This is a genomic window from Rhodococcus sp. NPDC057529, assembly GCF_042802055.1.
Lineage (GTDB): Bacteria > Actinomycetota > Actinomycetes > Mycobacteriales > Mycobacteriaceae > Rhodococcus_F.
Genome location: NZ_JBHVEY010000012.1, coordinates 89388 through 147058, shown reverse-complemented (window position 1 = coordinate 147058; position 57671 = coordinate 89388). Strand labels below are relative to the sequence as shown.

The 57671-nt window shown below is 67.0% G+C and carries 47 protein-coding genes, 3 pseudogenes and 1 riboswitch; of the genes and pseudogenes, 27 read left to right on the top strand and 23 right to left on the bottom strand.

Annotated features, from left to right (window positions below; all coding sequences use genetic code 11):
• Positions 1 to 192: 192 nt before the first annotated feature.
• On the bottom strand, positions 193 to 1428 hold the full coding sequence (locus ACFU5V_RS24160; protein WP_378702534.1) for a CynX/NimT family MFS transporter: 1236 nt from the start codon (positions 1426 to 1428) through the stop codon (positions 193 to 195).
• A 47-nt stretch (positions 1429 to 1475) separates the two neighbouring features.
• On the opposite strand from ACFU5V_RS24160, the gene ACFU5V_RS24155 reads away from it, so the two are divergent.
• From ACFU5V_RS24155 to ACFU5V_RS24145, 3 genes are all read left to right on the top strand, one after another.
• Positions 1476 to 2186 (top strand): FadR/GntR family transcriptional regulator, encoded by a 711-nt coding sequence (locus tag ACFU5V_RS24155; protein WP_378702532.1) that lies wholly within the window; start codon positions 1476 to 1478, stop codon positions 2184 to 2186.
• 193 nt (positions 2187 to 2379) lie between these two features.
• Complete coding sequence (locus tag ACFU5V_RS24150) at positions 2380 to 3225, top strand: alpha/beta fold hydrolase (RefSeq protein WP_378702530.1); 846 nt, start codon at positions 2380 to 2382, stop codon at positions 3223 to 3225.
• 250 nt (positions 3226 to 3475) lie between these two features.
• Positions 3476 to 3751: a hypothetical protein gene (locus ACFU5V_RS24145; RefSeq protein WP_378702528.1), complete on the top strand. Its 276-nt coding sequence runs from the start codon at positions 3476 to 3478 to the stop codon at positions 3749 to 3751.
• Positions 3752 to 4013: 262 nt separating this feature from the next.
• Here ACFU5V_RS24145 and ACFU5V_RS24140 read toward each other — a convergent pair whose 3' ends face one another.
• Positions 4014 to 5291 carry an APC family permease gene (locus ACFU5V_RS24140; RefSeq protein WP_378702526.1) on the bottom strand — a complete coding sequence of 426 codons (1278 nt, stop codon included), beginning with the start codon at positions 5289 to 5291 and terminating at the stop codon, positions 4014 to 4016.
• A 315-nt stretch (positions 5292 to 5606) separates the two neighbouring features.
• On the opposite strand from ACFU5V_RS24140, the gene ACFU5V_RS24135 reads away from it, so the two are divergent.
• The 8 genes and pseudogenes from ACFU5V_RS24135 to ACFU5V_RS24100 all read left to right on the top strand — a co-directional run bounded on the left by ACFU5V_RS24135 (position 5607) and on the right by ACFU5V_RS24100 (position 11736).
• Positions 5607 to 5930, top strand: coding sequence for a hypothetical protein (locus ACFU5V_RS24135; protein WP_378702524.1), 324 nt, complete (start codon positions 5607 to 5609; stop codon positions 5928 to 5930).
• A 257-nt stretch (positions 5931 to 6187) separates the two neighbouring features.
• Positions 6188 to 6517 (top strand): AsnC family protein, encoded by a 330-nt coding sequence (locus tag ACFU5V_RS24130; protein WP_378702522.1) that lies wholly within the window; start codon positions 6188 to 6190, stop codon positions 6515 to 6517.
• Between the two features lie 586 nt (positions 6518 to 7103).
• A complete protein-coding gene (locus ACFU5V_RS24125; protein WP_378702520.1) occupies positions 7104 to 7490 on the top strand; it encodes an ArsR/SmtB family transcription factor in 387 nt (128 codons plus the stop codon).
• Positions 7487 to 8566 carry an ACR3 family arsenite efflux transporter gene (gene arsB, locus ACFU5V_RS24120; RefSeq protein ID WP_378702518.1) on the top strand — a complete coding sequence of 360 codons (1080 nt, stop codon included), beginning with the start codon at positions 7487 to 7489 and terminating at the stop codon, positions 8564 to 8566. The genes ACFU5V_RS24125 and arsB overlap by 4 nt, the downstream gene beginning before the upstream one ends.
• Before the next feature lie 243 nt (positions 8567 to 8809).
• Positions 8810 to 9738 (top strand): annotated as a pseudogene (locus tag ACFU5V_RS24115) (NADP-dependent oxidoreductase).
• A 298-nt stretch (positions 9739 to 10036) separates the two neighbouring features.
• A pseudogene (locus ACFU5V_RS24110) lies at positions 10037 to 10489 on the top strand (DUF4395 domain-containing protein); the annotation flags it as partial.
• An 87-nt stretch (positions 10490 to 10576) separates the two neighbouring features.
• Positions 10577 to 11410 carry a sulfurtransferase gene (locus ACFU5V_RS24105; RefSeq protein ID WP_378436392.1) on the top strand — a complete coding sequence of 278 codons (834 nt, stop codon included), beginning with the start codon at positions 10577 to 10579 and terminating at the stop codon, positions 11408 to 11410.
• A gap of 20 nt (positions 11411 to 11430) precedes the next feature.
• Positions 11431 to 11736, top strand: a complete 306-nt coding sequence (locus ACFU5V_RS24100; protein WP_378436380.1) for a DUF1416 domain-containing protein — start codon at positions 11431 to 11433, stop codon at positions 11734 to 11736.
• A 44-nt stretch (positions 11737 to 11780) separates the two neighbouring features.
• Here the strand turns inward: ACFU5V_RS24100 and ACFU5V_RS24095 are convergent, their stop codons facing one another.
• From ACFU5V_RS24095 to ACFU5V_RS24070, 6 genes are all read right to left on the bottom strand, one after another.
• The gene (locus ACFU5V_RS24095) at positions 11781 to 15059 is read right to left on the bottom strand and encodes a protein kinase (protein WP_378702515.1); all 3279 of its coding nucleotides are present in this window, start codon (positions 15057 to 15059) and stop codon (positions 11781 to 11783) included.
• Between the two features lie 444 nt (positions 15060 to 15503).
• The gene (acnA, locus tag ACFU5V_RS24090; protein ID WP_378702513.1) at positions 15504 to 18170 is read right to left on the bottom strand and encodes an aconitate hydratase AcnA; all 2667 of its coding nucleotides are present in this window, start codon (positions 18168 to 18170) and stop codon (positions 15504 to 15506) included.
• A 276-nt stretch (positions 18171 to 18446) separates the two neighbouring features.
• Entirely contained in the window at positions 18447 to 19346 is a 900-nt protein-coding gene (locus ACFU5V_RS24085; RefSeq protein WP_378702511.1) for a GntR family transcriptional regulator, read from the bottom strand.
• A 20-nt stretch (positions 19347 to 19366) separates the two neighbouring features.
• Positions 19367 to 20506, bottom strand: coding sequence for an ABC transporter ATP-binding protein (locus ACFU5V_RS24080; protein WP_378702509.1), 1140 nt, complete (start codon positions 20504 to 20506; stop codon positions 19367 to 19369).
• The gene (locus tag ACFU5V_RS24075; protein ID WP_378702507.1) at positions 20499 to 22271 is read right to left on the bottom strand and encodes an ABC transporter permease; all 1773 of its coding nucleotides are present in this window, start codon (positions 22269 to 22271) and stop codon (positions 20499 to 20501) included. Before ACFU5V_RS24075 ends, ACFU5V_RS24080 begins: the two co-directional genes overlap by 8 nt.
• Positions 22272 to 22298: 27 nt before the next feature.
• Positions 22299 to 23492, bottom strand: a complete 1194-nt coding sequence (locus tag ACFU5V_RS24070) for an ABC transporter substrate-binding protein (protein WP_378702505.1) — start codon at positions 23490 to 23492, stop codon at positions 22299 to 22301.
• 336 nt (positions 23493 to 23828) lie between these two features.
• On the opposite strand from ACFU5V_RS24070, the gene ACFU5V_RS24065 reads away from it, so the two are divergent.
• The 5 genes from ACFU5V_RS24065 to ACFU5V_RS24045 all read left to right on the top strand — a co-directional run bounded on the left by ACFU5V_RS24065 (position 23829) and on the right by ACFU5V_RS24045 (position 28247).
• Complete coding sequence (locus ACFU5V_RS24065) at positions 23829 to 24911, top strand: isocitrate/isopropylmalate dehydrogenase family protein (RefSeq protein WP_378702503.1); 1083 nt, start codon at positions 23829 to 23831, stop codon at positions 24909 to 24911.
• Positions 24912 to 24948: 37 nt separating this feature from the next.
• A complete protein-coding gene (locus ACFU5V_RS24060) occupies positions 24949 to 25617 on the top strand; it encodes a hypothetical protein (RefSeq protein WP_378702501.1) in 669 nt (222 codons plus the stop codon).
• Positions 25614 to 26888 carry a 3-oxo-tetronate kinase gene (gene otnK, locus ACFU5V_RS24055; RefSeq protein WP_378702499.1) on the top strand — a complete coding sequence of 425 codons (1275 nt, stop codon included), beginning with the start codon at positions 25614 to 25616 and terminating at the stop codon, positions 26886 to 26888. Before ACFU5V_RS24060 ends, otnK begins: the two co-directional genes overlap by 4 nt.
• Positions 26885 to 27508, top strand: coding sequence for a 3-oxo-tetronate 4-phosphate decarboxylase (gene otnC / locus ACFU5V_RS24050; protein ID WP_378702497.1), 624 nt, complete (start codon positions 26885 to 26887; stop codon positions 27506 to 27508). The genes otnK and otnC overlap by 4 nt, the downstream gene beginning before the upstream one ends.
• 265 nt (positions 27509 to 27773) lie before the next feature.
• Entirely contained in the window at positions 27774 to 28247 is a 474-nt protein-coding gene (locus tag ACFU5V_RS24045; protein ID WP_378702495.1) for an Lrp/AsnC family transcriptional regulator, read from the top strand.
• Positions 28248 to 28258: 11 nt separating this feature from the next.
• Here the strand turns inward: ACFU5V_RS24045 and ACFU5V_RS24040 are convergent, their stop codons facing one another.
• Positions 28259 to 29608, bottom strand: a complete 1350-nt coding sequence (locus ACFU5V_RS24040) for an MFS transporter (RefSeq protein WP_378702493.1) — start codon at positions 29606 to 29608, stop codon at positions 28259 to 28261.
• A gap of 335 nt (positions 29609 to 29943) precedes the next feature.
• On the opposite strand from ACFU5V_RS24040, the gene ACFU5V_RS24035 reads away from it, so the two are divergent.
• The 3 genes from ACFU5V_RS24035 to ACFU5V_RS24025 all read left to right on the top strand — a co-directional run bounded on the left by ACFU5V_RS24035 (position 29944) and on the right by ACFU5V_RS24025 (position 33153).
• Positions 29944 to 30897: a LysR family transcriptional regulator gene (locus tag ACFU5V_RS24035; RefSeq protein ID WP_378702491.1), complete on the top strand. Its 954-nt coding sequence runs from the start codon at positions 29944 to 29946 to the stop codon at positions 30895 to 30897.
• 232 nt (positions 30898 to 31129) lie between these two features.
• Complete coding sequence (locus ACFU5V_RS24030) at positions 31130 to 32101, top strand: putative oxygenase MesX (RefSeq protein WP_378702489.1); 972 nt, start codon at positions 31130 to 31132, stop codon at positions 32099 to 32101.
• Between the two features lie 26 nt (positions 32102 to 32127).
• Complete coding sequence (locus ACFU5V_RS24025) at positions 32128 to 33153, top strand: methionine synthase (RefSeq protein WP_378702487.1); 1026 nt, start codon at positions 32128 to 32130, stop codon at positions 33151 to 33153.
• A gap of 234 nt (positions 33154 to 33387) precedes the next feature.
• On the opposite strand, the pseudogene ACFU5V_RS24020 reads toward ACFU5V_RS24025, so the two are convergent.
• From ACFU5V_RS24020 to prpD, 6 genes and pseudogenes are all read right to left on the bottom strand, one after another.
• Positions 33388 to 33996 (bottom strand): annotated as a pseudogene (locus tag ACFU5V_RS24020) (ABC transporter ATP-binding protein); the annotation flags it as partial.
• On the bottom strand, positions 33993 to 34997 hold the full coding sequence (locus tag ACFU5V_RS24015; protein ID WP_378702700.1) for a FecCD family ABC transporter permease: 1005 nt from the start codon (positions 34995 to 34997) through the stop codon (positions 33993 to 33995). The gene ACFU5V_RS24015 and the pseudogene ACFU5V_RS24020, both read right to left, overlap by 4 nt.
• 32 nt (positions 34998 to 35029) lie before the next feature.
• Positions 35030 to 36070, bottom strand: a complete 1041-nt coding sequence (locus ACFU5V_RS24010) for an ABC transporter substrate-binding protein (protein WP_378702485.1) — start codon at positions 36068 to 36070, stop codon at positions 35030 to 35032.
• 42 nt (positions 36071 to 36112) lie between these two features.
• Positions 36113 to 36243, bottom strand: a riboswitch (cobalamin riboswitch).
• Between the two features lie 28 nt (positions 36244 to 36271).
• On the bottom strand, positions 36272 to 37417 hold the full coding sequence (locus tag ACFU5V_RS24005) for a bifunctional 2-methylcitrate synthase/citrate synthase (RefSeq protein WP_378702483.1): 1146 nt from the start codon (positions 37415 to 37417) through the stop codon (positions 36272 to 36274).
• Complete coding sequence (gene prpB, locus ACFU5V_RS24000; RefSeq protein ID WP_378702481.1) at positions 37417 to 38355, bottom strand: methylisocitrate lyase; 939 nt, start codon at positions 38353 to 38355, stop codon at positions 37417 to 37419. The genes ACFU5V_RS24005 and prpB overlap by 1 nt, the downstream gene beginning before the upstream one ends.
• On the bottom strand, positions 38355 to 39857 hold the full coding sequence (gene prpD, locus ACFU5V_RS23995; RefSeq protein ID WP_378702479.1) for a 2-methylcitrate dehydratase PrpD: 1503 nt from the start codon (positions 39855 to 39857) through the stop codon (positions 38355 to 38357). The genes prpB and prpD overlap by 1 nt, the downstream gene beginning before the upstream one ends.
• A 151-nt stretch (positions 39858 to 40008) precedes the next feature.
• On the opposite strand from prpD, the gene ACFU5V_RS23990 reads away from it, so the two are divergent.
• Entirely contained in the window at positions 40009 to 41433 is a 1425-nt protein-coding gene (locus tag ACFU5V_RS23990; protein WP_378702477.1) for a short-chain fatty acyl-CoA regulator family protein, read from the top strand.
• Between the two features lie 10 nt (positions 41434 to 41443).
• Here the strand turns inward: ACFU5V_RS23990 and ACFU5V_RS23985 are convergent, their stop codons facing one another.
• Positions 41444 to 42832, bottom strand: coding sequence for an FAD-binding oxidoreductase (locus ACFU5V_RS23985; protein WP_378702475.1), 1389 nt, complete (start codon positions 42830 to 42832; stop codon positions 41444 to 41446).
• Positions 42833 to 42937: 105 nt separating this feature from the next.
• On the opposite strand from ACFU5V_RS23985, the gene ACFU5V_RS23980 reads away from it, so the two are divergent.
• On the top strand, positions 42938 to 44806 hold the full coding sequence (locus ACFU5V_RS23980; RefSeq protein WP_378702473.1) for a helix-turn-helix domain-containing protein: 1869 nt from the start codon (positions 42938 to 42940) through the stop codon (positions 44804 to 44806).
• A gap of 6 nt (positions 44807 to 44812) precedes the next feature.
• Here the strand turns inward: ACFU5V_RS23980 and ACFU5V_RS23975 are convergent, their stop codons facing one another.
• Positions 44813 to 45397, bottom strand: coding sequence for a TetR/AcrR family transcriptional regulator (locus ACFU5V_RS23975; protein WP_095861573.1), 585 nt, complete (start codon positions 45395 to 45397; stop codon positions 44813 to 44815).
• A 101-nt stretch (positions 45398 to 45498) separates the two neighbouring features.
• On the opposite strand from ACFU5V_RS23975, the gene ACFU5V_RS23970 reads away from it, so the two are divergent.
• Together ACFU5V_RS23970 and ACFU5V_RS23965 are read left to right on the top strand one after the other, a co-directional pair.
• Positions 45499 to 46641, top strand: a complete 1143-nt coding sequence (locus tag ACFU5V_RS23970) for an acyl-CoA dehydrogenase family protein (protein WP_378702471.1) — start codon at positions 45499 to 45501, stop codon at positions 46639 to 46641.
• A 30-nt stretch (positions 46642 to 46671) separates the two neighbouring features.
• Positions 46672 to 47853: an acetyl-CoA C-acetyltransferase gene (locus ACFU5V_RS23965; protein WP_378702469.1), complete on the top strand. Its 1182-nt coding sequence runs from the start codon at positions 46672 to 46674 to the stop codon at positions 47851 to 47853.
• A 22-nt stretch (positions 47854 to 47875) separates the two neighbouring features.
• Here the strand turns inward: ACFU5V_RS23965 and ACFU5V_RS23960 are convergent, their stop codons facing one another.
• A complete protein-coding gene (locus ACFU5V_RS23960) occupies positions 47876 to 49105 on the bottom strand; it encodes a PucR family transcriptional regulator (RefSeq protein WP_378702467.1) in 1230 nt (409 codons plus the stop codon).
• A gap of 224 nt (positions 49106 to 49329) precedes the next feature.
• Between ACFU5V_RS23960 and ACFU5V_RS23955 the strand changes: the two genes are divergently transcribed.
• A complete protein-coding gene (locus tag ACFU5V_RS23955) occupies positions 49330 to 50925 on the top strand; it encodes an AMP-binding protein (protein WP_378702465.1) in 1596 nt (531 codons plus the stop codon).
• A gap of 258 nt (positions 50926 to 51183) precedes the next feature.
• On the opposite strand, the gene ACFU5V_RS23950 is transcribed toward ACFU5V_RS23955, so the two are convergent.
• Complete coding sequence (locus tag ACFU5V_RS23950) at positions 51184 to 52161, bottom strand: pseudouridine synthase (RefSeq protein WP_378702463.1); 978 nt, start codon at positions 52159 to 52161, stop codon at positions 51184 to 51186.
• 27 nt (positions 52162 to 52188) lie between these two features.
• On the opposite strand from ACFU5V_RS23950, the gene ACFU5V_RS23945 reads away from it, so the two are divergent.
• Entirely contained in the window at positions 52189 to 53955 is a 1767-nt protein-coding gene (locus ACFU5V_RS23945; protein ID WP_378702461.1) for a GNAT family N-acetyltransferase, read from the top strand.
• 338 nt (positions 53956 to 54293) lie between these two features.
• On the top strand, positions 54294 to 54668 hold the full coding sequence (locus ACFU5V_RS23940; protein WP_378702459.1) for a DUF1937 family protein: 375 nt from the start codon (positions 54294 to 54296) through the stop codon (positions 54666 to 54668).
• 25 nt (positions 54669 to 54693) lie between these two features.
• On the opposite strand, the gene ACFU5V_RS23935 is transcribed toward ACFU5V_RS23940, so the two are convergent.
• Genes ACFU5V_RS23935 through ACFU5V_RS23920 form a run of 4 tightly spaced genes read right to left on the bottom strand, consistent with a single transcriptional unit; the run spans position 54694 to position 56524 of the window.
• Positions 54694 to 55011: a WhiB family transcriptional regulator gene (locus ACFU5V_RS23935; protein WP_378702457.1), complete on the bottom strand. Its 318-nt coding sequence runs from the start codon at positions 55009 to 55011 to the stop codon at positions 54694 to 54696.
• A 16-nt stretch (positions 55012 to 55027) separates the two neighbouring features.
• Entirely contained in the window at positions 55028 to 55222 is a 195-nt protein-coding gene (locus ACFU5V_RS23930; protein WP_378702455.1) for a hypothetical protein, read from the bottom strand.
• Positions 55219 to 56007, bottom strand: coding sequence for an alpha/beta fold hydrolase (locus tag ACFU5V_RS23925; RefSeq protein ID WP_378702453.1), 789 nt, complete (start codon positions 56005 to 56007; stop codon positions 55219 to 55221). The genes ACFU5V_RS23930 and ACFU5V_RS23925 overlap by 4 nt, the downstream gene beginning before the upstream one ends.
• 1 nt (position 56008) lies before the next feature.
• Positions 56009 to 56524 carry an RbsD/FucU domain-containing protein gene (locus ACFU5V_RS23920; protein WP_378702451.1) on the bottom strand — a complete coding sequence of 172 codons (516 nt, stop codon included), beginning with the start codon at positions 56522 to 56524 and terminating at the stop codon, positions 56009 to 56011.
• Positions 56525 to 56801: 277 nt separating this feature from the next.
• Here ACFU5V_RS23920 and ACFU5V_RS23915 point away from each other — a divergent pair, with 277 nt between their 5' ends.
• Positions 56802 to 57560 carry an SDR family NAD(P)-dependent oxidoreductase gene (locus ACFU5V_RS23915; protein ID WP_378702449.1) on the top strand — a complete coding sequence of 253 codons (759 nt, stop codon included), beginning with the start codon at positions 56802 to 56804 and terminating at the stop codon, positions 57558 to 57560.
• Positions 57561 to 57671 lie beyond the last annotated feature (111 nt).

The following is a 57671-nucleotide window of genomic DNA, read 5'->3' as shown; positions in this document are numbered from 1 at the left end:
GCGTCCATGCCAGCCAGGGCGGGTGCGTCGACGATCAGGAACTGATCGCGAATCGGCTTGCCCTCGAGGTAGTTTAGGGGATCCCTTGCGTATCCGCGCCAGTCGGAGTCTCACCACCGTCGGTGCGGCGATGAGACTCCGACACAGCACACCTCCTCGATCACAGCCGCGCACCGGCTGGATCTCCCACTCTCAGACGAAGCGAGGCCGCCCCGCCAGCCAACCCACCACACCTTGGGCAACCATGACGACGCCGAGCAGAATCAGCGGTGCCGTCCAGCTGGCAGTGACACCATGCAGCACTCCGAACAAGAACGGCCCTGACGCGCCGATCAAGTACCCGAAACCCTGCGCCATGGCGGACAACTCGGTGGTCTCCGAAGCTCCCCTGGTACGCAGCGCGATGACACCGAGCGCAAGCGGAAGGACCGCCATGCCGATCCCGAGCAATACCGTCCACAGCCACGGCGCGGCTGTCGGGGCCACCGCAAGGCCGATGACTCCGGCGACCGAGCTACCGGCCACTGCCGCAATCCAACCGGACTGCGAGCTGCGGTTCAACGCGAACGGCGGGATCAGGAAGCTCAACGGGATCGCGATCAGGTTGATGAAAGCGAGCATCAGACCGGCATCCGTTCGGGCGATACCTTCGGATACGAACAGCTCGGACAGCCAGCCCATGAGGATGTACGCACCACAGGCCTGCAACCCGAAAAATGCGGTGACTACCCAGGCCAGAGGGCTGCGGAGCAGCGAACGGCGCGGCTCGGCATCGGCCACTCGGGTGTCGCCGTCAGTGCCGTGGCGGGCGCCGAACATCCAGACGACGAGGGCCGCCGCGGACAACGCCGCCCAGGCACCGACAGCCCCCCGCCAGCTGCCCAGCATCGACTCGAGCATCGGGGTCGCCCCCGCACCGATGCCACCACCCGCTGCCAGCGCCGCCGTGTATATCCCGGTGACCCGGCCGACGGCGTGGGGGAACGACTCCTTCACCACGACAGGGATCAAAACATTCCCGATCGCGATTCCCGCGGCCGCGACGAAGGTGCCGCCGAGAACCACCCACGGGCCGTCGACTATCCGCAGCAACAGACCAGCGGTCAGCACGGCCAAAGCGAGCCCGATCGCACGCGCCATACCGAAGCGCCGACCGAGCCATGGTGCGGCGACCGCGGCAAGGCCGAAGCAGACGGTGGGCACAGCTGTGAGCACACTGGCCCACATCACCGAGGCACCGACATCCTCGCGCACCTCGCCCAGGACCGAGGACATACTGGTCACGGCGGGACGCAGATTCGCCGCCGCCAGCGCGACTCCGACGACGAGGAGTGGGGTGCCGAGCAGGGCACTCTGACGTCGTCGATCTACCCGCTCCGCGCTTCCGATGCCAACAAGGTCCATAGAACTGGTCTTCACGGTGCTCATGGGCCTATACTGACATACATAGGATGATTGGATGAAAGGATGATCCGGTGCCTTTGGTCACAACGAACCGTGACACCTTGGTAGGCCAGGCGATCGCCCAGCTACGCGAGGTCATTTCCTCCGGTGAATGGCCAGTCGGCCACCGGATCCCACCAGAATCCCAACTGGCGTCGAGCCTCGACGTCGGTCGCAACACGATTCGCGAGGCGGTCCGCGCACTCGCACACGGCGGACTGCTCGAGGTCCGACAGGGTGACGGAACATATGTGCGCGCCACCAGCGAACTCTCCGGCGCACTGCGGACGCTCTGCGGTCCGGAACTGCGCGAGGTCCTCGAAGTGCGCCGCACCCTGGAGGTCGAAGCGGCCCGACTGGCAGCCCTCCGCCGAACCGACAGCGATCTCGCGGCACTGCGTAAGGCGCTGACCGCACGCAACCAGGCAAGCGCGGCAATCAGCGCGGCCGCCGAACGCGGTGAGCAGCCGGACACGGAGGCGCTCACCCGAGCAGCCCGCTCCGACACCGACTTCCACGTCGCCGTCGTTCGGTGCGCAGGTAACGGAATGCTCGAAGAGCTCTACCGAGGCGTGATCGAAACGGTCGCCGACAGCGTTGCGAGCACGATGCCCGACTTCGCAGGGACCCACGATTTCTCGCACGACAGCCTGGTAGATGCGATCGAGGCACGTGACGCCGAGAAGGCCTCGCGGGAAGCCGGTGACTTCCTCGACTGGCTGATCGAGGACACCGCCTCATAGGACCATCGCCGATGCCGCGAAAACGGGGTTCTCGGCCCAGATCCCCGACCAAGCGCTGAGACCACCGGACCGAACCTCGTTGCTATCCAACCAAGTACGGAGCTGATTCTCCGGAAACTACCGTCACCCTCGGCCGCGCGCCGAAATGCGTGACTCGGACCGGCTCCCCTCCTGGAACGCCAAAGGACGTGTCGTGACCTACCGCCATCTGTCCCAACGCGCCCTCGCCGACCTTGCCGACATCCCGGCGCAGAGCCGCTGGGTCCGGTCCGGCGCACTCCGCATCCACGTTCTCGACTATGGAGGATCCGGAACACCCGTGGTGATCCTGGCTGACATCACCAGTCCCGCGGTCACCATGAACTTCATCGCGCGAGAGCTCACCGATCTCGTCCACCCCTTCGTCGTCGATATCCGTGGCCGGGGCCTGTCCGATTCCGGTCCGTCCTACTCGCTGAGCGACTACGCCGACGACACCGACGCGGTGATCGCCGGCCTCGGGCTCGACCGCCCCGTTCTGCTGGGACATTCGATGGGGGCACGCATCGCCGCAGCAACTGCGGCCCGCAGACCGGACACCGTGCGGGGCACCATCCTGGTCGACCCACCGATGAGCGGACCCGGGCGGGGACGATATCCCACACCTCTCAGCGACTTCCGTGAGCAACTCGAGCAGGCGCAGCGCGGCACCACCGCCGACGAAGTCGCTCAATCCTGGCCGCGTTGGCCACGACGCGAGCAGGAACTACGAGCTCGCTGGCTGCCCAGTTGCGACAGAAACTCCATCATTCGCACACACGACGGTTTCGAAGCCGAGGACTTCTTCGACACCTGGCCCGTCGTGCCCGCACCAACGGCTCTCATCTATGGCGGTGACAGTCCGGTCGTCACGCCGGCTGGCGCCAAGGAGGCCGCAACAACCCACCCGGCGGCACAACTGATCGAAGTGCCCGGCGCCGGACACATGGTGTTCTGGGACGAACCGACTGCTGCGTTGGCAGCCCTACGCGCGATCCTTCGGCAACAAGTGCGGCAGTAATGCAGGGTTACCGTCCACGTTTCGGACCTCTCGACGAGCCCCAGTCCGTCAATCTGTTCCATTCCAAGAAAATTCGAATCGGAGTACGCCCTATGTCTACAACCACGTGCTCGTGGTGCTCGTCGTCGGCACACACCGACCGCGCGTGCCCAGAGCGGCCGCGGCCACGACTGTTCTGGAATCAGCCGCACGATCGCGGCCCATCCGCCTGGGTCGCGGTGACCCCTTCGGAAGCCGAGAGGATTCAGAGGTGACCGCGGCGACCGCGCATCTGCGGACCCCAGCCCTCGCTCCCATTGGCGACGAGGTTCCCGAGCGGACCAACATCTGCTCCATCGTTGCCCTGTTCTGCGCTCTGACCGGGCTTTTCCTTCCCGCATTGGTCTTCGGCGCTGTCGGCTGCGTCGAAGTCGGTGGCCGGGAGCACGAGACCGGCTCCGGGCTCGCGGTCACTGCCCTCGTCCTCGGCGCACTCGAGGTCGTAGTCGCCGCATTGACGTTGGTCGTCGTCCTCGCACCCCGCTGACAGAGCAACGGGCAGAACCGTCCGCGACGCGGAGAAGTCATCGACATGAAGTTCCCGCTCTTCGCCAAGGGGCGGTCGATCCGGTGCACCGAATCAGCCGGGCTTCCCCTCACACTCTGATAATCGCAGTGGCGATATCACGAAAAAACATTCGTCATGCAAGGGAGGATCGTCGAGTTCCAGTTCCCCGACCCCGGCGGGGAGACACGAAACAATTGCACCGAGGACAGATCAACTGCACTGCGGTACCCCTCCTCGCGGATCAGGGACGACGTGACGAGCGGACCGCGTAGATCACGGCCCCGAGCCCGAGGACGATCGCACCCGGAATCACCGAGGCCAGGGGAAGGAACGCGGCGAGGACGATGCATCCGACGGCGCCGACGACCGCCACCAGGCGCGGCCACGGTTTCGCGGACAGGGTCCAGGCGGACGCGTTGGCGATCAGGTAATAGAACAGCACCGCGAACGAGGAGAACCCGATGACGCCGCGCAGGTCCGCCGTCGCGGCGAGGAGCGCCACCACCACCCCCACCGCCAACTCGGCCCGGTAGGGCACCGCGAACCGGGGGTGGACGGCGTCGAGCAGACGTGGCAGGTGGCCGTCGCGCGCCATCGCGAGTGTCGTCCGCGAGACCCCGAGGATCAGGGCGAGCAACGAGCCGAGCGCGGCGATCACCGCGGACACCCGGACGACCGGCTCGAGACCCTCGGATCCCGCAGCGGCCACCGCCTGCGCGAGCGGATCCGTCGCGGCCGCGAGGGTGTCGGCACCGAGCGCGTTCAGGACTGCGACCGCGACGCTCAGGTACACGACGAGGGTGATGGCCAGGGCGAGGGGAATCGCCCGGGAGATTGTCCGGGCCGGGTCCTTCACCTCCTCGCCGAGCGTGGCGATCCTGGCGTACCCGGCGAACGCGAAGAACAGCAGACCGGCGGCCTGCAGAACCCCGGTCACGCCGTGGCCGGAGGCGATCTCCAGGCCACGGAACCCGGTATCGGGGCCGGTCAGGCACACGACGACGACCACGGCGAGGACGGCGAGGACCGTGAACACGATGATCCGGGTGACCAGGGCCGACTTCTGCACCCCGAAGTAGTTCACGGCGGTGATGGCGACGACGGCGACCACCGCGATGAGATGCTCACGGCCGGGCCAGGCGTAGGCGCCGACGGTCAGGGCCATCGCCGCACACGAGGCGGTCTTGCCGACCACGAAACCCCAGCCCGCCAGATAGCCGAATAACGGTCCCAGGCGTTCACGCCCGTAGACGTAGGTGCCACCGGATTGCGGATACAACGCGGCGAGCCGGGCGGAGGAGTTGGCGTTGCAGTAGGCGATCACCGCGGCCACGGCCAACCCGACGAGCAATGCACCGCCCGCGGCGGACGCGGCAGGCCCCAGCGCGGCGAAGATCCCCGCCCCGATCATGGACCCGAGGCCGATCATCACCGAGTCGAACACCCCCAGCCGCCGGCGCAACTGCGGCGTCGCGGCCGGGTGCGCGTTCTCGCCGTCCGAAATCTCGTCACCGGCCATGCGAGGCAGTTTCCCCTTCGAACGTGCGGATGTCGGGCAGCCCACCCAACGCTAGCGCCCTCAGGTACACAGACGTGAACTCCACGGGGTCACACAGTTTCGACACTGCGGCATGCTCACGGCTGCGAGCGGGGCCGCGACGGCCGGTGTGGACTGCGCGTTCGAATTGCCGGTAACCCCGCGAAGGGGTGATTTTCGCCGACGGCTCGGACCATAATTGGTCCATCGGGAAACGGATACACCGGAAATTACCTGCAACCCGAGAATCATCGGCCGGTGGAAGCCGGGCGACAATCGAATCAAAGGTGAGATCAGATGAACACGTTCGCATTGCGCACGGCGGTTACATCGGCCGCGATCGCCACCGCTTTTGCACTCGGTTCCGGCGTCGCGGCGGCGGCACCGGGGTTCCATGGAGACCCGAACACACCGGGCACGCAGCTCCACGTCCACAGCGAACCGAACGACATGAACAGCTACCAGTGCGGGGCGATCGGCGTCGGAGGTGCCGGAGTCGGATCGAACTCCCCCGGAGGCAGCGGTCAACTCAACGGCGTCTTCTTCGGCAGCGGCCCCGTGCAGGGCGGCTGCATCGGCAACGACGGGTCCGTGCACTTCCCGTCCGGACGCGCCGAGTAATACCAACCCGACCCGAGGTCGCCCGAGGAGGATGAGCGGCAGGGTCCTGGGTCCCGTCGGCGAGCACATCACTGCGATCGAGTCTGTGGTGACCTCGTCCGATGGTGACCGCGCGTACCTGCACGGTCAGGGTCGCGTTCGCGCTCCCATCGAACTGACCGGAGCCGTATATCATCATTTCACTGCAACCGATAGAGTCGTATGGATGCAAATACGACTCCGCGTTCATCGAGCGCATCAGACCGGACAACCTTCCCGTGGCCGCTGACAGCGCTGACGCGTTCTGTGATGACGACCAGACCGACGATCGCCTCGCCCGAACGGTGATCGAGGCCCTCCAGGAGGGCAGGTCGTGGGCGCACATCGCCACGGATCTCGGGGTTTCGCCCCCAGCCGTCCGCGACCGGATCGGCGTGACCGCTCGGGAGTGGCAGGACGCAATCGTCGCCCACGAGAATGCCCGCGCGGCCCGGCTCGACGATCCGTCCTGGGTGCCGGCTCTCGTAGACGGGAGACCCTCCGGCGAGTCGTATCCCGGACTGCCAAATCTCGACCCGACGGGATACGGCCCGCTCCTTCCAGATTAAATCGTCGCCGGACGGACCTCAACGGTCGATTCGAGACGAGGTACACCCGCTTTCCCGTGTGGAACAAACACGTTGTCTGTCAACGCTTTCGAGCGACACGAATTCGTACACGAGTTTCGGATGCGGGATCAACGCAGCTGAACCGCTGTTTCATAGGGACTGGTCGGTCCGTGACACCTGTGAGCTGATCCGCTACAACGGAAATGACGGTCAGGGCTCGTCGCCGCTGGGGCACCACGAGCCAACGGGTGTGACCGTGGGGGAGTGCGCTCCTCGTGGGTCGAAGGGGTCGTGTGCAGGATGAATATCTCGGGGTTCTCGCAGAGCCGATCGGGCGTGTACTGGCAAGAGCAAGTCGCGGCCGAACACGAGGCGGAGCGCCGACGATATCTCGAGACACCGCGACGGCGACCCGTCGACAACCCGCCCAGTCTTGCCGACCACGTCAACGCTCATCTGCCCGACGTCAGTGACGCGCACGAACCGGGGAGGTAGCACAACGCATTTCGCCGATTGACAGTCGTCCCACTCGGTAGAAAGCGTGTTCCGCATTGCAGCTTGATTCGACACCTGTCAATATCGACGCATGTCGAAACAAAAGGGGCCGGAGAGCGGCGCCTGCTGCTCACCCCTGGCACGCGAACCGCTGACCGAGGACTGGGCCGGCGATCTGGCCCGGATGTTCAAGGCGCTCGGTGACCCGGTACGCCTGCGCCTGCTGTCGCTGATCGCCTCCCACGCCGGCGGCGAGGCCTGCGTGTGCGACATCTCCGCATCGTTCGACCTGTCCCAGCCGACGATCTCGCACCACCTGAAGGTGCTGCGCTCGGCCGGACTGCTGGACTGCGAACGCCGCGGCACCTGGGTGTACTACTGGGTGATCCCCTCAGCCCTGCAGCAACTGTCCGCCGTGCTGCTCACCGACAGTGGCCCGGTCGTGCCGTCTCCCACGTGCGCCGAGACCCCGGCATGAGCGCGGCCCCGACCACCGAGCACCCGGCCGTCGTCGGCACACTCTCCACCCTCGACCGGTTCCTGCCGGTGTGGATCGGCGTCGCCATGGTCGCCGGCCTGCTCCTGGGCCGGATGATCCCCGGCCTCGGCGACACCCTGTCCGCCGTCGAGATCGACGGCATCTCGCTGCCGATCGCCCTCGGGCTGCTGATCATGATGTACCCGGTGCTGGCGAAGGTCCGCTACGACCGACTCGACACCGTCACCGGCGACCGCACACTCCTCCTCGGCTCGCTGCTCCTGAACTGGGTCCTCGGCCCGGCCCTGATGTTCACCCTGGCCTGGCTACTGCTGCCCGACCTGCCCGAATACCGCACCGGGTTGATCATCGTCGGCCTGGCCCGCTGCATCGCCATGGTCATCATCTGGAACGACCTCGCCTGCGGCGACCGCGAAGCCGCCGCCGTCCTCGTCGCGATCAACTCGGTGTTCCAGGTGATCATGTTCGCCGCCCTCGGCTGGTTCTACCTCTCGGTGCTGCCCGGCTGGCTCGGCCTCGAACAGACCACCATCGACACCTCACCGTGGCAGATCGCGAAATCAGTGCTGATCTTCCTCGGCATCCCCCTGCTCGCCGGCTACCTCACCCGCCGTTTCGGCGAGAAGGCCAAGGGCCGCGAATGGTACGAGTCGTCATTCCTTCCCCGCATCGGTCCGTGGGCGCTGTACGGGTTGCTGTTCACCATCGTGATCCTCTTCGCACTGCAGGGCGAGCAGATCACCTCCCGGCCGCTCGATGTCGTCCGCATCGCCATTCCCTTGCTCGCGTACTTCGCGATCATGTGGGGCGGCGGCTACGCCCTCGGCGCCGTCACGGGCCTGGGCTACGAACGCACCACCACCCTGGCGTTCACCGCCGCCGGCAACAACTTCGAACTCGCCATCGCCGTCGCCATCGCCACCTACGGCGCCACCTCCGGCCAGGCCCTGGCCGGTGTCGTCGGACCGCTGATCGAGGTCCCCGTCCTCGTCGGCCTGGTCTACGTCTCGCTCGCGCTGCGCTCCCGGTTCCCCACCTCCGCCACGGAGGGTTGAAATCGGGCCGGGGATCGATTCGATCGTGTCGCGTGGTCGGGCGGTGTGCGCCGACGTTCTGAATTTCCCGGAGTATTCTCAGTCATGGCCGACCCATTGATCGAAGAGCTCGAACACATCGAACGACTGTCACCGACATCGGAATAGGTTCCACCACTGTCCCCGCCGGGCAACCGTTCGGATCCGTGAGAGTAAATCTCGCACAACAGGAATAGCAGCTCCCCGAAGCACGTTTCGCCATACATGACCAAATCTGTTGTCGCGCAATCATACGGAACACCCGAGGCCCTGACCGTGGTCGATGTGGAGGTTCCGCCGCCCGCATCGGGAGAGGTGCTCGTCGACGTCAAGGCGATCGGCGTCAATCCCATCGACTACAAGCTCTACAGCGGCGCCTTCGGTGACGATCCCGAGAAGCTGCCGATCAGGGTCGGCGGCGAGGCCGCCGGCGTGGTCGCGGCCGTTGGGCCCGGTGTCACCGGGATCGCGGTGGGCGACGAGGTGATCGTCAGCCCCGGCACCGGTCTCTACGCCGAGAAGGTGGTCGTTCCCGTCTCCTCGATCACCCCTAAACCGGCCGGCCTCGGCTGGGAACAGGCCGCCGGCCTGCTGCTGGTGGGCGGCACCGCAGTCGATGCCCTGGACACCATCGGGGTCGGTTCCGACGACACCGTCCTGATCCACGGCGCCTCCGGCGGCGTCGGTGCTCTCGCCGTGCAACTCGCCGTCGCCCGCGGCGCGACGGTCGTCGGCACCGCGGGAGCGGCGAATCAGGACTACGTTCGGACCCTCGGAGCAACTCCCGTCGTCTACGGAGACGGACTCGAGGAGCGGGTGCGGGAGGTCGCACCCGAGGGCATCGACGCGGCCCTCGACACCGTCGGAACCGACGAGGCCGTCGACGTGTCGCTGGTTCTGGTCAAGGACAAGACGCGGATCGTGACCATCGCCGCGTTCGTGCGGGCGCAGGACGACGACTTCGCGTCGGTGGGCGGCGGCAATCCGGCCAGCGCCGAGGCCCGGCTGAAGGCTCGCGCATCACTGGTCGAGCAAGCCGGCGCCGGACACCTGACTGTCACGATCGCCAAGGGTTTCCCCTGATCGATGCCGCGCAGGCCCACACCGAACTCGCGAAATCTCACCCCGCGGGGAAGTTCATCCTGATCCCATAAGTCGCGGGATCGCACCCCTGTGCCGGAGACTCGAATTGTCCGTCTTCAGCGCAGGGTGCGGCGCGTAGAATTTGGCGGGTGCAGACCTGCCGCGAGCTGCTGCTCACCCGTCGCCGCACAGTCGACCTGTGCCGCGTCGGTGGTTGCTGTTGCCTTTGGCGTCGCTGACCGCGTTTCTGCGTCATTCTTCGATTCGCCCTGCGGCCACGCGCCGACTTCGCTGCCTTTTCGGTGATCGACTCGATCGCGTTCCATCGCATTCCCTCGGCCATCCGACACATTCTGTGGAGCACAGTCAATGTCCACCACACCAGCAACAACACCCACCACCACCCCGACCGCGGCCCTCGACCAGGTCGACGTCCGCGGTCCCCGGTTTGCCGCCTGGATCACTACGGCGGTGCTCGTCGCCGTCCTGATCGCAGCATCCTTTTCGGCCGTCGTTGCCGGTGCGATCCTGGCGGTTCAGACCGTCGTGTTCGGCGTCGCCGCCGTCGTCGGACCGCGGCGCAGCCCCTACGGCCGGATCTTCGGAAAGCTGGTCGCCCCACACATCAGCCCGCCGAGCGAGCGGGAACCCACCGCACCGCTGCGCTTCGCCCAACTGGTCGGCTTCATCTTCGCGGCGGCAGGCCTGGTCGGATTCGCGTTTAGCGCACCCGTCGTCGGTGCCGTCTTCACCGGCTTCGCACTGTTCGCGGCGTTCCTCAACGCGGCCTTCGGCATCTGCCTCGGCTGCCAGATCTATCCGTTGGTCGCCCGATTCCGACCGTCCGCCTCCGCCGACCACCCGACCCCCAACGGAAAACCCCGGCAAGTTCTCAGTGAAGGAAAGAACATGGCTCGCTCCGACGTCCTGGTCTCCACCGACTGGGCTCAGCAGAATCTGCACACGCCCAACATCGTGTTCGTCGAAGTCGACGAAGACACGTCCGCCTACGACGGCGGCCACATCGAGGGCGCCGTCAAGCTCGACTGGAAGAAGGACTTGCAGGACAAGGTCCGCCGTGACTTCCTCGACCGCGAGCAGTTCTCCGATCTGCTGTCGGCACGCGGCGTCGCCAACGACGACGAGGTCGTCCTCTACGGAGGCAACAACAACTGGTTCGCGGCCTACGCCTACTGGTACTTCAAGCTCTACGGCCACGACAACGTCAAGCTGCTCGACGGCGGCCGCAAGAAGTGGGAACTCGAGCAACGCCCCCTCTCCACGGACACCGTCAGCCGCCCGTCCACCACCTACCGGGCGTCCGAGCCGGACCTGTCGATCCGCGCGTTCCGCGACGAGGCCGTCGACGCGATCGGGGTGCTGAACCTCGTCGACGTCCGATCGCCCGACGAGTTCACGGGCAAGATCCTCGCGCCGGCACACCTGCCGCAGGAGCAGAGCCAGCGTCCCGGCCACATCCCGGGCGCACTCAACGTGCCGTGGAGCAAGGCAGCGAACGAGGACGGCACGTTCAAGTCCGACGAGGAACTCACCGCGATCTACGGCGAAGCCGGTCTCGACGGCTCCCGGGACACCATCGCCTACTGCCGGATCGGCGAGCGCTCCAGCCACACCTGGTTCGTCCTCAAGGAGTTGCTCGGCCACAAGAATGTCAAGAACTACGACGGCAGCTGGACCGAATACGGCTCACTCGTCGGCGTGCCGATCGAGCTGGGCAAGTAACGGACCGCGGGAACAAGCACATGAGCACAGCACCAACGCAAACCCACACCATCCCCGCCGGCGTCGACCTCGGTAAGGACACGGCCATCACCGGCAAGGTCGTCACGGGCGACGGAGAACCTGTCGGTGGCGCCTTCGTCCGGCTCCTCGACGGCGCCGGCACGTTCACCGCCGAGATCGTCGCCTCCGGCAGCGGGGACTTCCGTTTCTTCGTCGCACCGGGCGACTGGACCGTGCGGGCCCTGTCGCCGGTCGGCAACGGCACGGCATCGGTGAAGCCCACGACCAGCGGCATCCACACCGTGGACATCACGCTCACCGCATAGCATTTCGCCGCCGAACACTCCGACAAGCCTCCGGCAACGGCAGCTCAGGAACCCTCACCCTGCGATTCCACGACCCACGCCGCGATCTGCGCGCGTGAGTTGAACCCGAGTTTCGTCAGGAGGTGCTCCACGTGCCCCTGCGCGGTGCGGGGCGAAATGACGAGCCGGGCGGCGATCTCCTTGTTGGTCAGCCCCTCGGCGATGAGGGCGGCAACTTCACGCTCCCGCTTCGTCGGTTTCGGGGACGGACCGGCGGAGGTCGACGAGGGTAAGACCTGCTCGCCCAGTGCGTAGGCGACGGCTGCGTCGAACCCGAGCGCCTCTCCCTTTCGGTGAGCGGCGGCGAACGCCGGCTCGGTCATCGCACCCCGGGTCAGACGTTCGCACTCGTCCTGGTACACGCTCAATCCGGGCACCAGCACCGCCGAACTGCCCACCGACCGGGCGAGCGCCTCGGCGGCTCCCATCAACACGACGGCCCGCTCCATGCTCTGTTCCTCGGCGGCGATCCACGCGAGTGCCTGCAGGCACACACTGGAATTGAGCCGGTCGTTCACCCGGCGGTCCACCTGGAGCGCGTGGCCGAGGAGCCGCACCGCCCGGGCTCTCTCCCCCTTCTGCCACACGGCGACGGCCAGCGCCCACAGCGAATACGACCGGTACACCGATTCGCCCTGTGCCTCGGTGATCGCGAGGATGCGCTCGTGGCATTCGACGGCGCGTTCCGTGTCGTTCAACAGGTCGTACATCATGCCGAGACCCACGACCGCCGCCACCTCGAAGACGTCGTTGCGTGCCGTGAACACGTGGACGGCCTTCTCGAGATGTGCGCGCCCCTCGGGAAAGCGGCCAGCGAACAAGGCTGCGTATCCGATTGCGTGGTCGAGGTGCGCACGCACCTCCGGGTCGGGCGTCCGGGCGGCGAGCGCCTGCGCTTCCTCCGCAAACGTGTCCGACACCGAGATGTCGCCCTGCACTCCGGCCAGCACGGCGGCGCCGTACAGGGCCTTGGCGCGATCGATCGTGGGCTCGGACGGCTGCCGGGCGAGGAAACGACCGAGCCACCGGCGCCCCTCGACGAACAGCCCCCGAGCCAGCCAGTACGGGTACAACGCGGCCGCGATCCGAACTCCGGCGTCCGGGCGGTCGGCCAGGCAGAAGTCCAGCGCTTCACGGATATTCGGCAGTTCCCGTGACAGTTTGGCGATCAACGGAAGTTGCCGGGAACTGATCCATTCGGATTCCGCTTCGACCGCGAGGCGCTCACACCAGTCCCGGTGCCGACGACGCAGTTCGGTGTACACCCCACTCTCCTGCGCCTTCTCCCGCCCGTAGGCCCGCACGGTCTCGAGCATCCGGAACCGCACCGCGGCGCCCGACTCCTCTCTCGTCAGGATCGACTTGTCGACGAGGAACGTCACCGTGTCGAGGAGGTCGTCCACGTCGTCGTCGTCGCAGACCTGTTCCGCCGCCTCGAGTTCGAACGTGCCCGCGAACACGGACAGCTGCGCCCACATCCGTTGTTCCACAGGCGTGCACAGGTCGTAGCTCCAGTCGATGCACATCCGCAGCGTCTGCTGTCGCGACGGCGCGTCCCGGCTGCCGCGGGTCAGCAGCAGGTACCGATCGGTCAGGCGCTGCAGAATCTGGTCGGGTGTCATCGCACGCAGGCGCGCCGCCGCCAATTCGATCGGCAACGGCAACCCGTCCAGCCGCTGACAGATGCGGGCGATGGTGACCTTGTTGTCCTCGGTGAGCTCGAACCCGGGGACGGCGGCGACACCGCGTTCGACGAACAGGGTGACCGCGTCGTTGCGGGGCAGCCCTTTCGGGAGATGGTCGGGGTCCGGGACGGGCAGTGGAGGGATCAGCAGCGCCGTTTCCCCGCCGATCCCGAGCGGTTCGCGACTCGTCGCGAGGATCCGCAGTTGCGGGCATGCGCGCAGCAGGATCTCGGCGAGCTTCGCGGCCGCGGCCACCACCTGCTCGCAGTTGTCCAGCACGAGCAGCAGATCCCGCGGGGCGAGGAACTCGACGAGCATCTCGTGGGGGTGCCGCGTCGACTGACCCCGCAACCCCAGGGCAGCGACCACCACCCCGGCCAACAGCGAATCATCCAGCAGTTCACCCAGTTCCACCAATGTCACGCCGTCCGCGAAGTTCCGTTGCGCCTTGGTGGCAGCACGGATGGCGAGCCGGGTCTTCCCCACTCCTCCGATCCCGGTCAACGTCACCAGCCGCGACGTCGACAGCAAGTTCGTCGCCTCCGCCAGTTCCGTGCGGCGGTCGACGAAGCTGGTCAGCTCCAGCGGAAGCCCACCCGTCCGGCCCGAGTCCGCCGACGCACCGGCAGGCCGGCTCCACGCACCCTCTCCCCCGGAACCGGCGCCCGCGCGTGACGCACTGCTCTGCGCCGCAACGGTTCCCGCATACATCGCCATCTCGTCGACCGGGAAGCCGTGACGCAGTTGCGCGTCGCGGAGTTCCCGGCCCAGTTCCACGGCGGACGGGCGGGCCCCCGGTTCGGACGACATGGCGCGTTCGATGACCGCGCTGACGTCCTCGGACACGCCGTGCTCGCGCGGGTTCGGAACCGGCTCGGACGCGATCCGCAGGAACTGCGCCACGAGCTGCTCACCGCTGCGGCGTTCGAACGCCGCGTGGCCGGTGATCGCCGCGAACAAGGCGGCGCCGAGCCCGTACACATCGGCGGCAGGACTGGGAGCGTCGCCCGCCACGACCTCGGGGGCGGTGAACGCCGGAGATCCCGTCACGATACCGGCGCTGGTCTCGAACCCGCCCGCGATGTGGGCGATGCCGAAGTCGGTGAGTGCGGGCTCGCCGTAATCGGTGATCAGGATGTTTGCCGGTTTGACGTCGCGATGGAGGATCCCGAGCCGGTGGGTGGTCTCCAGGGCGCCTGCCATCTTCACCCCGAGACGCAATGCCTCGTCCAGAGGAAGCGGTCCGTGGCGGCGGATCCGTTCGTCGAGCGAGCCCTGCGCCTGGTACGGCATCACGATGTAGGGCCTGCCGTTCTCGGTGACGCCGGCGTGCAGAACGTTGACGATGTTGGGGTGACCGGTCAGCCGGCCCGCTGCACGCTGCTCCCGCAGGAATCGGGCCCGATTCTCCTCGTCGAGGTCGGCGGTGAGGACCTTCACCGCCACGGTGCGGTCGAGCGCGATCTGGGTACAGCGGTACACCACCCCGAATCCGCCGCGGCCGATCTCCTCAGCGTCCTCGAATCCGGCCGCCGCCAACTCCGCCGTGACCGAACCGGACACGTCGCGTTGGGTGGCGAACGGATCGACATCAGTCATCGACTACATCGATTCGTCCCATTCGAAACACGGTCGACGCATGCCACACTGCCCACCTCTCGACGATGTACCCCAGGATATCGCCGACCGTCCCCTCCGATGGCCGACTTGCGTTCGACCCGACTGTGGACGGGGACGCGATGCAATAACCGGCCGGTCGGTTCGATCGGCCCGGCCTCCGGGTTTCTGCTACAACTGGACACTCGCCCAGTCGTTTTCGAGGATCGGCCCGGACGAATCGTTGCTCGCGCGGTGAATAGTCCCGCACATATCGGGTACCCGGCACCTACGCTGTTCCGCGGGCCCGGCGGCCCCACGGACCAGCGAGGCCCCCTGACCGGTCACCCCTCGGCTGGAGGGCCACAGCCGCCCGCGGCCGGGGAGCCCCCCTCTTCCCCGCCTGCGGGCGGCCCCATGCCGTCACAAGGCCTGCCGGCGGTGTGGTCAGGAACGGCGACCCGCTCCGGAATGGGCCAGCGCCTTGCGCACCACGTAGGGCAGCGTCCCGTTGTGCCGCAGATAGGCGATTTCGTTCCGGGTATCCAGCCGCAGTCGCACCGGAACGGACTTCTCGGTGCCGTCGGCGTGCGTGATACGGAGGGTGAGCCGGTTCATTCCGACAACGAGTCGATCGAGTCCGTCGAAACTCAGCGTTTCGGTGCCGTCCAGTGGGTGGTCGGTGACGGTGTCGCCGTCGCCGAACTGGACGGGGAGGATACCCATGCCGATCAGGTTGCTGCGGTGGATGCGTTCGAAGCTTTCCGCGACGACCGCTCGAACTCCGAGCAGCGCTTGGGACTTCGCGGCCCAGTCGCGGCTGGATCCGGCACCGTAATTCTTGCCGGCGAGGATGACGAGCGGGATGCCCGCCTCCCGGTAGGACGGGGCGGCATCGAATACGGGTACGACCCGGCTGCGGTCGGCGGTGTACGCCCATCCGCCGGGGCCGCCCTCGTCGGGTGGGAGAAGGCGGTTGCGGACGGCCGGATTGGTGAAGGCGCCGCGGATCATCACTTCGTGGTTGCTGCGCCGCGTCGAGTACTGGTTGAAGTCGCGGGGCCGTACACCGAATCCGCGCAGGTATTCCGCTGCCGCACTGTCCGGTTGGATCGCCCCGGCCGGGGAGATGTGGTCGGTGGTGACGTTGTCGCCGAGCACGAGCAGCGCCCGCGCACCTGTGATCGTCACGGTCGGTGACGGTTCGGCGTCCAGACCGGTGAGGTAGGTGGGCCGTCGAATGTAGGTGGATCGGTCGTCCCAGTCGAAGCGAATCTCGCCCTGACCGTGGAGTTCCCGCCACTCGGGGGTGCCGGTCCGGATGGCGGCCGTGTTCTTCCGGAACATGTCGGGCCGCACGGAGGCGGCAACGATGTCGGCGACCTCGGTGTCGGAGGGCCACAGATCTCGCAGGTACACCGCAGTCCCGTCCGCGCGGTGGCCGAGGGGGTCGGTGTCGAAGTCGTGGAGGATGTTGCCTGCCAGGGCATACGCGACGACGAGCGGCGGCGACGCCAGGTAGCCGAGGCCGAGCCGTGGGTTCACGCGGCCGGGGAAGTTCCGGTTCCCCGACAGCACCGCCGTCGGCACGACGCCGTCGTCGACGAGTTCTTCCATCCGGGGGTGCAGGGGGCCGGAGTTGCCGATGCACGTCATGCAGCCGAACCCGACGGTGTAGAAGCCGAGCTGTTCGAACGACGCGAGAAGGCCTGCCTCGGCGAGGTATTCGGTGACCACCTTGGATCCCGGAGACAGCGACGTCTTGACCCACGGCTTACTGGTCAGCCCCGCGGCGGCGGCGCGCTGCGCGAGCAGTCCGGCCTGGACCATCAGGGTGGGGTTGGCGGTGTTCGTGCAGCTGGTGATGGCCGCGATGGCGATGGGACCGTGCGGGACCTTCTGCCCGAAGACGGGGTCGACGCCGCCGTCGGTGGACGGGGCCGGTGCGGCGGCGAGGAACGAAGCGGGCACGTTGCCCAGTGCGACGCGTTCGTGCGGCATGCGGGGGCCGGCGAGGCTGGGTTCGACGTCTGCGAGGTCGAGTTCGAGGTTCTCGTCGTACGTGGGCGCCGGACCGCCGGGGTGGCACATCATCCGCTGGGCGTCGAGGTACGTGCGGACGATCCGGCAGTGCTCGGGGCTGCGGCCACTGAGTTCGAGGAACCGCAGGGTCTGCTCGTCGGTGGGGAACAGCGCGCACGTCGCCCCGTATTCGGGTGCCATGTTCGACACGGCGGCACGATCGGCCCAGCCGAGGTCGAGTGCGCCGTCGCCGTGGAATTCGACGAACTTGTCGATGACGCCGTGCGCGCGGAGCAGTTCGGTGAGGGTCAGGGCGAGGTCGGTGCCGGTGACGCCGCTCCGCAACCGGCCGGTCAGCTTCACCCCGACGACGGTCGGGTACTGGATGGTGACCGGCTCCCCGAGCATCGCCGCCTGCCCCTGCAGTCCGCCGACGCCCCAGCCGACGATGCCGATGGAGTTGATCATCGGGGTGTGGCTGTCGGTGGCGACCAGGACGTCGGGATGCAGCGTGGGCGGTTCGGTGGATCGGTCCACCCAGACGGCGGTGGCGAGTGATTCCATGTTGACCTGGTGGATGATGCCGGTTCCGGGCGGGATGACGCCGAAGTTCGACACGCTCCGTTCCGCCCATTTGATGAACCGGTACCGCTCGCTGTTACGGCGGAAGTCGATGTTCAGGTTCGCCGCGAGAGCGTCGGGGCTTCCGTACTCCTCCGCGATCACCGAATGGTCGACGGTGAGGTCGACCGGGATCGACGGCTGCAGCGCTCCGGGATCGCCGCCGAGTTCGGCAACGCTGTCGCGCATCGCGGCGAAATCGGCGAGAGCGGGCAGGCACGTGGTGTCGTGCAGCATGACGCGGTTCGGGTGGAACGGCAGCTCGCACTCGGTGGTCTCGCCGCGAAAACGTGCCAGGACCGTATCCAGGGATGCCGGCGCCCGTCGGGCGACGTTCTCGATCAGGATCCGCACCGCGTACGGCGCCGCGGCGATCTCGTCCGGCGTAAGGATCGAGTCCAGTGGAAGGTACCGGTAGCGGTCCTGCTCGATCGCCATCTCGTTCGACTCGGAAGTCTGCAGCGTGGTCATGAATTCCTGCCCGTCACTGAGCTGTGTGCGTGAAACTGGTCTGTTGTTGCCGATTGATACAAAATGAGAATTCCCGCGTGCCGAGTCGATCGCGAACCGACTCCCCATTCACATTGGGCTGGAGTCGGTTACGCCCGGAACTGACAGAGCCGGCGCTGGAGACGCCTGGCCTACCACTCACATACTGTACTAATTGACGTAAGAATACAAGTGTGGAAATCGCGTGCACCAGCCCGGATACCCGGAGTCGGGAACCGTGGCCGACGCGGCCGGCGGTCAGCGTTTGATGCCGGTCTTCTTCTCGCGGACGGTGTCGAGGTGGTGGCGGAGAAACTGGGCGGCTTGTTCGTTGTTGCCGGCTTCGAGGAGGTCGAGTAGGTGCAGGTGTTCGGTGGCCTGGGTGACCAGGCGGGCGCGGTCGGCCTGGTGGTTGTACTCGATGAGCCGGCGCAGCCGGTTGACGCGGCGGACTGCGTCGGACAGGTACGCGTTGTGGGCGCAGTCGACGATCATCTCGTGGAATTCGGACCCGTAGCGGAACAGTTCGGTGCGGGAGAGGAACACGATGTTGCCGTGCAGCATCGATTCCTGTTGTTTGCGGTGCAGGGCGAATGCGTCGGGGTCGATCGTGTAACCGGGTTCGAGGAGGGCGGCGGGTTCGACGATGAGACGGAATCGGTAGGACTGATCGTGCGCCTCGGCGGTGGTGAGTGTCCGGGAGAATTCCCACCCGCGGCCCCGGCGGCGGCGGATCAGATCTTCCGATTCCATCCGGGTGAGCACGAGGTTCGCCTGCCGGGTGGTCAGACCGTAACGCCTGGCGAGGTCGGTGGTGGTGAACTCGCCGGTGAACCGTCCACCGAGGTGGTCGTCGACGATCCGGAAGTACAGTTGCTCCTCGTCGCCGCTGTCGGTGGAGAACGCGACCTTGGCCAGATCGGCGGCCGACATCTTCAGGTGGAACCCCCGGCGCGGGAGTTGTTCGACCAGTCCGATGTCGGCCAGGTGGGAGAGGGCTTTGCGGGCCGGGGTGCGCGAGACCCGCAACGAGTCCGCGACCCATTGCTCGGACAGGTGCGCACCCTCGTCGAGTTTCTCCTCGCGGATCAGCTCGATCACCCGCATGGCCAGGGACGTCGGTGAAACCCGAGTCGACAGCAATCCCACCGACGTCATCGTCGTTCTTCCTCTCGTCCTCAGTGCACGGTCATCAATTGTCTGGCCTCATCGGAGACCGGTGCGGCCTCAGGGTAGATCAGGCATCCGTCCTCGGGTAGGGCGAGCGTGACCTTTCCGGCGAAGCGGCCGTGGTGGTGCTGCGCCTGCACGACGACGTCACCGACCTGCACCTGGTATTCGAACCGGGATCCGACGTAGGCGGTCTCGAGCACCGTTCCGGACAGGGCACTGCCCGGGGGCACGTTCGCGGCGGCATCCGCGAGGACGAGGCGTTCCGGGCGAATGGCGACGGTGACCTTCTGCCCGGGATCGAACTGCCCGGTCACGCCCTGGAACGCGGTGTTGACGAGCAGCGACTGATCCGAGCAGGTCAGGTTCAGGACCACCTCGTCGCCGTGGACACCGGTGACGACACCGCCCAAGAAGTTGCAGCGTCCGATGAAGTTGGCGACCTCGGCGACGGCGGGCTTTTCGTAGATCTCGGTGGGGGTGCCGACCTGGAGCATGTTGCCCTTCGACATGACCGCGATCCGGTCGCTGAGCGAGAGCGCCTCGTCCTGGTCGTGGGTGACGTAGATGGTGGTGATACCGACCTCGGACTGCAGCCGCTTGAGCCAGGAGCGGGCCTGCTCGCGCAGTTTCGCGTCGAGGTTGGACAGCGGCTCGTCGAGCAGGAGCACCTTCGGCGCATAGACCAGGGCCCGGGCGAGGGCGACGCGCTGCTGCTGCCCACCCGACATCTGATGGGGATACCGGTCCTTCAGGTGAAGGAGGCCGACTTTGTCGAGGGCGTCGGCGATCAGTTCGGCGCGGCGCGGCTTGGGGACCTTGCGGAGTTTCAGCGGCAACGCGAGGTTGTCGCCGATCGTCATGTGCGGCCAGAGGGCGTAGGACTGGAACACCATCCCCAGGTCGCGGCCCTCGGGGGCGACGAACACGTTGGCGTTCGAGTCCAGGAAGACGATGTCGGCGACGCTGATGAACCCCTCGTCCGGGCGTTCGAGGCCGGCGACGCAGTTCAGGGTGGTCGATTTGCCGCAGCCGCTGGGGCCGAGGAGGGTGAAGAACTCCCCGTCCGCGATAGTGAAGCTGACATCGTTGAGGACCCGGTTTCCCGCATAGTCCTTGATCAGGTTCTTGACGACGACCTCAGGCATTTTCCTTGTGTCCCTTCAGGAGGCGGTTGGCGATCAGCACGAACACCGCGGTCAGTGCGATCTGGACGGTCGCCAGGGCGGCGACGGATCCGGTGTTGCCCTGCGTCCAGAGTTCGAGGGCGGTGGTGCCGATGACGTTGGTGCGGGCCGACGACAAGAAGATGGCGGGGGAATATTCCTTGATCATGGTGACGAACACCAGGACCATGGCGCCGGCGAAGGCGGGCGCGATGAGTTTGGCGAGGATGCGGGTGAACGTGCGGAACCAGTCGGCTCCGCTGACCCGGGCGGCGTTGTCGAGTTCGGCGCCGAGTTGCATGATCACCGGGGCGAGGTTGCCGTAGGCGGAGGGCAGGGCGCGCAGGCCGAACGCGATGACGAGGATCCACAAGGTTCCCGAAAGCAGTACGCCGATGAAGCTGGGTGCGTAGGCGACCGCCCAGAAGAAGCCGATACCGATGATCAGGCCCGGCATGGCCTGCGGCGCGAGCGCCAGGTACTCGACGACCTTGTTGAACCGGAAGGTGGATCGGCGCGAGACCAGCACGGCGAGGGTGGCGAGGAAGCTGATCACCACGGCGCCGACGACGGCGATGACGATGCTGTTGACGATCGACTGCCGGTAGGCCTCGTATTCGAAGATCCGCTGGTAGTTGTCGAACGTCAGGGTCGAGAACGGTGAGCGCAGCGGGGTCAGCACGAGGGTGAACGATCGGAAGATGAGTCCGAAGATCGGAATGATCGCACCGAAGATCAGGTAGATGGCGATGAAGAACAGGCCGACCCACTTCATCGGGCCCAGCTCGAGCAGCCGCGGGCGGGTGGCCTTGCCGCGGACGGACACGAATCGCTGCGAGTTCTTGAGGAGCTTGGCCTGCGACCAGACGAGCACCATGGTGACCAGCAGGATCAGCGCCGACGCGGCACCGAGGATGCCGTAGTCCGGGTCGATGGACTGCAGGCCGTTGGTGTACAGGAAGGTCGAGAACACCTGGATGTCGACGGGTGCACCGTAGAGCAGTGGGACGCTGAGGGTTTCGATGGACATGCTCATGATCAGCACGGAGCTGTAGACGACCGGGGGCCGCAGCATGGGGACGACGACACTGAAGAGGATGCGCAGGGGTCCGGCGCCACACACCTGGGCGGCGCTTTCGAGTGAGGCGTCGCTGCGGCGCAGGACGTTGACGCAGAAGATGTAGGCGATCGGCGCCAGCGCGACGGCTTCGGTGAGCGCCATGCCGGTGATGGAGTACAGGTTCCAGGGCACGAACCCCAGCAGTTGCCGCACCTGGACGCTGAAGAATCCGGCGGGACCGTACATGGTGATCCAGCCGAAGCCGAGCAGCAGCGACGAGATGAAGAACGGCCACTGCATGCCGCCGCCGATCAGCCGACCGAACGGCAGCTTGGTGCGGACGGTGAGGATCGCCATCGGAACGGCGAACAGCTGGGCGAGGACGGTGGTGAGGATCGCGAACTTCGCGGTGTTCCACACCACGGTGCCGAAGCCGGCGTCGGTGAAGAGGCTGACGTAGTTGTCGAGGGTGAAGACTCCGCCGGCCTCGTACAGTGGCCGATCGACGACCGACTGGTAGAGAATCGGGACGACCGGGGCGAGGACGAGGACGGCGAGAACGCCCAGGGTCAGGTACTGGATCAGGTTGTCGCGCCGGACGCCGAGGAACTGGCGGTAGCGCGGGGGCTCGAACTCACCGGGTTTCGCGGGCCGAACTTCGGTCGCGGACCGGGTGGATGTGGTCATGGTCATGATGCTCCGTTCACCTCCTCGTCAGCCGAGCAGGGATGTCCAGCGGGCGACGAACTCGTCGGACTGGTCTTCGGGGGTTTTGACGTACGGGATCTGGATGACGTTCTCGGCACCGACCTCGCCGAGGACGTCGTCGTAGGTGGGGACGTGGGACTCGGGCGATTCCTGCACCCCGGGCCGATACGCGGTGAGACCGCCTTCGGCCACCTTGTTCTGGCCCTCCTCGGAGAGCACGTAGTCGAGGAAGAGTTTGGCGGTCGCCGAGTGCGGTGCGCTGCTGGGGATTCCGATGCCGCGGCGCAGCATGGGCTGTCCGTCGTCGATGAAGCTCGCCTTCAGCAACCCGCCGGTGCGCTCTTCCGCGGTCAGCGCCGGAGCGCCCATGAAGAACGCGACCGAGTATTCGCCCGAGGTGACCTTCTCGAGCATCGAACCGGTGGACGTCTCCGGGCGGGCCTGCGGCAGGATCGCCGCCATGTCCTCCCATGCGGTCGGCGAGTGCTCCATGAACGCCGAGGTCACGGTGTAGCCGAACGCGCCCTTGACATCTCGGAACGCAATCTTGCCGTCGAAGGTGCCCGGGTCGTTCTCGACGGCCTCGGCGAGATCGTGAATACCGGTGGGCTGTTCGTCCTCGGGCAGCAGCTCGGTGTTGTAGGCGACCGTGATGGGATCGACGGACAGGACGTGAACGTTGGGGATGGGCTGAGCGAAGTCCGGCAGTGCCGCGAGTTCGGGCGAGGCGTAGTCGAGCAGTGTGCCCGGGCGTTCCGCGAAATCACCCCAGGCCTCGGCGGCGTTGGACACCACGATGTCGGCCTGCGCGGATCCGGTGGCCTGCTCGCTCAGGGTGCGCTGGAACACCTCGTCGCTGTCGAGGTTGGTCGCATTGACCGAGCCCACCCAGGGGTACTTGGTCTTGAATGCCTCGAAGATGGGCACCCAGTTCTCCTGATCGGTGTTGGAGTAGATCGTCAGCTCACCGCCCTCGGACTTCGACTGGTCGACGATCTGCTGATAGTCCGCGGGGTAGGACGTCGGCAGTTCGACTGTCATGGCGGCGATTTCGCTGTCGGACGGCCCACCGCACGCGGTCGAGGTCACGGTGAGAGCGGCGGCCACCGACACGGCGAACAGTGACGACCGGGTGACTCGGTGCGAGGTCGTGTCTCTGCCCTTTCCGGTGCGGGTGGCGCGGGGTGATGGGCGGTCCATCAGGCCTCCTGGGCTGGGTGACGCGGGTAACGGGCAAGGTGATGTGTGACACAGAGCATGCGTCGCCCGGGGGCGTCCAGTCAAGGGGCGCGAGCAAGAAATTGCATCGAAACTTTTCATAGAACAATCTTGCCACTCAGACGCTCGAGGTGCGGAGGCCCCACGACGGGTGGCTCCTACCGGCTACAACGCGGGAGATGGCACCGAACTCTTCCCATTTCGGTGAGACGTGTGCCACAATCAAAATTGTATTAGCCAGAGAGATAGAACAATCTTGCAGTGAGCCTCTCCACCGGCACCGCGACTCTCAGAACACGCACTTCGGAAGGAACACCTATGACTGCCACCCACAACCTGCGCCTGGGACTGCTCGAGGGCGACGGCATCGGACCGGAAATCGTGCCGGCGGCGGTCGAGGTCGTCGACGCCGCCCTCGATGCCGCCGGCGCCGCCCCCTTCGAATGGGTGCGCCTGCCGCTGGGCCGGTCGGCGATCGACACCCACGGCAGCCCGACCCCGTCCTCGACCCTCGACGCCCTCGCCGGCACCGACGCCTGGCTGCTCGGACCGCACGACAGCGCCGCTTACCCGGAGCCGTACAAGTCCCAGCTCAACCCCAGCGGCACCATCCGCAAGCACTTCGGTCTGTTCGCCAACATTCGCCCCGCGAAAGCGTTCGAGGGTGCACGTTCGATCGTTCCCGGCACCGACCTGGTCATCGTCCGCGAGAACACCCAGGGCTTCTACGCCGACCGCAACACCTATGCCGGCACAGGCGAATTCATGCCGGACGCGAACACCGCCATCGCGATGGGCATCATCACCCGCGACGCCGTGGAAAAGATCGCGCGCACCGCGTTCGAACTCGCCCAGGCGCGCCGGGGCAAGCTCACCATCGTCCACAAGGCCAACGTGCTGCGCCTGACCACCGGGTTGTTCCGCGACGTCTGCCGCGAGATCGGTCAGCAGTTCCCCGACGTCGAAGTCGACGACTTCCACATCGACGCCATGACCGTGCACCTGGTCCGCAGGGCCGACAAGTTCGACGTCATCGTCACCGAGAACATGTTCGGCGACATCCTCTCCGATCTCGCCGGGGAAATCGCCGGATCACTGGGCATCGCGCCGTCGATCAACGCGTCCCTCGACCGCGCCATGGCCCAGGCCTCCCACGGATCCGCTCCCGACATCGCCGGCCGCAACATCGCGAACCCCATCGCGATGATCCTGTCGGCGGGCATGCTGCTGCAGTGGCTCGGCGCCAAGCACAACGACGCCGCACTGATCAAGGCCGCCGACCTGATCGAAACCGGCGTGAACGCCACCGTCGCGAGCGGGACCGTCACCCCGGACATGGGCGGCCACGCGGGCACCAGCGACTTCGGCAGCGCTGTCGCGAAGTCCATCAGCGGCAGCTGAGTCCTTCGGCCCAGCACCACGAGGTGAGGAACAGACCGTGACCGCACACCCGATGATCGCCGTCGTCCATTCGACGACCGCATCCATCGCCCCGACCACCGCGGCGTTCGTCCGCGAACTGCCGCAGGCGCGACTGTGGAACCTGCTCGACGATCGTCTCGGTGCGGACGCCGACCGACTGGGCACCGTCACCCCACCTCTGCGGCGCAGGATGCTCGACCTGATTCAGCACGGCATCGACGGCGGCGCCGATGCCGTGCTGATGGCCTGCTCCATGTACGGCGACACCGTCGCGGTGGCCGAACAAATATGGACCACACCGGTGTTCGCATCCGATCTGGACATGATGAACCACCTCGCGCGCACTCGACCCCGCACGGTGGCGGTACTGGCCTCGCTCGAAGCGGCGGCCGTCGACTCCGCCACACGGCTGCGCATCCACCTCGACGCCCAGCACGCGAACACCGAGATCGTCCCGATCTTCAGCACCGGTGCGGCGTCCGCGGCCGCGGCCGGTGACCTGAACCAGCTCGTCGACACACTCGCCGCCGACCTCGACGGACGAGACGTCGACACCCTGTGCATCGCCCAGTACTCACTCAGTCCGGCCGCGGACGGGCTCGCCGAGCGGACCGGCCTGCCGGTGGTCAGCCCGCCGAACCTGGCGGCGCGCGCGGTCCGGGAACGATTGGAGAGCGCATCATGACCACACCGATCATCGGCTGCATCGCCGACGACTACACCGGCGGCACCGACGTCGCCGCCGCGCTACGCCGCGGCGGACTGCACACCGTCCTGCTGTTCGGACCACCCGATCCGCACACGAGTCTCGGCGGAGCCGACGCAGCGGTGATCGCACTCAAAACCCGCTCGCTGCCGCCGCCGCGGGCCGTCGACATGTCGCTGTCCGCGCAACGGTGGCTGCACGATCGCGACACGAGTCAGATCTATTTCAAGTACTGCTCGACGTTCGACTCCACCGACGACGGCAACATCGGGCCGGTCACCGACGCCCTCCTCGACGGACAGTCCGCCGGAGTGACCGTCGTCTGCCCGGCCGCCCCCGAACACGGACGCACCGTGTACCAGGGGCACCTGTTCGTGCACGACCGCTTGCTGTCCGAATCGTCGATGCGCCACCATCCGCTCACCCCAATGACCGACCCCGACCTGATTCGTGTGCTGCAACGGCAGACCTCGCACCCGGTGGGCCTCGTTCCGCTGCAGATCGTTCACCAGGGTGCGGACGCTGTCGCGGACCGGATCACCGAACTCGCCGACGAGGGAGTGCGGCACGTGGTCGTCGACGCCGTCGACGAATCCGACCTCGACACGATCGCCACCGCCACCCGAGCCCTGCCGATCGTCACCGGGTCGGCCGGTCTCGCCGGTGCCGTCGGGCGCATCACACCCCGAGCCACCCGCACCGACACGGACCCCCACCCCACATCGACGGACCCCCACCCCACATCGACGGGCCCCACCGTCCTGTTCGCAGGCAGCTGCTCCCAGGCCACCCTCGGCCAGGTCGCTCTCGCCCGCGAGAAGTTCGCCTCCTACCGCCTCGACCCCCGCACCGTCGACGACGTGGCCGACCTGCTGCCCGCCGCGCACGCTTGGCTCACCGCCCATCTCGGCGACGACCCGATCCTGATCTACTCCTCCGCCCCGGCGGAGGACCGCGGGCCGGCCGATCCGCAGACCGCCGCTGCACTCGAGACGCTGATGGGGGCCCTCGCCCGGGCCGCCGTCACCGCCGGCGCCCGCCGGCTCGTCGTCGCCGGCGGCGAAACCTCGGGCGTCGTGGTCGACGCGCTCGGTGTCACCGCCGTGCGTATCGACGCGGAGATGGATCGCGGTGTGCCCTGGTGCACGACCCTCGGCACCGACGAGCCGGTCGCGCTACTCCTCAAGTCCGGCAACTTCGGCACCCCCGACCTGCTGGTGCGCGCCGCACTGCCGGGACCGGCCGAATGAGCATCGCCGACCAGATCGTCGCTCTCGGCGACTCCTTCTTCAGTCGCAGCCTCACCTTCGGCCGCACCGGCAACCTCAGCGCCGTCGACCACGACGGCACCGTGCTGATGACCCCGACCGGGGTGAGTTTGGGACAACTCGACCCGGAAGCCCTCTCCCGCGTCAGCATCGACGGGCGGCACCTCCACGGCCCGAAACCGACGAAAGAGGCGTTCCTGCATCTGGCGATGTACCGGGCACGCCCGGAAGCCCGGGCAGTCGTGCACACTCACAGCACCCATTCCGTTGCCGTCTCCTGCATGCGAGATACCGACCCGCACAACGCGATCCCGCCACTGACCGCGTACTACGCCATGCGGGTGGGTGTATTGCCGCTCCTGCCGTATCACGCCCCCGGCGACAACCGGCTCGGACCGCTCGCCGAATCCCTCGCCGCCGACCACCACGCACTCCTACTCGCCAACCACGGTCCCGTCGTCGCCGGCACGGACCTCGCCTCCGCCGCCGACGCACTCGAAGAACTCGAAGAGACCGCGAAGCTTCACCTGCTCCTGCACGGGCACGAGACCTCGCCGGTCTCCGCGGACGAGGTGGCCCGACTGAGAGAAATCCACCAATGACACCCGCAAACTCGCCGATCGCGGATGTGTCGGCATCCTCACCACCAACGGCAGTCCCGCCATGGCCTCCTGGGAGGCCGCACCAAGATGGTCGGCGCCAACCTCCGGTCGGGGATGGAACGGGAGTACCGCCGCCCATGCGCGACCGTTTCGGTCAGAATGATGCACTCATGCAAACATCGGGGTCCAGCATGCGCAAGTGCTGTCTATCAAATTAAGCAAAATGCCCAACTCCCAGCACGGAGAGTGTGCGATACTGCGCTCCATGACGAGACTCGATCGAACCGATGCCCGCCTGCTACTCGCCCTGTGCGACGCACCCCGCGCCACCGGCGTCCAATTGGCAACCCTGCTGGGGATGGCACGGAATACCGTGCAGGCACGGATGTCTCGCTGGGAGGAGCAGCACGTGCTCGCACCCGTCGACCGCTGTGTGTCACCCCGCGACCTGGGGTACCCCTTGCAGGCGTTCGTCACCGCGGTGGTCGACCAGCACCGCCTCGAGGACGTCATCGACCACCTCCGCGACATCGCGGAGGTGGTCGAGGTCGTCGGCATCTCGGGAGCGGCTGACCTGCACATCGGCGTGGTCGCCGTCGATGCCGACGACCTGTACCGCGTCGCAGGCCTCATCCTCGCCGTGCCCGGGATCGAGCGCACCACGGTGTCCGTCGCCATGCGCGACGCCATCCCCTACCGGACCCGCCCACTGCTCGAGCGGATCGCCGAGGAGCGCTGACCCGGGGCCCTTCAGCGACGCGCGGCGACCGCGCGGGTTGCGGCGTCTTCGATACTGCGCGTGGCACTTACCCGGGTTCTGAGCACGAGTACCAGCATCACGGCGACGAGCATGACCGCCCCCACCACCCACAGGCCGGCGCGCGAGTTCCCGGTGGCGTCGAACAGCCACCCGGTGACGTACGGGGCCCCGAAACCGCTCAGGTTGCCCACCGAGTTGACGACGGCGATGCCTGCCGCGGCGCCGGCACCGGTCAGGAATGTGCTGGGCAGGTACCAGAACACGGGCAGTGCGCAGAACACACCGACGGCGTTGACGGTGACCGCGATCATCGTCGTGAGCGGCGACTGCATGTACAGGGCGACCGGGATGGAGACGGCTCCGATCAGGGTGGGGACGGCGACGTGCCAGATCCGCTCACCCGTCCGGTCGGAGTGCCTGCTCCACAACACCATTGCGACGGCGCCGACCGCGAACGGAACCGCGACGATCAACCCGGTGGTGAACAGCGAGAAATCTGTGGCGAACGTCTTCCTGAAACCGGCGACGATGCTGGGCAGGAAGAAACTGAGCGAGTACAGGCCGTAGGTGATCCCGAAGTAGACGAGGCCCAGCATCCACACGCGGGAATCCGTCAGTGCGCGTCGCACCGACCCGTGGGAACCGGATTCCGACGCCTCGGATTCGAGTTCGCGAGTGAGCCAAACCTTTTCGTCCTCGTCCAGCCACGTGGCCTGCGACGGCCGGTCCGTGAGGTAGAACCAGGTGACCACCGCGAGCAGCACGGCGGGTATCCCCTCGATCAGGAACATCACGCGCCAGCCGGACAGTCCGAACAGGCCGTCCCAGTATTGGATGATGGCGCTCGACAGCGGCGCCCCGAGCGCCGACGACACCGGGAGCGCGAGAAGGAACAGGCCCATCAGCCGAACCCGGTACGCGCGAGGGAACCACAGGGTCAGGTAGAGCAGGACTCCGGGGAAGAACCCGGCCTCGGCGATACCCAGCAGCATGCGCAGCCCGTACAGCGATCCGACATTGGGCACGAAGGCCATGGCCGCCGCCATGATCCCCCACGTGAGCATGATCCGGGCGATCCAGCGGCGTGCCCCGAACCTGTGCAGCGCGAGATTGCTCGGCACCTCGAACAGGAGATACCCGATGAAGAACAGCCCGGAGGCCAGGCCGAACATCGTCTCGGTGAGGCCGAGTTCCGCGCTCATGGTCAACTTCGCCAACCCGATATTGGTCCGGTCGAGGTAGTTGACGAAATAGGCCAGGCCGAGGAACGGAATGAGCCGCCGGGCGACCTTCCGGACCACCCTCGCCTCGATCTCGGGTTTCTGCAGTACAGACGACATGAATGTCTCGGCTTCCTGAAGAGTGGGCGCGCCCGACCGGGCGAGTGACGTGGACCACTGTATGAGCCGGATCAGCTCGAAACCATGGAGAAACCACACATGCGACGCCCGGATGAATGGAGGGATCCTATGCGATGACTTCCATACGGAGTGGCATACGAGCACCGGTTCGTGCAGGTGCTCGAACGCCTGGAGCACGTGCGGGTGCCGACGTTGGGCTCGGCCCGGTTGGCGTCGATGGTGGCACGGGCGACGATGCTGCCGGCCACCTCCCTGGACGGCACACCGGTCATCCGCAGCGTCGGCGAGGTGTACAGGTGCGATAGGTTTTTGCCATGGCACGGGACGTCGCGAGAACGGTGCGGGGAATCACCCTTCAGCAGTTGCGGTACTTCGTGGAGGTGGCCGCAGAAGGATCCATCAGTGCCGCGGCGGACCTGCTTTATGTCGCGCAACCGACCATGTCGGCCGCGCTGAAAGACCTCGAACGTCGCGTGGGACGTACGCTCTTCGTTCGCTCGACCCGTGGGGTGACGCTCACCGAAGACGGGGCGGAATTCCTCGGCTACGCGCGCCAGGTGGTCGAGCAATCGGAACTCCTGGAACAGCGGTATCTTGGCCGCGGGCCCTCGCGCCGACTCCTGGCCGTATCAACTCAGCACTACTCATTCGTCGTCGACGCCTTCGCCCGCATGGTGAAAGCGTCTGAGGCCGAGGAGTATGCGTTCAGTCTTCGTGAGACCCGCACGTGGGACATCATCGAGGATGTTCGCACGCTGCGAAGTGAGCTCGGTGTGCTCTATCGCAACGAGTTCAACGCAAACGTGATCAACAAGCTGATTCGCGAAGCAGGGCTGGTCTTCACGCCGCTGTTTCTGGCGTCGCCGCATATCTTCATCGCCCGCACGAACCCTCTCGCAGGGCGAAAGAGTGTGGCGCTGAGTGATCTTGAAGATTTGCCCCGGCTCACGTTCGACCAGGGTGTGAACAACTCCTTCTACCTCGCTGAAGAGATCCTCTCCACCCGTTCGTCGAAGCAGGACATTCGGGTGAGCGATCGAGCGACCATCTTCAACCTCATGATCGGTCTGGGCGGGTACACCATCTCTACCGGCATCGTCTCGGACGATCTCGATCCGTCTATCGTCGCTGTTCCGCTCGACGTGGACGATCGCATCGAGATCGGTTGGATCGGTCATGCCTCGGTGTCTTTGACCGCCCAGGCTCAGCGTTTCGTGGCGGAGATGCGCGACGTCGTTTCGGGGTTCGGAGTCGATCTGCTGGCATAGCCATTGGCTATATCCAGCTATCGCAAGAGGTAATTAGGCTATAGCGGCGGGGCTACTTACACTGACTTCCACGCCACTTCGGACAGTCGGCTCCCTGGGTTTTCGGCCTGAAAGATCGGCCCTGGACCATCGGGAGATTCGGTTGAAGTGCTGCGAAAACTCAGGCAGTGAACCCGTGCGGTGACGCGCTCGTCGCTGCACTCACCGCAAGTGATTGGGGCAATTGATCAGCATGACGAACGACTGTGCTTTCAGCATCAGCACGACGCGCTTCGATGAGGACTACACCCCGACGACCAACTCGCGCAGCACGACAAACTTCGCGAATCTCGCACGCGGCGAGAATCGTCGGCAGAATCTGCGCAACGCGGTGACGATGATGAACACCCGTGTCAACGAGGTGGTGCACTGGGACAATCCGCGTGGTGACCGCTACGCACTCGAACTCGACATCGTCTCGGTGGACCTGCATCTCGCGTCGGCCGGGGATGACGCCGCGTTTCCGGTGATCGAAGTGCTCGACGTCGACATCGTCGATACCACCACGGGCGCCCGCACGGAGGGCATCGTCGGAAACAACTTCTCCTCATACATTCGCGACTACGATTTCAGCGTTCGGCTCCCGGGGCACCAAGCGACGGGAATCCCCAGCGACTTCGGCGATCTGCACGGGCAGGTCTTTCAGCGTTTTGTCGAATCGGACGAGTACCGCGAACGGTTCTCGCAGCCACCAGTCATCTGCATCAGCGTTTCGACGTCCAGGACGTACCGCCGACTCACGAATTACCACCCGATTCTCGGGGTGGAGTATGTGGCAGAGGAGAAGTCGCTCACCGATCAGTACTTCGCGAAGATGGGGCTCAGGGTTCGCCACTTCATGCCTCAGGGGTCCGTCGCTCCATTGGCCTTTTACCACCGCGGTGACTTGCTCAACGACTATTCATTCCTCGCACTCGCGGGAACGATCGCGACGATGGAGACGTTTCAGAAGATCTATCGCCCCGAGATCTACAACGCGAACACTGCGGCGTCGGAGGTGTACCAGCCGAGTCTCGACAACGGCAACTATTCACTTCCGCAAGTGAGCTACGACCGTGTTGAGCGCACTCGGCTCGCGGCCACACAGGGAAAGTTCACCGAGGTGAATCTCATGAAACCGTATGGCCCCGTTCTTGAACGGTGGGCTACCAAGCAATCCGCCTGACCGTGCGAGACCGAAAGGTACCAGAGATGAACACACTCCTGCCCACCTCCATCGTCGGTAGCCTGCCCAAGCCCTCGTGGCTCTCGGAGCCAGAGAAGCTCTGGTCGCCGTGGAAGTTGCGAGACGACGAACTGAGCGAAGGGAAACTCGACGCCCAGACACTCGCAGCACATGAGCAGCGACGTGCCGGGCTCGACATCATCAGCGATGGTGAACAGACGCGTCAGCATTTCGTGACCACGTTCATCGAGCACCTCAGCGGCGTCGACTTCGACCGGCGCGAGACCGTGCGAATTCGTGACCGCTACGAGGCGAGCGTCCCGACGGTTGTCGGCGCCGTGAGCCGCGAAAAGTCCGTGTTCGCAGCGGATGCGACGCGTCTTCGAGCAGCCACCGACCAGCCGATCAAATGGGCCCTGCCCGGCCCCATGACAATGATCGACACGCTCTATGACGACCACTACAAAAGTCGCGAAAAGCTCGCATGGGAGTTCGCGACCATCCTGAACCACGAAGCAAAGGACCTGGAAGCGGCCGGCGTCGACATAATCCAGATCGATGAGCCCGCGTTCAACGTGTTCTTCGACGAACTGAAAGACTGGGGAGTAGCGGCGCTCGAGCGTGCGACCGAAGGGCTGAGCTGCGAGACTGCCGTTCACATCTGTTACGGCTACGGCATCAAAGCCAACACCGACTGGAAGGCAACGCTCGGGGCCGATTGGCGCCAGTACGAAGAGTCGTTTCCACTGCTGCAACAGTCATCCATCGACATCGTGTCGCTGGAGAGTCACAATTCGCGGGTACCTGTCGACCTGATCGAACTGCTGCGGGGCAAGAAGGTCATGCTGGGTGCGATCGACGTGGCGAGCGACACCATCGAGACGCCCGAAGAGGTCGTCGCAACCCTTCGTCGCGCACTCCCGTATGTTGACGCAGACAAGCTCTACCCGAGTACCAATTGCGGTATGGCGCCGCTCAACCGACGCGTCGCACGAGACAAGATGGTCGCGCTCGCCGCTGGGGCCGAACTTCTGCGATGTGAGTTGTCCTAGCGACTCCGACGACTCGGCGGCCTCCGAAGCGGTTCCCGCGCAGCGGTTGTGGGCCAACCCCGACTGCGGAATGAAGACCCACGGTGTGGTGCATGCTCGGCCGGTGAGCGGCCCCGTGGAGGTGGAGGCGACGCTGCGTAACCTCGTCGACGCCGTGAAAGCTGGTCCGCACCGGCCTCTGACACACCCCCTGTGAGTACTTGTTAACCGCCGGCGGTTAACAAGTACTCACAGGTCGGCGGCCATCGCGGCCAGGTTGAGGTCGTGGAGGGCAATGTAACTGGTGAGAGGAAGTTCCGCGACCAGGGACTGGATGTCCAGCTGATGCTGGATGTCCAGGTGGTTGGTCGGTTCGTCGAGCAGCAGTTCGTCCGGTTCCTGTGCGAGCGCCCGCGCGATCTGGGCGCGCTGGCGTTCACCGCCGGACAGGGTGTGCCACAGTCGGTGCGACTTCGACGTCATGCCGGTGTGCTCGAGCGCCCGCTCGACAGCCGAGGTGTCCGCCGACTCCTCGCCGCCGAAGACTCCGCGGTGCGGAATCCGGCCGAGCCGGACCACGTCGAGCACGGTGATGTCGACCTCGGTGTCGGAATGCTGATCGACCATCGCCACCTGGCGAGCGACCTGCCGTCGTCGGAGGGTCCTGATGTCGGCGCCGTCGAGGAGGACACTGCCGGAGCCCGGTTCTGCGATCCCGCTGAGCAGTCGCAGGAGCGAGGACTTGCCCGAGCCATTGGGGCCGAGCAGTCCGATGGTCTCGCCGACCGCGGGGTCCACGGACACTCCGTCGAGCACGAGGTGTCCGCCGCGGCTCCAGCCGAGGTTCTTCGCGTGCAGCGTCATCGGCTGGTCCTCATGTGGAAGAGGATGACGGCGAAGGCCGGAACGCCGATCAGTGCGGTGACGACGCCGACCGGAACCTCTTGCGGTGCGAACACGGTGCGGGCTATCGCGTCCACCCACACCATGAAGATGGCGCCGACCACGGCGGTGGTGGGGAGCAGCCGGCTGTGCCGGGGTCCGACGAGGAACCGTGCGGCGTGCGGAAGGACCAGTCCGACGAACCCGATCGCGCCTGCGGCGCTCACCAGGGCGGCGGTGACGAGTGCGGTGATGGTCAGCAGGAGGATCCGGATCCATCGCACAGACACCCCGAGTGCGGCGGCCGCGGTGTTTCCGAACGTGAACGCGTCCAGCGCGGACGACTGGGTCAGGCACACCAGCAGTCCCACGAGAGTGATTGCCCCGCACAGGGTGACGTCGGCCCAATCGGCACCGGAGAGCGAGCCGAGCAGCCAGAACAGCACCCCGCGGGTCTGTTCGGCGTCCGCGGAGGAGATCACGATGAACGACGTCAACGCGGAGAACAGCTGCGTCCCGGCCACTCCCGCGAGCACCACCCGGGATGTGCCGCCGCCCGCGCCGGCAGCGAGCAGCATCACCAGGGCGAACGAGATCACCGCGCCCGCGAACGCTCCCGCCGACAGCGACACCGCCCCGGCGCCGAGACCGAGGACCGCGACGAGCACCGCCCCGGTGGACGCCCCCGACGAGATACCGAGCACGAACGGGTCGGCGAGCGGATTGCGCAGCAGCGACTGCATGATCGCCCCGCACAGCGCGAGTCCCGCGCCGCAGACGGCGGCGAGGAGGGTGCGGGGCAGTCTCAGTTCCCAGACGATGCCCTCTTTGATGCGGCTGATGTCGGCGTTCCCGAATCCGAGGCGCTCGAACACGACCGCGTAGACGTCGCCGACGGACAGGCTGGCGGGTCCGATCGTGATGACGACGGCGATCGACGCCGCCAGCACGGCGAGCCCGCCGAGCAGGCATGCCCCGAGCAGCGGCCGGGAGTCGAACCGTGTGGCCACCACGGTCAGTTCGCCAGTCCCCACTGCTTCAGCGCGGCCGCCGTCTTCTCGACGCCGTCGATGGTGCGGATCGACGGGTTCAGGTCGGCGCCGTTGACGACGATGTACTTCTTGTCGCGGACGGCGGTGAGCCGCTGGGTGACCGGATTCGATTCGAGGAACGCGATCTTGCTGTCGAGAGCGTCGCCGTCGATGCTGCGGCGACTCAGGTCCGCGAGGACCAGAGCGGTCGGGTCGCGGTCGAGGACACTCTCCCAGCTCACTTGCGGCCATTCGTTGGTCGTGTCGGCGAAGATGTTCTCGGCGCCGACGGAGTTGGTGATGATGCCGGAGGATCCGCAGCACCCCGCCATGTACGGGGTGCTGGTGTCGGCGAACCAGTACGCGAGCGATACCCCGGAGGCCTCGACCGCCCTCGACGCGGCGTCGAACCGCTGCTGCAGTTCCGCGACGAACTGCTCGCCGCGGTCACGGACGTCGAAGATGGCGGCGAGTTCGCGGATCTCCTGGTAGACGGTGTCGATGCGCAGTGGTTCGGTGCGTGCCCCGTCCGCGTTGACGCTCTCGTCGGTCTTGCCCTGGCAGTCGGTGGGCGAGAGGTAGCTGGGAACGCCCAACTGGTCGAACTGATTCCGGTCGGCGACACCGCCCGGTCCGAGGGTGCCGCCGAACGAGGCCGACACGAAGTCGGGTTCGGTGTCGAGGACCACCTCGAACGACGGCTTGTTGTCGGCGAGCCGCGGAACCTTCGCGTTGTCGGCGGCCAGGTTGTCGCGGACGGGATCGGTCCAGGTGGCGGTGCCGACCATCCGGTCCGCAAGGCCGAGGGAGAGCAGGATCTCGGTCGAGCCCTGATTGAGCGACACCGCTCGTTGCGGTGGTGCGTCGACGGTGACGCTGTGTCCGCAGTTCTCCAGGGTCATCGGGTAGGCGGAGGACTCCGAGGCCTTGCCGGGCGCCGGTTCGTACGAGGACGACGAGCATGCCGAGACCAGGACGGCCGAGACGGCGGTGAGAGCAGCGAGGTGCCGCCAAGACGTGCGCATGAAGAGCGAACTCCTTCATCAGGGCCCAGTCGCGGAGCCGAGGATCGTCACAACTCGATCGGTGAGTAGTCGGACTCCGGCCCGGGGGCCGTTACCGTTGCGCGTCAGTCCCGGATTCGCACCGGGTTCCCTCGCCGATCGTGGCCGTACGGACGGCCCCGGACACCATAGCCCCTGTGAGTACTTGTTAACCGCCGGCGGTTAACAAGTACTCACGGGCGCGAAGCGCATCAGGGCACGCTGCGCGACGCCGGTGTACTCGGACAGTGGGCGGATCAGCGCGTTCGAGTGGCCCTGCTCGATGATGTGGGCGGCCCACCCGGTGATGCGGCTCATCACGAAGATCGGGGTGAACACCTCGATGTCGAAGCCCATCAGGTAGTAGGCGGGGCCCGTGGGGAAGTCGAGGTTCGGTTTGATGCCGGTGGCCTCGTTCATCGTCTTCTCGAGGATTTCGTACATCTGCACCCACCTGTCGCCGTCGGTGCGGGCGGCGACGTCGAGGAAGGCCTGCTTCATGGTGGGAACGCGGGAGTCGCCGTTCTTGTAGACGCGGTGCCCGAAGCCCATCACCTTGTCTTTGGCGGCGAGCTTGCCGAGCAGCCACTGCTCGGCGAGGGCGGGGTCGCCGATCTCGAGCATGTGATGCATGACGGCCTCGTTGGCGCCGCCGTGCAGTGGCCCCTTCAGCGCCCCGATGGCGGCGGTGACGGCGCTGTAGATGTCGGAGAGCGTCGACGTCACCACCCGGGCGGCGAACGTGGACGCGTTGAAGGAGTGCTCGGCGTAGAGGATCAGCGACACCTCGAACGCCGTCACCAACTCCGGGGCCGGCACCTCCCCGAAGCACATGTGCAGGAAATTCTCCGCGAAACCCAGATGGCTGTGCGGGGCGATCGGGTCGAGGCCGCGGCGGCGACGGTGGTCGGCGGCCACGATGGTCGGCAGCACCGCCATCATCCGCAACGCCTTGGCCCGGTTGGCGCCAGGGGTGTTGTCGTCCTCTTCCGGGTCCTCGGCGCCGAGGTAGCTGATCGCGGTGCGCACCACATCCATCGGGTGGCAGTTCTCCGGCAGCTTCGTCACCAGCGACAGCAGCGACCGGTCGGCCCGGCGGGCGGCCCGCTCACGCTGGGTGAACAGGGCCAGCTGCGCGTCGGTGGGCAGTTCCCCGTTCCACAGCAGATACGCGACCTGCTCGAAGCTGCAATGCGCCGCCAGATCCTGCACCGCGTAGCCGCGGTAGGTCAGCGAATTGGTCTCCGGCACCACCTTCGAGATGGCGGTGGTGTCGACGACGACACCGGCCAGCCCCTTGTAGATGGTGGGTATCGCGGTTTCGGTCATCACTGGCTCCCCGTGAGTGTGAAGTTGAAGACGCCGGAATCGAACTCGTTGTACCGCTCGTACTCGAGCACCTCGTACAGGCGCGACCGGGTCTGCATCCGGCCGAGCAGCCCCTCCTGGGTGCCCTTGTCGTGGATTTCACGTAGCCCGGCCTCGATGGCGCCCATCGCCAACCGCAAGGTGGTGACCGGATAGATCACCGCGTTGTAGCCGATGTCTTGCAGCGTTTGCGCCGGGATCAACTCGGATTTGCCGAATTCGGTCATGTTCGCCAGCAACGGAATGTCCACCGCGGCCCGGAACTTCGCGAATTCTTCCTCGGTGTGCAGGGCCTCGGTGAAGATGAGGTCGGCGCCGGCGTCGGCGTACGCCTCGGCCCGCTCGATCGCCGCGTCGATGCCGACCCTGCCGGAGGCGGACATGTCACCGATCCCGGCGGCGTCGGTGCGGGCGCAGATCACGAAGTCCGGGTCCCGCCGCGCGGTGACCGCGGCCCGCAGCCGGCGGATCATCTCCTCGGTGGGCACGATGGCCTTGCCGTCGAGGTGCCCGCACCGTTTCGGGTTGACCTGATCCTCGAGGTGCAATCCGGCGATCCCGGCGTCCTCGAACACGGTGACGGTGCGGGCCGCGGACATCGGTTCGCCGAATCCGGTGTCGGCGTCGACGAGGACGGGCAGGTCGGTGATGTGGGCGATCTGCGCGCTGTGCGCAGCGACCTCGGTGAGGGTGGTCAGGCCGATGTCGGGCAGGCCGAGGGCGGCGGAGAACGCGCCGCCGGAGACGTAGGCGCCCTCGAACCCGATCTGCTGGATCAGTTTCGCGGTCAGCGGGTTGATCGCACCGGGCAGCCGTTGAATCGTCCCCGAGGCGAGTCCGGCCCGGAACGCGGCCCGTTTGTCGGTGGCGGCGGTGGCCGCGGCGATGAGGCCGCTCATCAGAACAATCCCTTCGGCGACTTCGGGGCCCGGGCGAGGACGTCGTCGGACACGGCGAACGTGAGCTGGTCCAGCTCGTCGGCCTTCAGCTCGGGGGTGCGCGCGGCGGCGTCGAGGAAGCGATCCTGCTCGGCCTGCGCAACGACACCCTCGGCGAGGGTGCGGAACTTCGCGACGTACTGCTCGCGGGCGAACGCCCGGGCCCCAAGGGGGTGCGCGTCGGCGATCGCGAGTTCGTCGACGATCACCTCACCGCTCTTCAGAGTGATCTCGGCGCGGGCGCCGAACGCCTTCTCGTCCGGGTCGGTCGAGTGGTAGCGGCGGGTCCACTCCGGGTCCTCGGCGGTGGAGATCTTCTGCCACAGTTCGATGGTGTCGGGGCGCTGCGCGCGTTCGGGGGCGTAGGACCGTTCGTGGTGCCAGGTGCCGTCCTGCAGGGCGACGGCGAAGATGTACATCACCGAGTGGTCGAGGGTTTCGCGGGAGGCGGTGGGGTCGAACTTCTGCGGGTCGTTCGAGCCGGTGCCGATGACGACGTGGGTGTGGTGGCTGGTGTGCAACACGATGGACGCGATCTGGTCGAGATCGCCGATGCGGCCACGCATCCGGCGGGCGAGGTCGATCGGGGCCTGGCTCTGGTATTCGGCGGAGTGTTCCTTGGTGTAGGTATCGAGGATGGCCCGCTTCGCCTCGCCGGGGCCGGGCAGCGGCACCTGGTATTCGGCGTTCGGGCCGCCGAGCAGCCAGGCGATGACGCCGTCCTCGCCCTCCCAGATCGGGGACGGTGCGCCCTCGCCGCGCACTGCCCGATCGACGGCCTCGACGGCCATCTTGCCAGCGAAGGCGGGGGCGTACGCCTTCCAGCTGGAGATCTCCCCCTTGCGGGACTGCCGGGTGGCGGTGGTGGTGTGCAGAGCCTGCCCGATCGCCTGGTAGACGGTGGCGGTGCCGAGGCCCAGCAGGGTGCCGATCCCGGCGGCCGCGGACGGGCCGAGGTGCGCGACGTGGTCGATCTTGTGCTCGTGCAAGCAGAGCGCGCGGACCAGGTCGACCTGGATCTCGTAGCCGGTGGCCAGACCGCGGATCAGGTCGTTGCCGTCACGGCCCGTGTGCTGCGCGACCGCGAGGATCGGCGGAATGTTGTCACCGGGGTGTGAATACTCGGCGGCGAGGAACGTGTCGTGGAAGTCCAACTCCCGCACCGCGACCCCGTTCGCCCACGCCGCCCACTCGGGCGAGAAGGTGCCAGCGACACCGAACACGGTCGACCCCGGGCTGTAGGGGTGCGACTGTGCCTGCGCCCGCGCGTTGGCAACCGGGCGGCGTGTCAGGGAGGCCGCGGCGACGGCGGCGTTGTCGATGATCCGGTTGACGATCATCTCGGCGGTCTCGGCGGGCACATCCACCGGGTCGGTGGCGACCTCGGCGATCTTCCACGCCAGATGCTCGTCGCGCGGGAAATCCTCGGCGGAGCGGTGCGTGCGTACGAGATGGGTCTTCACAGGTGTTCCTCCGGGCATCGTTGAGCTGTCTCGCTTTCGCACGCTACACAGACGCACCCACTCGCGAAATACGCCGCAAATGCCTACTTTTGCGGATCGCATCCTGCAAATTTGCGAACTTTGTGTAATCGACAGGTGCTACCTTTCGGGTATGCAGAAGATGTATGCCGGTGGTCGGCTTCGGCGGCTGCGCGAGGAGCGCGGGCTGACCCAGTCGGCGCTCGCGAAAACGCTCGGGCTGTCCACCAGCTACGTCAATCAGCTCGAAAACGACCAGCGACCGCTGACGGTCCCGGTGCTGCTGCGTCTCAATGCCGAACTCGATCTCGACATGTCGTTCTTCGCCGCCGACACCGACGCCCGGCTGCTGGCCGACCTGCAGGAGGTGTTCGGGGACAACCCCGAGGCCGCCGACCTGTCCACCACCGACATCGACGAACTCATCTCCCGGGTCCCGGCCGCAGCCCGGGTACTTGTCGGGTTGCACCGGAGGCTACGCGGCGCCACCGCGCAACTCGAGCAGTTCTCCACCGGCGTCGACGGCACACTGGCGGACCCGTCGACCGCGATGCCCTACGAGGATGTCCGCGACTTCTTCTACGACCAGCGCAACCACATCCCCGAACTCGACATCGCCGCCGAAAACCTGTTCACCTCTGAGGATTTGACCCTCGGCGGGATGGATCTGCAACTGAGCCGGCTGCTGCACGACGAACACGACATCACCGTCACCATCCGCACCGACGACCCCGACCGGCCCGGCCCGAAACGCACCTTCGACCCTGGTGCCCGGATCCTCACGCTGGCGCGCAGACTCAGCCCCGGTCAGCGCGCCTTCCAACTCGCCACGCAGCTGGCGTTTCTCACCCAGGCCGAGACGATCGACGGGATCATCGGAAAGGCGGACTCACTTCCCACCCAGTCTCGGGACCTGGCCCGGATCGGGCTCGCGAACTACTTCGCCGGCGCCCTGATCCTGCCCTACACTCCGTTCCTCGCCTCCGCGGAGGCGCTGCGCTACGACATCGACCTGTTGTCGATGAAGTTCGAGGTCGGCTTCGAAACCATCTGCCACCGCCTGTCCACGCTGCAGCGCCGCGGACGACGCGGGGTGCCGTTCTTCTTCGTCCGAACCGACCGCGCCGGCAACATCTCCAAACGCCAGTCCGCCACCGCTTTCCACTTCTCGAGGGTCGGCGGCAGCTGCCCACTGTGGGTGGTGCACGACGCGTTCGCTACCCCGGGGCGGATCCGCACCCAGATCGCGCAGATGCCCGACGGGCGCTCCTACTTGTGGCTGGCCCGCACCACCGACGAGTCCGCCCCCGGCTACCTGTCCCAGAAGCGGGACTTCGCGATCGGCCTGGGCTGCGACCTCACGTACGCGCACAAGCTCGTCTATTCCCACGGCCTGCAGATCGACGACCCGTCCACCGCCGTCCCCATCGGCCCCGGTTGCAAGGTCTGCGAGCGCGCAGGCTGCGCCCAACGCGCCTTCCCGCAACTCGGGCGCAGCATCGTCGTCGACGAGAACAGCGCCGCCAACATCCCCTATTCCCCTGTGAGTACTTGTTAACCGCCGGCGGTTAACAAGTACTCACGGGCGCGAAGCGCACTACCTTCCCGGGGTTCAGGATTCCGTGCGGGTCGAGGGCGTTCTTCACCGATCGGTGCATGTCCAGCACGACCGGATCGAGTTCCTGGGCAAGACCTTCCATCTTCAGCAGACCGACACCGTGTTCGCCGGTGACGGTGCCACCGAGTTCGAGTGCGGCGTCGATGATCTCCGCGAAGGCCGCTTGCGCGCGGGTGCGAGCCGGCTCGTCGTCGCGGGGTGTGATGAGCAGCGGGTGCAGGTTCCCGTCGCCGGCGTGTGCGATGTTGGCGATCGTGGTGTCGTGGGCGATGCCGATCTGCTCGATGCGTGCAAGCATCTCGGGGACAGCCCGTTTCGGCACGCACACGTCTTCGGTGAGGACCGGTCCGAGCCGCTCCATCGCCGGGTAGGCCAGGCGGCGCGCGGCGAACAACGCATCCGCCTCCTCCTGGTCGGTGGATACGGCAGACCACGTGGCTCCGGCTTCGTCGAAGCACGACAGCATCTTCTCCGCCTCCTGGTCGCCGATGACGCCCGCGGTGTCGATGCGGCCGAGGAGGACGACGTTCGCCTCCACCGACAGTCCCATCTTCTTCCACGCGTCGACGGCGATGAGGCACTGCTTGTCCACCAATTCGAGCGCCGACGGGGTCAGTCCCGCCGCGGCCACCGCACTGACGGCCCGGCCCGCGTCGACGATGGAGTCGAAGTAGCCGGCCACCGTGCGCTCCGGGTCCTGCAGCGGGCGCAACTTGACCGTGATTTCGGTGATGACGCCGAGGGTTCCTTCGGACCCGACCATAAGACCCGCCAGGTCGTACCCGGCCACTCCCTTGGCGGTCTTGCGTCCGAGGCGCACGAGTTCACCGGTGCCGGTGACGATCTGCATGCCGAGCACGTAGTCACGGGTGACGCCGTACTTGACGCAGCACAGTCCGCCCGCGTTGGTGGCGACGTTCCCTCCGATCGTCGACCACGGCGCGCTGGCCGGGTCCGGCGGATACCAGAGCCCGTGTTCGGCGCAGGCGGCACGCAGATTATCGTTCACCACGCCGGGTTCGACGACGGCATACCGCTCGAGGGGATCGATCTCCGTGATCGCATTCATGCCCTCGAGCGCGAGGACGACGCAGCCGTCGGTCGCGTTCGCCCCGCCGGACAGGCCGGTGCCGGCGCCCCGCGTGACGACGGCGGTGTCGTGCTCGAGGCAGGCGCGCACGACGGCCTGGACTTCGAGCGCCGTTCGGGGCCGGACAACGGCGAGCGGCGCGGCGTACGGTGCCCACTCCGCCTCGTCGTGCTGGTACCGGGCGACGACGTCGGGGTCGCGTACGACACGATCCGCCGGAAGGGCTGCCAACAGTGCGTCGATCAACATGACGAGAACCAGTCCTTTGCGCGCGAGAAGGTGATGATTCAAACGTAGCTGTGATCTGGATCTCGGCCAATGTAGATTCCATCTATCGAATCCAGGAATCCATGGATGGAGACACCAGTGAGCACTGCCGATCGCGGCTGGATGGAACTGCTGCTCGACGACGCGCCCCTCGACGAACTCGAGACCCTCCGGCGCACGCTGATCGACGACTCCGACCCGTCCGACCGGGAGACGGTCGAGCGCGAGGCCAACGCCGCGCTGCGGCTGCGCGCCCAGCTCGACCAGCGTCGGCAGCGCAGCAGGGAACTGGCGGCGCTCAACGACATCGCCGTCAGGCTGACCACGGTCCGCGACGACCGGGCACTGCTGCAGGAGGTCGTCGACCAGGCGCGGCAACTGCTCGGGGTGGATCTCGCCTACATGGGGTCGGTCTACGGCGAGGAATTCGTCATCGAGGTCACCAGCGGGGCGCTGACCCCGAATCTCGTCGGCATCCGGCTGGCACTGGACGAGGGACTCGTGGGCCTGATCGTCCGCCGGTCCGCACCGGAGTGGACCCCCGACTATCAGAGCGAACCGGCCTTCCGGCACATGACGGGAGCCGACAGCGCGGCGCGGTCGGAGAACATGCGCGGCCTACTCGGGGTTCCTCTCCGTGTCTCCGACCGCGTCATCGGTGCGTTGTTCGCGTGCAAGCGTCAGGAGCGGGCGTTCACCGAGACCGAGATCGCGCTGTTGTCGGCGCTCGCGGCGCATGCGGCGATCGCGATCGAGAACGTGCGCTCGCTGGAACGCGACCGCGACACCGTCGCGCGGCTCGAGGCGGTGAACGCCGAATTGTCGCAGCGCACGAACGAACTCGAACAGATTCTGCAATGGGACCGGACGCTGACCCAGGTGGTGCTGCTCGGCGCGGGAGTGCAGCGCCTGGTGCGGGAGGTCGCGCAACTCTCCCGGCAACCGGCATATTTCGTGCTGGACGATTCTGCGTTACCGGCGGAACTGATACCGCACGCGGACGACGTGGCGGCGGCGGTCCGCGAATTGCGCGCAGACGGGAAGGACCACGTCGCCCGACACGGGGTACTGGCGCAACGCGTCGCGGCGGCCGGGGAGATGCTGGGCGCGCTGCTGTCCCTGGGAGCGGAGCAGCCGACCACGCGTCTGCTGCTCGAACGCGCGGCACCGGCGATCGCACTGTCGCTCGCGGGGGAACGTGCGGCCGGTGAGGCGACGCGTCTCGCACGGGACGCGTTTCTCGTCGACCTGTTGACGCATCCCGCCGCCGAGCAGGACGAACGCAGGCAACTGCGGTTGGCCGGTCTGACTCCCGACACGACGTACTGCATCGCGGTGGCGATCGCCGCCGGGCCGGACACGTCCATCCGCACCGCCCTCGAAAACGTGCCGCTCCCCGCTGGATCCGTTGCGGCGGAACACGGCTCCCGCGCACTGGCCGTCGTCCCCGCCAAGGACTCCGCGTCCGTGCAGGCGGTGTTCGCCTCCGCGCGACTCGACGCGACGATCGGTATCGCGGAACCCGCGCGCGGTGCGAAGGCGCTCGCGCGCGCGTACGTCGAAGCGCAGCAGACCGTCGACGTGCTCGACACGCTCGGACGCTCGGGTGAGGTCTCCTCCGCGCGCGGTCTGGGCATCTACCGGATCCTGCTGAGCCACCTGGCGCGTGAGCACCTCGACGAACTGACCGAGGCCCAGCTGGGCCCGTTGATGGCGGAGCAGTCCACGCGCGGGGTGCCGCTGCTGGAAACGCTGTCGGAGTATCTGGCACACGGCCGCCACCACTCGGCGACCGCGTCGAGTCTCGGCGTCCACGTCAACACCCTGTACCAACGCCTCGACGCGATCGATCGTCTCCTCGGAACGGACTGGCGCGACCCCGACAAGGCACTCGACCTGCAGGTGCTCATGCGGTTGCGGAGAACGGCAGACCTACTCGGCGCGCGAACACGCTGACCCGGCTCAGGCACTGATGCCGCCCGTGAGGATGGCGGCGAGTTCGGCGTACGCGTGTGCGTCGTCGAGGCCGGTGCTGTCGCGGACCCCGCGTTGCTGGATGCGGACCATCATGGTGGCGGCGAGGTCGGCGGCGAACGCGGCGTGCACGTCGCGGAAGTCGCCGGCGGCGACGCCCTCGGTGATCAACTCCTGGACCCGACCGGCCGCGAACTGCGTGTTCCGTTCGTAGACCTCCCGTGCCGGGGGGAAGGCGTCGAGGTCGGCCATGAACTGGTCGGACGCGGCCGCGAGGGCGTTGCCGACGGCCGACAGGTACGCGGTGATCCGCTCGCGGGCCCCGCCGATCGGCTCGATGCGCGACTCGACGTCCTCGGTGGCGCGGCGGAAGAAGTGCACCGTGGCGGCCCGGACGAGCTGTTCCTTGCTGCCGGCGAGGGTGTACAGCGTCGACTTCGAGCAGCGCAGCCGGTTCGCGATCTCGTCGAGGGTCAGGTGTGCGAACCCCTCGACCAGGAACAGGTCGACGAGGGCGTCGAAGAGCTGGGTGCGCCGTCGGGTAGCGAAACCGGGTCGGGTGGGCTGCTCCATGACAGAAATAGTACTGGGAGGTGCCTTGCAGTACTATTTCGCAATCAGTACTCTGGGCCGTAATCCAGTACTGCTTTCCGTAGCCTTCTCGAGGAGACACCGTGGCCGTCGATCGTTTGCTGCCTACTGACGAAGCCCGTGACCTGATCCAGCTCACGCGCGACGTCGCCGACAAGGTCCTGACGCCGATCGTCGACGAGCACGAGAAGTCGGAGACCTACCCCGAAGGCGTGTTCGCCACCCTCGGCGAGGCCGGACTGCTGAGCCTGCCGTACCCCGAGGAGTGGGGCGGCGGCGCGCAGCCGTACGAGGTGTACCTGCAGGTGCTCGAGGAGATCGCCGCCCGCTGGGCCGCCGTCGCGGTGGCGGTCAGCGTCCACAGCCTCGCCTGCCACCCGCTCATGGCGTTCGGCACCGACGAGCAGAAGCAGCGGTGGCTCCCGGACATGCTCGGCGGCAACACCGTCGGCGCCTACAGCCTGTCCGAGCCGCAGGCCGGATCCGACGCCGCCGCACTGGCCTGCAAGGCCGCCGCGACCGACGGCGGGTACGTCGTCAACGGTGCGAAGGCCTGGATCACGCACGGCGGCATCGCCGATTTCTACAATCTCTTCGCTCGCACCGGTGAGGGCTCGAAGGGGATCTCGTGCTTCCTCGTCCCGAAGGACACCGAGGGACTGACGTTCGGCAAGCCCGAGGAGAAGATGGGTCTGCACGCCGTGCCGACCACGTCCGCGCACTACGACGACGCCTTCGTGCCCGCGGAGCGGCGCATCGGCGCCGAGGGGCAGGGACTGCAGATCGCGTTCAGCGCACTGGATTCCGGCCGCCTCGGCATCGCGGCCGTCGCCGTCGGCCTCGCGCAGGCGGCCCTCGACGAGGCCGTCGCCTACGCCCAGGAGCGGACGGCGTTCGGCAAGAAGATCATCGACCACCAGGGCCTCGGGTTCCTGCTCGCCGACATGGCCGCCGCCGTCGACTCGGCGCGCGCCACGTACATCGACGCCGCCCGCCGCCGCGACGCCGGCCTGCCCTACTCCCGCAACGCGTCCGTCGCCAAGCTCGTCGCCACCGACGCCGCCATGAAGGTCACCACCGACGCCGTGCAGGTCCTCGGCGGTTACGGCTACACCCGTGATTTCCGCGTCGAGCGGTACATGCGCGAAGCGAAGATCACCCAGATCTTCGAGGGCACCAACCAGATTCAGCGACTGGTCATCAGCCGCACCCTCGCCGCGAACTGACGAACCCACCCCCGAAAGGCCTTTCCGCACATGACCACCTCCGTGATCGTCGCCGGCGCCCGCACCCCGATCGGCCGACTGCAGGGCTCACTCGCCGGATTCTCCGGCGCCGACCTCGGCGCCCTCGCCATCGAGGGGGCGCTCGGCAAGGCCGGTGTCGCCCCGGACCGGGTCCAGTACGTCATCATGGGTCAGGTCCTCACCGCCGGCGCCGGGCAGATGCCCGCCCGGCAGGCGGCCGCCAAGGCCGGCATCCCGATGAGCACACCGTCGCTCAACATCAACAAGGTGTGCCTGTCCGGGGTCGAATCGATCATCCTCGCGGACCAGTTCATCCGGTCCGGCGCATTCGACGTGATCGTCGCCGGCGGCATGGAGTCGATGAGCCAGGCACCGCACCTGCTGCCCGGTTCACGCGGCGGGTTCAAATACGGCGACGTCACCCTGGTCGACCACATGGCCCTCGACGGATTGCACGACGCATTCACCGACCAGCCGATGGGACTGCTCACCGAGGCCGGCAACGACAGGGATTTCATCGCCCGCGAAGACCAGGACGCGTTCGCCGCCCGCTCACACCAGCTCGCCGCGAAGGCGTGGGACAGCGGAGTCTTCGACGACGAGGTCGTCCCCGTCGAGATCCCCGCCCGCAAGGGTGAGAGCACCTGGCTGCGCCGCGACGAAGGCATCCGGCCGGACACCACCCCCGAGACCCTGGCGCGGCTGCGCGGCGCATTCCGCAAGGACGGCACCGTCACCGCGGGCAACGCATCGACCATCAACGACGGCGCCTGCGCCGTGGTGGTGATGAGCAAGGAACGCGCCGAGGCGGAAGGCCTGACCTGGCTGGCCGAGATCGGCGAACACGGCATGGTCGCCGGACCGGATTCGGGACTGCAGTTCCAGCCGTCCGGAGCGATCGCGAAAGCCTGTGAGAAAGCGGGTATCTCACCGACCACGTTGGATCTGATCGAGATCAACGAGGCATTCGCCGCGGTCGGGATCGCGTCCACCCGCGAACTCGGCGTCGACCCCGACCGGGTCAACGTCAACGGCGGCGCCATCGCCCTCGGGCACCCCATCGGAATGTCCGGCGCTCGCATCACGCTGCACCTCGCGCTCGAATTGCAGCGCCGCGGCGGCGGCACCGGCGCAGTCGCCCTCTGCGGCGGCGGCGGACAGGGCGACGCCCTGATCCTGCGCGTCCCCTGATCCCGCATCGCGGCCGCACCGCTCAGCGCGGCTCCGTCGATGCGATCCGCACCGCGAGAAGGAGATTGACGACGTCTTCCACCCGACGAAGATCCTTGCCGGTGCGCTCGGCGATCCGACCCAACCGGTAGTACATCGTGTTCACGTGAATCTGTAGCGCGGAGGCGGCCTCCTTCGCGTTCATGTCGTGGGCGACGTACGCCGTCAGCGTCTCGATGTAGATCGCACCCGCCGACAGATCTTCGGCGATGAACGCGCGCAGCTGGGGCTCGACGAGTCGGCGCGCGGTCGGGTCCGCGCGCCGCACCAGGTAGTCCAGCGGCGAGAGATCGTCGAAGACCTGGACTTCGGGCCGGCCGCCCAGGTGGTCGCAGGCGACCTGAGCCTCCAGCAACGCTTCGGGCGTCTGGTCGAACCCGCGGTGCGCCGAGCTGATACCGATCGACGCCGTGGTGCGAGTCGTCCCGAGCTCGGCGGCTGCGCGAGCGACCTTCTGTGACAGGGCGCCGGGGCCGAGTCGTTCGAGCGGGACGAGTCCGACGAGTTCCTGCCGCCACGGCACCAACATCCCCGACAGATGCCGGGAGAGCACCCGGCGTGCGTCGAGGATCGGATCCGCGCCGTCCGCCTCCGAACCTGCCCGGCAGACGATGACGACGAACCCGGCGCCGTCCCCCAGACCGGCCCGGCGCATCGCCTCCACTCGGACCGGTACGGCGGGCACGTTCCCCGCGAGCAGATCCTCGAGACAGTCGAGGGCGATGCGCTCCTGGTCGGCCACCAGATATTGCTGCGCCTGGAGGTAGGTGGTCGCGGCGGCGGAGCAGCCCGCCTCGATCGTGCGCATGAGGTGCTCGACCAGGCTCAGTGCCGTTTCCTGCTGGCCCTCCGTCGATCGGACGAATTCGAGAACATACGACCAGAGGACGATCTGCCCGATGCGGAACGCGTGAAGGAAGTCGATCAGGGAAATGCCGTGCGCGACGCGCTCCGAGGCGTGCCCGGACGTGAACGCGAAATCGTCGAGGCGCGGATTCCGTTGTTCGATGACGCTGGTCGTGAACACCCCGAAGACGGCGGTGACGTGCGCAACCACATCGTCGTACAGTCCGGTGGCGCGGTAGGACGGCAGTTCCGCCCAGATCGCGTCGGTGGCGGCTCGCGCGATGTCCGGATGGCGGTCGTGCACCCACTTCGCGAGGTCGATCGCCGAGTCGTCGAACGGCCGCGTCGCGCCGTGTGCTGTGGTCATCTCCGCGACCTCCGATACTGCCCACCCGCTGTGGCCAGGCTACAGCCCAAATTCGGACCTTCGACACATTCCCGCCAGGAGACTGTGGGCCGACCACAAACATCTTCGGTGTCGCACCACGATGAAGTGACGGCTGTCACGGCCTATGGTTGCCCGGACGACCCACAAGGCTCGCCGCCGTTCGCGCGCGGGAGCCCGCCGCAATCTTCGAGGGAGTGACCCACGTGAGCTTCAAGAGCCCGTTTCCGGACGTCGAGATCCCGAACCGCAGTGTCTACGATTTCCTGTTCGGTCACCTCGACCCGGCGGACGGGGAGCGGCCCGCGCTGGTCGACGGTGCCTCGGGTGCGGTCACCAGCTACCGCACCCTGATCACGCAGATCGACGGGGTCGCCGGGGCGCTCGCGGCCCGCGGTCTCGGGGTCGGTGAGGTGGTGGCCCTGCATTCACCGAACGTGCCGGCGTTCGCCGCGGTGTTCCACGGCATCCTGCGCGCCGGCGGTGTCGCCACCACCGTCAACGCCCTCTACACCGCCGAGGACATCGCCAAGCAGCTCACCGACTCGCACGCGAAGTTCCTGTTCACCGTCTCCCCACTGCTGCCGCAAGCTAAGGCCGCCGCCGCCACGGTCGGAATCCCGGACGAGCATGTGATCGTCCTCGACGGCGCCGACGGGCACCCGTCGCTGACGGATCTGCTCACCGAGGGCCATCAGGCGCCGGACGTCTCGTTCGACCCGGCCACCCAGCTGGCGGTGCTGCCGTATTCGTCGGGGACCACCGGCCGGCCGAAGGGGGTGATGCTCACCCACCGCAACCTGGTCGCGAACGTGTGTCAGATCGACCCGCGGATGGGCATCGGCGCCGACGACCGGCTGTTGGCGGTGCTGCCGTTCTTCCACATCTACGGGATGACGGTGCTGCTCAACGCGGCCCTGTTCAACCGGGCCGCGCTGGTGACGATGCCGAAGTTCGACCTGGTCGAGTTCCTGTCGATCGTGTCCGGGCAGCGGTGCACGTATGTGTTCATCGCCCCGCCGGTCGCGGTGGCGTTGGCCAAGCACCCGCTGGTCGACGACTACGACCTGTCGAGTGTGCATTCGGTGTTCTCCGGTGCCGCCCCGCTGGATCAGGAACTGGGTAGGGCCGTCGCGACCCGGCTCGGCTGCCGGGTGCGGCAGGGGTACGGGATGTCGGAGATGAGTCCGGTCTCGCACGCGATCCCGTTCGACCGCGACGACATCGCCCTGGACTCGGTCGGCCCGACGATCGCGAACATGGAATGCAAGCTGGTCGACCCCGCGACCGGGGAGGAGGTCGACTACCCGGCCGTGGGGGTCAGTGCGCCGGGGGAGTTGTGGTGCAAGGGTCCGAACATCATGGCCGGGTACCTGGGCAACGAGGCGGCGACCGCGGACACCCTGGACGCGGACGGGTTCCTGCACACCGGGGACATCGCGACCGTCGACGCGGAGGGGGTGGTGACGATCGTGGACCGGATGAAGGAGCTGATCAAGTACAAGGGGTATCAGGTGCCGCCCGCCGAACTGGAGGCGTTGTTGCTGACGCACCCGCAGATCGCCGACGCCGCCGTCATCGGGGTCCTCGACGAGGAGGGTGAGGAGGTGCCGAAGGCGTTCGTCGTCCCCCAGCCCGGTGCCGAGGATCTGGACGAGGCGGCGGTGATCGCGTTCGTCGCCGACCGGGTCTCCCCGCACAAGAAGGTCCGCAGGGTCGAGTTCATCGACCTCGTCCCCAAGTCCGCCGCAGGCAAAATCCTCCGCAAGGACCTCCGCACGCGGGAAACGGCGGGTAAGTAGACCTGCGTTCGTAGCCCGGCCCATCGGTGATGTCGAGTACAGGTGCCGCCCAACCAGCAGCTCGGGAAGCACCTGCACTCCACCCCTCGCGTGAATCGCCTCGTGTGCCTGAGACGTCCGCGTCGTCATGTGACCACCATGACGGCCCCGACGCTACCAGAAAACAGGCCGAATGGTTTGTTTACTCGGGGCGGCGGGCTCGTCCCGATCACACGCAGGGCAAGCACCAGGACCCGATCGGGTGGCGGATGTCCACGCTCAGCGCGCTGCCGCAGGCGCCTCGCTCAACGTCCGGCGGGTGACGAACCTTCGCGGCATCCCCGACAGCGGATCGGTGAATTCCAGTTCCCGCGCGAGTAATTGGAGCGGGAGGGAATGATCGTCGGGCGCCTCGGGTAGCAGGTCGGGATACAAACGATCTCCCAGAATCCCGACGCCGAGCGCCGCCAGATGCACCCGCAACTGGTGCATCCGCCCGGTGTGCGGACGCAGGATCGTGTGCAGCACACAGTGTCCGGAGGCGCTCACACCGCTGCCGCACACCTCGACCATCGTCTCGGCGTTGGGGTCACGGGAGTCGTCGACGACGACCCGGAACTCGCCGCGCCGCGCCGCGATGTGGTTGCGGTAGACGAGGGGAACGGCACGCCCGTCCAGCACCGGTGCATCCGGGTCCCACCCCTGCGGTCGCGTCGACACCGCCTCGTAGACCTTCACGACCCGCCGCTTCTCGAACAGCGACTGGTATGCGCCGCGCGTCTCAGGACGGGCCGAGAACATCACCAGGCCGGCGGTCGCGCGGTCGAGTCGATGGATCGGTGTCAGGTCCGGATTGCCCAGGCGGATCCGCAATCGGACGAGCGCGGACTCGCGCAGATATCGCCCGCCCGGGGTGGTCGGAAGGAAGTGCGGTTTGTCGATCACGACGAGGTCGTCGTCGACGTGCAGGATCTCCTGCTGAAACGGCACCGGGTTCTCCACCGGCAGATCGCGGTAGTACCACACGAACCGGTGCGCGCCCAGCGCCGTGCCGCGACCGATCACACAGCCGTCGGTGCCCACGATCTCTCCGGCGTCGAACCGGCGGCACAGGTCGCCCGCGTCCAGATGGTCGAACTTCGCGACGACGTACTCGGCAATCGTCGCCCACGGCCCGGACGTCGGGACACGCAGCCGCGTCGGTCCGACACCGTCCTTGACGGGCAGCGGCGAGGGCATGGGCACGCGCACCATCATTCCACCGGAACGCCTACGATTACCGCTATGCGGCTGACGAACGTCGCGCACCTGCGCCTTCCGTTCGGCCGACTGCTCGGCTACGACGTGACCGTGGGCAGACCGGGTCGATCGCTACCCGTGTCCTTCGACCAGCGGCGCCACGTCGGCGCCGGCAACCGAGCCGGATCCTGGATGGCGTTGTCCTTCACACTGTCCGCGCCGGTTCCGTCGGACGACCTCGCGGCCGCCTGGCTGGCGGTGATCGCGCGGCACGGCACGCTGCGGTCGATCTTCTCGCCCGGCGAAGACGGCGAGCCGCGACTGCACGAGGTCGAGATCTCCCCCGGCGACTGGGTCGAGCACCCGATCGCCCCCGGACAGGCCGTCAACGATGCGCTCCGTGACGTGCTCGACCACGCCTGCCCGCCCTACAGTCGTCCGTCGCACCGGCTGTGCGTGCTCGAGACCGCGGCGGGGCCGACCGTGGTGGTCGCCGCGGACCACTCACACGTCGACATGTGGTCGATGCTGGTGATCGCACGGGACCTGCTCACCGCGTTGGCCGCCGTGCAGGACGGTCGGGCACCGTCGCTGCCGCCCGCACCCGCCTTCGCCGAGCACACCCGCGCCCTGCGGGACCGCCCGGCGGCACCCGGCGAGGTGCACCACCGCTGGGCGGAGGTACTGGCGGCCAGCGGTGACGTGATGCCGCGATTCCCGCTGCCGCTGGGCGCGGCGACGCTGCAGCAGGAGCGCGTGGAGGTGCGCGACGTGCTCGACGTCGACAACAGCGCTGCGTTCTCGGCGCAGGCCCGCGACGACGGCGTCTCGACCCTGGCACTGGTGGTGGCCGCAATGACCGACGTGACACGCGAGATGGCCGACACCCCACTGCGGGCGGTGTTCCCGGTGCACAGCCGGTACGACGCCACCTGGAACGACTCCGTCGGGTGGTTCATCACCAATTCGGTGCTGGAATCGACCGACCCCGATCCCCGGGCCAGCGCAGAGGCGGTGAAGGAGGCCGTCCGGATGGGGTCCTGGCCGTTGGAGGACATACTTCGCCCGTGGGGCGGGATGCCCGAGGCCCCCGGGATGTTCGCGATCTCGTGGCTGGACCTGCGCCGGTTGCCGGTCCGCGTCGACGCCACCGGGCTGGAAGCGCAGTACGTCGGCGCGACCACCCGCACCGACGGCGTGATGCTCTGGTTCATCCTCGACGAGGCCGGGTTGCACCTGCGCTGCCGCTACCCCGACACACCCGAGGCCCGACAGCATGTCGGCACCTGGCTGGACACACTCATCGCCCGCGTGCAGTCGCGGGCACGCGAATCCGTCGGCGGGCGGCTCCGGCTCGGCAACCGCGTGTATCGGGTGCAGCGCGCCGGCCGCGCCGATGTGCCGGCGCTGGTCGCCCTGCTGTCCGACGACGAGATCGGCCGCACCCGCGAGGGAGCCGAGTTGGCACGCTACGAGGAGGCCTACGACGCGATCGCCCGCGATTCCTCGCACTACCTGGCCGTGGTTCGCGACGAAGACGACCGGATCATCGGCACCATGCAGCTGTCCGTCATCCCCGGCTTGTCCCGCGGCGGCACCACCCGCCTCCAGATCGAGGGGGTGCGCGTGGCGGCCACCGAGCGCTCCCACGGTGTCGGAACCGCAATGCTCGAATGGGCCCACGACCACGGCCGGCATCGCGGCGCGACACTCGCACAGGTCACCACCGACCGCGCCCGCGAACAGGCGCATGCGTTCTATACGCGACTCGGATACGACAACAGCCACCTCGGATTCAAGCGGGCACTCTGACGCTGTCGGGCGATTGAACCCTCAGGGATCGGGAATGCGAGCGTCAATCCGGCGTGGACGACGACAGTGCCGATGAGGACCGGACAAGCAGTCCGCCATAGCCGAGCATGTTGACGATTCCGATGTGGGTGCCGCTTCGAGCCCGGGTCGATGCGACCGGAAATGTCGAGTCACAAAGCACACTCCGAGACTGTCGACAACGTTGCAGCATCTGGTTTATTGTCGACAGATCGCCCGATCGCAGCGGGCTTGCGCACGTAACGCGTCCGCTGATGTGCCGAGGGCGATGTTCTCACAACTTGCGGGACAGTCGATCCCGCCGAATGGATAGGTTTCCCATGCGAAAGATTTTCCTGGCCTGCCCGTACAGCCACGCGGACGAGCGTGTCGTCCACGAGCGCTTCCTCGCCTGCAACGAGGTCGCCGCGACGATCGTCGAGTCGGGCAACGCCGTCTTCAGTCAGGTGTCGATGTCGCACCCGATCAATCTGGCCTTCAAGACAATCGACCCCAACGACGTCGGCAACCTGTGGGCACCCGTCGACGCCCACTTCATGGAATCGATGGAGGAGTTGATCATTCTCGACGTGGACGGGTGGGATCGGAGCTCGGGCATCAAGCGAGAGATCGAGTTCTTCGAGAGCCGCGGCCGTCGCGTCAGCCTGTGGTCGCAGGTGTCGGACGAGTTCGTCACGGAGACCGCCCGCGCCTGAGGCAGCAGCATCGCGGTTGGTCCGGTCACGGACGGCGGTCGGGTACCGGCCGCCGTCCACCGACGGGCGCCACGGTCCATGCGCACGTCAGGCCGAAGGTTCGGACTCCCAACGCATCCGAGTGCCCGGTGGCCGTGACGGCGTGGTCTGCGCATGCTCGCCGTACGGGGCAGCCCAGGCAGATTTCCTTGGCCGCCCGTTCTCGGCGGGCACCGGCAGCCCGCTCTTCGCCGTCAGGAGAGTAGAACAGCTCGGTGTCCATCTGCCGGCACAGTGCGTGGATCTGCCAATCCCATTCCGGAGTAATCGGTTTGGGAAGAATCAACGCCCGAATCGTGGTCATCGTGTGCAGGCGGAAGTCAGTGGTCGACGAGTGCGCTCACACCCACCTCGAGGCTTCTCCGTCCGTCACGGGTGCGGAACGGGGTGCGAGCCTCCGCCTGCTCGGAGCACAGCGCCGCGACGTCGCGGTCGAGCCAGCGGTCGATCGCCACCCGGATTCGTTCCCGCAACGGCCCGTGTGCCCGCCGAAACGCCTCCACCGCGGTGGTCACTGCGAACTCGCCGACAATACGGGACCCGCGCTGCACCACTGGGTGGTCGCGTCGATGATCAATCCTGCGACCTCGCGGTGTGCGAGGTCGTTGGGAATGTCGTGGTAGCCACCGGGTATCGCGACGGCGCGGCACTGGTGGAGTTCGCCCGCGAACTCCGATGCCTTGCCGGGTGCGGCGAATGCATCGTGCTCGCCGTTGATCAACAAGATCGGCATGAGGAGGGCCGGAAGGCCCGTGCGGACCTTGCATCCGGCGACGGCGAGCGCGCTCCACAGGTTCGGTTCGGCTGGGGCGGTGTCGAATCCGAGCGGATCGTTCGCGAGCGCGTCGAGGTACGCCTCGTCCTTCGCCATGATCAGATCGGTGCGTCCCTCCGCCTCGGGCGGCAGCCCCCACAGCGGCGCGCCGGTCATCACCAGGCCGGTGCGGGCGGTCGCGGTGCGCATGGCCAGCAGCGCCCCGGTCAACGCGCCCAGCGAGTGCCCGACGATGACGACGGGCAGGTCGGGGTGAGTGCTCGTCATGAGGTCGAGCAGGATGCCGGCGTTGGACGCGAGTTCGTCGACGGAGGGGAACATTCCCGCGTGGCCGCCGGTGTGGCCGTGTCCGAGATGATCCGGGCCCCACACCTCGATGCCCGCATCGGTCAGTTGCCCGGCCAGCCGGTGGTAGTGCCCGGTGTGCTCCCCGAAGCCGTGCAGGAGCAGCACCTGGGCGTGGGGGGACCGGGCAGCCCAGTGCCGGTAGTAGATCTTGTTGCGTACGCCGTCGAAGAAGGGCACGTCACGCCTCCGGTGCGGTCGAGTCGGGGGCCTGCCCGTCGGACAGGTCCTGGAACCAGGTCGGCGACGTCAGCCACTTCAACGGGATCGGGGGGCTGGGGTAGCCGGCGACGAGGATGGTGTTCGCGTGTACCGAGTAGTCCCCGGTCTGGACGAAAACCTTGACCCGGTCCCGTAGTTGGTAGAACTCGGGCAGATAGCGCAGTTCGTGCACGTTCTCCTCCCCCACCAGTTCGGAGACGAATTTCCGGGCCTCCGGGTTGGCCCGGATCATGTCCTCGGTGACGATTGCCGCCTCGAAATCTCCGGCCTCGCACAGCACGGAGAGCAGGTCACCGACCGAGGGCAGCCCGGGCGCGATGCCCAGATCGATCGTCTCGACCTGCGGCGACAGCGGCACCAGACTGGCCGCCGACGTGCCGCTGCCGGCATCGGCGATGTAGACCATCTCGCCGTGGCGTAGCTGGCTCACCACCGCCGCCAACCGCTCGTGCAACAGACGGACCTTCGGTGCCATGGATGTGTCCTCTCCTCGTGTGGAAACGCCGCAGATCCGCGGTCGGAACGACCGATCGGCCTCGGCAGGTGAACATCGAATGTGCTCTAGTCGACAATCGACTAGAAACGTAAGCCGGGCGGCGGCATCCGTCAAGAGGTGTTCGGCTCGGCAAATCGAGGCTTGACCCGGCCGCCCGCAGCACGCACACTGAACACGTCGGTCGATTGTCGACAAAGGATCAATACCTTGCGCGGCACGACCCGTTTCCGCGAAAACCACCCTGAAGGAGCGAACTATGGGCCAGCTGCTCGAAGGCAAGACAGTAATCATCACCGGCGCCGGCGGCGGGATCGGCCTGGCCACCGCGCTGCATCTGCACGACGAGGGCGCCCAGGTGGTCGCCACCGTCCACTCCGAGGCGAGCCTGCCGCAGCTGAAGGTGGACGACGACCGCCTGATCGGCAAAGTCGTGGACGTGACCGACGAAGAGCAGGTCAAGAGCGTCGTCGATTTCACCGTGCAGACCTTCGGAAAGCTCGACGGCATCGTCAACAACGCCGGCGTCCTCAAGCCCGGGACGATCCTCGACGCCAGCGTCGAGGACTTCCAGAAGACGTTCGACGTGAACGTCAAGGGAGTGTTCCTCGGGACGAAGTACGCCATCCCCGAGCTGCTGAAGGCCGGCGGCGGATCGATCGTCAATTTCGGCTCGATCAACTCGATCGGCGCGGAGAAATTGCTGACCACCTACACCGCGAGCAAGGGTGCGGTGCTGACGCTGACCAAGGCGGTCGCCCTCGACTTCGGCGCGCAGGGCATTCGGGCCAACACTCTGTGCCCGGGCTTCGTCGACACCCCGCTGAACGTCCCGCATTACACCGCCCTCGGTGGCCGTGACGAGCTCGAGGCCGGGCTCCCCGACTTCCAGCCGATCGGACGCGCCATCCTCCCCATCGAGATCGCCCACTCGGTCGCGTTCCTGCTCTCGGATCACTCCACGGCCATCACCGGCACGGCGTTCGTGGTCGACGGCGGCGTCCTCGCCGGCGCCTGATCACACCTGACGTGGGGGGGGGGGACAGGGGGCCCGGGGCCCCCCCCCACACCCCCTTTTCCACAGGAACGGCGGACACCACCACGACAAAAGAGCTAAAAACAGAAAAAA

What these genes read in the sequence shown, in the direction of transcription:
- ACFU5V_RS24160 (WP_378702534.1), bottom strand. Translation starts at nt 1,428, where the DNA reads ATGAGCACCGTGAAGACCAGTTCTATGGACCTTGTTGGCATCGGAAGC.
- ACFU5V_RS24140 (WP_378702526.1), bottom strand. Translation starts at nt 5,291, where the DNA reads ATGGCCGGTGACGAGATTTCGGACGGCGAGAACGCGCACCCGGCCGCG.
- ACFU5V_RS24135 (WP_378702524.1), top strand. Translation starts at nt 5,607, where the DNA reads ATGAACACGTTCGCATTGCGCACGGCGGTTACATCGGCCGCGATCGCC.
- ACFU5V_RS24125 (WP_378702520.1), top strand. Translation starts at nt 7,104, where the DNA reads ATGTCGAAACAAAAGGGGCCGGAGAGCGGCGCCTGCTGCTCACCCCTG.
- arsB (WP_378702518.1), top strand. Translation starts at nt 7,487, where the DNA reads ATGAGCGCGGCCCCGACCACCGAGCACCCGGCCGTCGTCGGCACACTC.
- ACFU5V_RS24105 (WP_378436392.1), top strand. Translation starts at nt 10,577, where the DNA reads ATGGCTCGCTCCGACGTCCTGGTCTCCACCGACTGGGCTCAGCAGAAT.
- ACFU5V_RS24100 (WP_378436380.1), top strand. Translation starts at nt 11,431, where the DNA reads ATGAGCACAGCACCAACGCAAACCCACACCATCCCCGCCGGCGTCGAC.
- ACFU5V_RS24095 (WP_378702515.1), bottom strand. Translation starts at nt 15,059, where the DNA reads ATGACTGATGTCGATCCGTTCGCCACCCAACGCGACGTGTCCGGTTCG.
- acnA (WP_378702513.1), bottom strand. Translation starts at nt 18,170, where the DNA reads ATGACCACGCTGCAGACTTCCGAGTCGAACGAGATGGCGATCGAGCAG.
- ACFU5V_RS24085 (WP_378702511.1), bottom strand. Translation starts at nt 19,346, where the DNA reads ATGACGTCGGTGGGATTGCTGTCGACTCGGGTTTCACCGACGTCCCTG.
- ACFU5V_RS24080 (WP_378702509.1), bottom strand. Translation starts at nt 20,506, where the DNA reads ATGCCTGAGGTCGTCGTCAAGAACCTGATCAAGGACTATGCGGGAAAC.
- ACFU5V_RS24075 (WP_378702507.1), bottom strand. Translation starts at nt 22,271, where the DNA reads ATGACCACATCCACCCGGTCCGCGACCGAAGTTCGGCCCGCGAAACCC.
- ACFU5V_RS24070 (WP_378702505.1), bottom strand. Translation starts at nt 23,492, where the DNA reads ATGGACCGCCCATCACCCCGCGCCACCCGCACCGGAAAGGGCAGAGAC.
- ACFU5V_RS24065 (WP_378702503.1), top strand. Translation starts at nt 23,829, where the DNA reads ATGACTGCCACCCACAACCTGCGCCTGGGACTGCTCGAGGGCGACGGC.
- otnK (WP_378702499.1), top strand. Translation starts at nt 25,614, where the DNA reads ATGACCACACCGATCATCGGCTGCATCGCCGACGACTACACCGGCGGC.
- otnC (WP_378702497.1), top strand. Translation starts at nt 26,885, where the DNA reads ATGAGCATCGCCGACCAGATCGTCGCTCTCGGCGACTCCTTCTTCAGT.
- ACFU5V_RS24045 (WP_378702495.1), top strand. Translation starts at nt 27,774, where the DNA reads ATGACGAGACTCGATCGAACCGATGCCCGCCTGCTACTCGCCCTGTGC.
- ACFU5V_RS24040 (WP_378702493.1), bottom strand. Translation starts at nt 29,608, where the DNA reads ATGTCGTCTGTACTGCAGAAACCCGAGATCGAGGCGAGGGTGGTCCGG.
- ACFU5V_RS24035 (WP_378702491.1), top strand. Translation starts at nt 29,944, where the DNA reads ATGGCACGGGACGTCGCGAGAACGGTGCGGGGAATCACCCTTCAGCAG.
- ACFU5V_RS24030 (WP_378702489.1), top strand. Translation starts at nt 31,130, where the DNA reads ATGACGAACGACTGTGCTTTCAGCATCAGCACGACGCGCTTCGATGAG.
- ACFU5V_RS24025 (WP_378702487.1), top strand. Translation starts at nt 32,128, where the DNA reads ATGAACACACTCCTGCCCACCTCCATCGTCGGTAGCCTGCCCAAGCCC.
- ACFU5V_RS24010 (WP_378702485.1), bottom strand. Translation starts at nt 36,070, where the DNA reads ATGCGCACGTCTTGGCGGCACCTCGCTGCTCTCACCGCCGTCTCGGCC.
- ACFU5V_RS24005 (WP_378702483.1), bottom strand. Translation starts at nt 37,417, where the DNA reads ATGACCGAAACCGCGATACCCACCATCTACAAGGGGCTGGCCGGTGTC.
- prpB (WP_378702481.1), bottom strand. Translation starts at nt 38,355, where the DNA reads ATGAGCGGCCTCATCGCCGCGGCCACCGCCGCCACCGACAAACGGGCC.
- ACFU5V_RS23990 (WP_378702477.1), top strand. Translation starts at nt 40,009, where the DNA reads ATGCAGAAGATGTATGCCGGTGGTCGGCTTCGGCGGCTGCGCGAGGAG.
- ACFU5V_RS23985 (WP_378702475.1), bottom strand. Translation starts at nt 42,832, where the DNA reads ATGTTGATCGACGCACTGTTGGCAGCCCTTCCGGCGGATCGTGTCGTA.
- ACFU5V_RS23980 (WP_378702473.1), top strand. Translation starts at nt 42,938, where the DNA reads ATGGAGACACCAGTGAGCACTGCCGATCGCGGCTGGATGGAACTGCTG.
- ACFU5V_RS23975 (WP_095861573.1), bottom strand. Translation starts at nt 45,397, where the DNA reads ATGGAGCAGCCCACCCGACCCGGTTTCGCTACCCGACGGCGCACCCAG.
- ACFU5V_RS23965 (WP_378702469.1), top strand. Translation starts at nt 46,672, where the DNA reads ATGACCACCTCCGTGATCGTCGCCGGCGCCCGCACCCCGATCGGCCGA.
- ACFU5V_RS23960 (WP_378702467.1), bottom strand. Translation starts at nt 49,105, where the DNA reads ATGACCACAGCACACGGCGCGACGCGGCCGTTCGACGACTCGGCGATC.
- ACFU5V_RS23950 (WP_378702463.1), bottom strand. Translation starts at nt 52,161, where the DNA reads ATGATGGTGCGCGTGCCCATGCCCTCGCCGCTGCCCGTCAAGGACGGT.
- ACFU5V_RS23945 (WP_378702461.1), top strand. Translation starts at nt 52,189, where the DNA reads ATGCGGCTGACGAACGTCGCGCACCTGCGCCTTCCGTTCGGCCGACTG.
- ACFU5V_RS23940 (WP_378702459.1), top strand. Translation starts at nt 54,294, where the DNA reads ATGCGAAAGATTTTCCTGGCCTGCCCGTACAGCCACGCGGACGAGCGT.
- ACFU5V_RS23935 (WP_378702457.1), bottom strand. Translation starts at nt 55,011, where the DNA reads ATGACCACGATTCGGGCGTTGATTCTTCCCAAACCGATTACTCCGGAA.
- ACFU5V_RS23920 (WP_378702451.1), bottom strand. Translation starts at nt 56,524, where the DNA reads ATGGCACCGAAGGTCCGTCTGTTGCACGAGCGGTTGGCGGCGGTGGTG.
- ACFU5V_RS23915 (WP_378702449.1), top strand. Translation starts at nt 56,802, where the DNA reads ATGGGCCAGCTGCTCGAAGGCAAGACAGTAATCATCACCGGCGCCGGC.